At 69.1% G+C, this 55656-nt stretch carries 54 protein-coding genes; 26 read left to right on the top strand and 28 right to left on the bottom strand.

What is annotated here, in order from left to right; genetic code table 11:
- Nucleotides 1-19 precede the first annotated feature (19 nt).
- Nucleotides 20-340 carry a DUF3579 domain-containing protein gene (locus ACNQQL_RS27870; RefSeq protein ID WP_069248689.1) on the bottom strand — a complete coding sequence of 107 codons (321 nt, stop codon included), beginning with the start codon at nt 338-340 and terminating at the stop codon, nt 20-22.
- Between the two features lie 412 nt (nt 341-752).
- Here ACNQQL_RS27870 and argF point away from each other — a divergent pair, with 412 nt between their 5' ends.
- Nucleotides 753-1682 carry an ornithine carbamoyltransferase gene (gene argF, locus ACNQQL_RS27865; RefSeq protein ID WP_034178853.1) on the top strand — a complete coding sequence of 310 codons (930 nt, stop codon included), beginning with the start codon at nt 753-755 and terminating at the stop codon, nt 1680-1682.
- Nucleotides 1683-1774: 92 nt separating this feature from the next.
- Here the strand turns inward: argF and murB are convergent, their stop codons facing one another.
- On the bottom strand, nt 1775-2824 hold the full coding sequence (gene murB, locus ACNQQL_RS27860; protein ID WP_347067181.1) for a UDP-N-acetylmuramate dehydrogenase: 1050 nt from the start codon (nt 2822-2824) through the stop codon (nt 1775-1777).
- Between the two features lie 137 nt (nt 2825-2961).
- Here murB and ACNQQL_RS27855 point away from each other — a divergent pair, with 137 nt between their 5' ends.
- Nucleotides 2962-3447 carry a YajQ family cyclic di-GMP-binding protein gene (locus tag ACNQQL_RS27855; protein WP_011885818.1) on the top strand — a complete coding sequence of 162 codons (486 nt, stop codon included), beginning with the start codon at nt 2962-2964 and terminating at the stop codon, nt 3445-3447.
- Between the two features lie 77 nt (nt 3448-3524).
- Here ACNQQL_RS27855 and plsY read toward each other — a convergent pair whose 3' ends face one another.
- Nucleotides 3525-4163, bottom strand: a complete 639-nt coding sequence (plsY, locus tag ACNQQL_RS27850) for a glycerol-3-phosphate 1-O-acyltransferase PlsY (RefSeq protein ID WP_034178855.1) — start codon at nt 4161-4163, stop codon at nt 3525-3527.
- 110 nt (nt 4164-4273) lie between these two features.
- Complete coding sequence (ybaK, locus tag ACNQQL_RS27845; protein ID WP_347067178.1) at nt 4274-4765, bottom strand: Cys-tRNA(Pro) deacylase; 492 nt, start codon at nt 4763-4765, stop codon at nt 4274-4276.
- 238 nt (nt 4766-5003) lie between these two features.
- Here ybaK and ACNQQL_RS27840 point away from each other — a divergent pair, with 238 nt between their 5' ends.
- The gene (locus ACNQQL_RS27840) at nt 5004-6566 is read left to right on the top strand and encodes a class I adenylate-forming enzyme family protein (RefSeq protein ID WP_347067176.1); all 1563 of its coding nucleotides are present in this window, start codon (nt 5004-5006) and stop codon (nt 6564-6566) included.
- Nucleotides 6567-6625: 59 nt separating this feature from the next.
- Here ACNQQL_RS27840 and xerD read toward each other — a convergent pair whose 3' ends face one another.
- From xerD to queG, 3 genes are all read right to left on the bottom strand, one after another.
- The gene (xerD, locus tag ACNQQL_RS27835; RefSeq protein ID WP_347067174.1) at nt 6626-7576 is read right to left on the bottom strand and encodes a site-specific tyrosine recombinase XerD; all 951 of its coding nucleotides are present in this window, start codon (nt 7574-7576) and stop codon (nt 6626-6628) included.
- Nucleotides 7573-8043 carry a methylated-DNA--[protein]-cysteine S-methyltransferase gene (locus ACNQQL_RS27830; protein ID WP_347067172.1) on the bottom strand — a complete coding sequence of 157 codons (471 nt, stop codon included), beginning with the start codon at nt 8041-8043 and terminating at the stop codon, nt 7573-7575. The genes xerD and ACNQQL_RS27830 overlap by 4 nt, the downstream gene beginning before the upstream one ends.
- A gap of 63 nt (nt 8044-8106) precedes the next feature.
- Nucleotides 8107-9342, bottom strand: a complete 1236-nt coding sequence (queG, locus tag ACNQQL_RS27825; RefSeq protein ID WP_347067170.1) for a tRNA epoxyqueuosine(34) reductase QueG — start codon at nt 9340-9342, stop codon at nt 8107-8109.
- A gap of 17 nt (nt 9343-9359) precedes the next feature.
- On the opposite strand from queG, the gene tsaE reads away from it, so the two are divergent.
- Both tsaE and ACNQQL_RS27815 read left to right on the top strand, forming a co-directional pair.
- Complete coding sequence (gene tsaE / locus ACNQQL_RS27820; RefSeq protein ID WP_347067168.1) at nt 9360-9911, top strand: tRNA (adenosine(37)-N6)-threonylcarbamoyltransferase complex ATPase subunit type 1 TsaE; 552 nt, start codon at nt 9360-9362, stop codon at nt 9909-9911.
- Nucleotides 9893-11419, top strand: a complete 1527-nt coding sequence (locus tag ACNQQL_RS27815) for an N-acetylmuramoyl-L-alanine amidase (protein WP_347067166.1) — start codon at nt 9893-9895, stop codon at nt 11417-11419. The genes tsaE and ACNQQL_RS27815 overlap by 19 nt, the downstream gene beginning before the upstream one ends.
- A gap of 54 nt (nt 11420-11473) precedes the next feature.
- On the opposite strand, the gene ACNQQL_RS27810 is transcribed toward ACNQQL_RS27815, so the two are convergent.
- The gene (locus ACNQQL_RS27810; RefSeq protein ID WP_347067215.1) at nt 11474-12352 is read right to left on the bottom strand and encodes an EamA family transporter; all 879 of its coding nucleotides are present in this window, start codon (nt 12350-12352) and stop codon (nt 11474-11476) included.
- 153 nt (nt 12353-12505) lie between these two features.
- Here ACNQQL_RS27810 and ACNQQL_RS27805 point away from each other — a divergent pair, with 153 nt between their 5' ends.
- Both ACNQQL_RS27805 and trxA read left to right on the top strand, forming a co-directional pair.
- On the top strand, nt 12506-13387 hold the full coding sequence (locus ACNQQL_RS27805; protein WP_204424302.1) for a pirin family protein: 882 nt from the start codon (nt 12506-12508) through the stop codon (nt 13385-13387).
- Nucleotides 13388-13439: 52 nt separating this feature from the next.
- A complete protein-coding gene (trxA, locus tag ACNQQL_RS27800) occupies nt 13440-14288 on the top strand; it encodes a thioredoxin (RefSeq protein ID WP_347067163.1) in 849 nt (282 codons plus the stop codon).
- Nucleotides 14289-14386: 98 nt separating this feature from the next.
- On the opposite strand, the gene tcdA is transcribed toward trxA, so the two are convergent.
- Nucleotides 14387-15244 (bottom strand): tRNA cyclic N6-threonylcarbamoyladenosine(37) synthase TcdA, encoded by an 858-nt coding sequence (gene tcdA, locus ACNQQL_RS27795; RefSeq protein WP_347067161.1) that lies wholly within the window; start codon nt 15242-15244, stop codon nt 14387-14389.
- A gap of 128 nt (nt 15245-15372) precedes the next feature.
- Between tcdA and pdxH the strand changes: the two genes are divergently transcribed.
- From pdxH to ACNQQL_RS27780, 3 genes are all read left to right on the top strand, one after another.
- A complete protein-coding gene (gene pdxH / locus ACNQQL_RS27790) occupies nt 15373-16017 on the top strand; it encodes a pyridoxamine 5'-phosphate oxidase (RefSeq protein ID WP_072442845.1) in 645 nt (214 codons plus the stop codon).
- Between the two features lie 120 nt (nt 16018-16137).
- The gene (locus tag ACNQQL_RS27785; protein WP_347067158.1) at nt 16138-17358 is read left to right on the top strand and encodes a cyclopropane-fatty-acyl-phospholipid synthase family protein; all 1221 of its coding nucleotides are present in this window, start codon (nt 16138-16140) and stop codon (nt 17356-17358) included.
- A gap of 23 nt (nt 17359-17381) precedes the next feature.
- Nucleotides 17382-18683: a DUF72 domain-containing protein gene (locus ACNQQL_RS27780; RefSeq protein WP_347067156.1), complete on the top strand. Its 1302-nt coding sequence runs from the start codon at nt 17382-17384 to the stop codon at nt 18681-18683.
- Nucleotides 18684-18717: 34 nt separating this feature from the next.
- Here the strand turns inward: ACNQQL_RS27780 and msrA are convergent, their stop codons facing one another.
- Complete coding sequence (gene msrA / locus ACNQQL_RS27775; protein WP_059578436.1) at nt 18718-19278, bottom strand: peptide-methionine (S)-S-oxide reductase MsrA; 561 nt, start codon at nt 19276-19278, stop codon at nt 18718-18720.
- Nucleotides 19279-19293: 15 nt separating this feature from the next.
- On the opposite strand from msrA, the gene ACNQQL_RS27770 reads away from it, so the two are divergent.
- The 4 genes from ACNQQL_RS27770 (at nt 19294) to ACNQQL_RS27755 (ending at nt 22770) form a co-directional block, all read left to right on the top strand.
- Entirely contained in the window at nt 19294-19464 is a 171-nt protein-coding gene (locus tag ACNQQL_RS27770; protein ID WP_175961923.1) for a hypothetical protein, read from the top strand.
- Between the two features lie 408 nt (nt 19465-19872).
- Nucleotides 19873-21279 carry a selenium-binding protein SBP56-related protein gene (locus ACNQQL_RS27765; RefSeq protein ID WP_347067153.1) on the top strand — a complete coding sequence of 469 codons (1407 nt, stop codon included), beginning with the start codon at nt 19873-19875 and terminating at the stop codon, nt 21277-21279.
- Nucleotides 21276-21941: a hypothetical protein gene (locus tag ACNQQL_RS27760; RefSeq protein WP_072442840.1), complete on the top strand. Its 666-nt coding sequence runs from the start codon at nt 21276-21278 to the stop codon at nt 21939-21941. The genes ACNQQL_RS27765 and ACNQQL_RS27760 overlap by 4 nt, the downstream gene beginning before the upstream one ends.
- A 319-nt stretch (nt 21942-22260) precedes the next feature.
- Entirely contained in the window at nt 22261-22770 is a 510-nt protein-coding gene (locus tag ACNQQL_RS27755; RefSeq protein ID WP_034178871.1) for a flavin reductase family protein, read from the top strand.
- Here the strand turns inward: ACNQQL_RS27755 and ACNQQL_RS27750 are convergent.
- On the bottom strand, nt 22757-23257 hold the full coding sequence (locus ACNQQL_RS27750) for an Lrp/AsnC family transcriptional regulator (RefSeq protein ID WP_006477992.1): 501 nt from the start codon (nt 23255-23257) through the stop codon (nt 22757-22759). The genes ACNQQL_RS27755 and ACNQQL_RS27750 overlap by 14 nt on opposite strands.
- 130 nt (nt 23258-23387) lie before the next feature.
- Here ACNQQL_RS27750 and kynB point away from each other — a divergent pair, with 130 nt between their 5' ends.
- The 3 genes from kynB to kynA all read left to right on the top strand — a co-directional run bounded on the left by kynB (nt 23388) and on the right by kynA (nt 26343).
- On the top strand, nt 23388-24029 hold the full coding sequence (gene kynB / locus ACNQQL_RS27745) for an arylformamidase (protein ID WP_204424308.1): 642 nt from the start codon (nt 23388-23390) through the stop codon (nt 24027-24029).
- Between the two features lie 25 nt (nt 24030-24054).
- On the top strand, nt 24055-25308 hold the full coding sequence (gene kynU / locus ACNQQL_RS27740; protein WP_416392737.1) for a kynureninase: 1254 nt from the start codon (nt 24055-24057) through the stop codon (nt 25306-25308).
- Nucleotides 25309-25398: 90 nt separating this feature from the next.
- Nucleotides 25399-26343: a tryptophan 2,3-dioxygenase gene (kynA, locus tag ACNQQL_RS27735; protein ID WP_072442835.1), complete on the top strand. Its 945-nt coding sequence runs from the start codon at nt 25399-25401 to the stop codon at nt 26341-26343.
- Nucleotides 26344-26373: 30 nt separating this feature from the next.
- Here kynA and ACNQQL_RS27730 read toward each other — a convergent pair whose 3' ends face one another.
- The 4 genes from ACNQQL_RS27730 to mdlC all read right to left on the bottom strand — a co-directional run bounded on the left by ACNQQL_RS27730 (nt 26374) and on the right by mdlC (nt 32077).
- Nucleotides 26374-27771, bottom strand: a complete 1398-nt coding sequence (locus ACNQQL_RS27730) for an MFS transporter (protein WP_347067150.1) — start codon at nt 27769-27771, stop codon at nt 26374-26376.
- Nucleotides 27772-28029: 258 nt separating this feature from the next.
- Nucleotides 28030-28974: a 2-dehydropantoate 2-reductase gene (locus tag ACNQQL_RS27725; RefSeq protein WP_347067148.1), complete on the bottom strand. Its 945-nt coding sequence runs from the start codon at nt 28972-28974 to the stop codon at nt 28030-28032.
- A gap of 14 nt (nt 28975-28988) precedes the next feature.
- The gene (locus ACNQQL_RS27720; RefSeq protein WP_347067146.1) at nt 28989-30440 is read right to left on the bottom strand and encodes an aldehyde dehydrogenase; all 1452 of its coding nucleotides are present in this window, start codon (nt 30438-30440) and stop codon (nt 28989-28991) included.
- Nucleotides 30441-30469: 29 nt separating this feature from the next.
- Entirely contained in the window at nt 30470-32077 is a 1608-nt protein-coding gene (mdlC, locus tag ACNQQL_RS27715) for a benzoylformate decarboxylase (protein ID WP_347067144.1), read from the bottom strand.
- Between the two features lie 97 nt (nt 32078-32174).
- Here mdlC and ACNQQL_RS27710 point away from each other — a divergent pair, with 97 nt between their 5' ends.
- From ACNQQL_RS27710 to ACNQQL_RS27695, 4 genes are all read left to right on the top strand, one after another.
- On the top strand, nt 32175-33086 hold the full coding sequence (locus ACNQQL_RS27710; RefSeq protein ID WP_347067142.1) for a LysR family transcriptional regulator: 912 nt from the start codon (nt 32175-32177) through the stop codon (nt 33084-33086).
- Nucleotides 33087-33279: 193 nt separating this feature from the next.
- Nucleotides 33280-34677: a D-arabinitol 4-dehydrogenase gene (dalD, locus tag ACNQQL_RS27705; RefSeq protein ID WP_347067139.1), complete on the top strand. Its 1398-nt coding sequence runs from the start codon at nt 33280-33282 to the stop codon at nt 34675-34677.
- Nucleotides 34678-34781: 104 nt separating this feature from the next.
- Entirely contained in the window at nt 34782-36263 is a 1482-nt protein-coding gene (gene xylB, locus ACNQQL_RS27700) for a xylulokinase (RefSeq protein ID WP_347067137.1), read from the top strand.
- A 124-nt stretch (nt 36264-36387) separates the two neighbouring features.
- Nucleotides 36388-37344: a sugar-binding transcriptional regulator gene (locus tag ACNQQL_RS27695; RefSeq protein WP_204424317.1), complete on the top strand. Its 957-nt coding sequence runs from the start codon at nt 36388-36390 to the stop codon at nt 37342-37344.
- A gap of 16 nt (nt 37345-37360) precedes the next feature.
- Here the strand turns inward: ACNQQL_RS27695 and ACNQQL_RS27690 are convergent, their stop codons facing one another.
- Nucleotides 37361-38575, bottom strand: a complete 1215-nt coding sequence (locus ACNQQL_RS27690; protein WP_347067135.1) for an MFS transporter — start codon at nt 38573-38575, stop codon at nt 37361-37363.
- A complete protein-coding gene (locus tag ACNQQL_RS27685; RefSeq protein WP_347067133.1) occupies nt 38572-39768 on the bottom strand; it encodes a serine hydrolase domain-containing protein in 1197 nt (398 codons plus the stop codon). The genes ACNQQL_RS27690 and ACNQQL_RS27685 overlap by 4 nt, the downstream gene beginning before the upstream one ends.
- Before the next feature lie 114 nt (nt 39769-39882).
- Between ACNQQL_RS27685 and ACNQQL_RS27680 the strand changes: the two genes are divergently transcribed.
- The gene (locus tag ACNQQL_RS27680; RefSeq protein WP_347067132.1) at nt 39883-40767 is read left to right on the top strand and encodes a LysR family transcriptional regulator; all 885 of its coding nucleotides are present in this window, start codon (nt 39883-39885) and stop codon (nt 40765-40767) included.
- Nucleotides 40768-40780: 13 nt separating this feature from the next.
- Here the strand turns inward: ACNQQL_RS27680 and ACNQQL_RS27675 are convergent, their stop codons facing one another.
- The 8 genes from ACNQQL_RS27675 to ACNQQL_RS27640 all read right to left on the bottom strand — a co-directional run bounded on the left by ACNQQL_RS27675 (nt 40781) and on the right by ACNQQL_RS27640 (nt 49112).
- Nucleotides 40781-41890, bottom strand: coding sequence for a sn-glycerol-3-phosphate ABC transporter ATP-binding protein UgpC (locus tag ACNQQL_RS27675; RefSeq protein ID WP_347067130.1), 1110 nt, complete (start codon nt 41888-41890; stop codon nt 40781-40783).
- 55 nt (nt 41891-41945) lie between these two features.
- Nucleotides 41946-42644: an HAD family phosphatase gene (locus ACNQQL_RS27670; protein WP_347067128.1), complete on the bottom strand. Its 699-nt coding sequence runs from the start codon at nt 42642-42644 to the stop codon at nt 41946-41948.
- Complete coding sequence (locus ACNQQL_RS27665) at nt 42641-43492, bottom strand: carbohydrate ABC transporter permease (protein WP_204424330.1); 852 nt, start codon at nt 43490-43492, stop codon at nt 42641-42643. Before ACNQQL_RS27665 ends, ACNQQL_RS27670 begins: the two co-directional genes overlap by 4 nt.
- Complete coding sequence (locus ACNQQL_RS27660) at nt 43489-44436, bottom strand: sugar ABC transporter permease (RefSeq protein ID WP_347067127.1); 948 nt, start codon at nt 44434-44436, stop codon at nt 43489-43491. The genes ACNQQL_RS27665 and ACNQQL_RS27660 overlap by 4 nt, the downstream gene beginning before the upstream one ends.
- 113 nt (nt 44437-44549) lie before the next feature.
- The gene (locus ACNQQL_RS27655; protein WP_034178888.1) at nt 44550-45875 is read right to left on the bottom strand and encodes an ABC transporter substrate-binding protein; all 1326 of its coding nucleotides are present in this window, start codon (nt 45873-45875) and stop codon (nt 44550-44552) included.
- A 58-nt stretch (nt 45876-45933) separates the two neighbouring features.
- Entirely contained in the window at nt 45934-47295 is a 1362-nt protein-coding gene (locus tag ACNQQL_RS27650) for a D-tagatose-bisphosphate aldolase, class II, non-catalytic subunit (RefSeq protein WP_347067125.1), read from the bottom strand.
- Nucleotides 47283-48239 carry a sugar kinase gene (locus ACNQQL_RS27645; protein WP_347067124.1) on the bottom strand — a complete coding sequence of 319 codons (957 nt, stop codon included), beginning with the start codon at nt 48237-48239 and terminating at the stop codon, nt 47283-47285. The genes ACNQQL_RS27650 and ACNQQL_RS27645 overlap by 13 nt, the downstream gene beginning before the upstream one ends.
- Nucleotides 48240-48335: 96 nt before the next feature.
- Entirely contained in the window at nt 48336-49112 is a 777-nt protein-coding gene (locus ACNQQL_RS27640) for an L-iditol 2-dehydrogenase (protein ID WP_347067122.1), read from the bottom strand.
- A 328-nt stretch (nt 49113-49440) separates the two neighbouring features.
- Here ACNQQL_RS27640 and ACNQQL_RS27635 point away from each other — a divergent pair, with 328 nt between their 5' ends.
- From ACNQQL_RS27635 to ACNQQL_RS27620, 4 genes are read left to right on the top strand one after another with little or no spacing between them, the layout of a single operon-like run.
- Nucleotides 49441-49902 carry a Fur family transcriptional regulator gene (locus ACNQQL_RS27635; RefSeq protein WP_011546084.1) on the top strand — a complete coding sequence of 154 codons (462 nt, stop codon included), beginning with the start codon at nt 49441-49443 and terminating at the stop codon, nt 49900-49902.
- Nucleotides 49903-49948: 46 nt separating this feature from the next.
- Nucleotides 49949-50863, top strand: coding sequence for a metal ABC transporter solute-binding protein, Zn/Mn family (locus tag ACNQQL_RS27630; RefSeq protein WP_347067120.1), 915 nt, complete (start codon nt 49949-49951; stop codon nt 50861-50863).
- 14 nt (nt 50864-50877) lie between these two features.
- Complete coding sequence (locus tag ACNQQL_RS27625; protein WP_175961944.1) at nt 50878-51765, top strand: ABC transporter ATP-binding protein; 888 nt, start codon at nt 50878-50880, stop codon at nt 51763-51765.
- On the top strand, nt 51758-52540 hold the full coding sequence (locus tag ACNQQL_RS27620) for a metal ABC transporter permease (protein ID WP_174419802.1): 783 nt from the start codon (nt 51758-51760) through the stop codon (nt 52538-52540). The genes ACNQQL_RS27625 and ACNQQL_RS27620 overlap by 8 nt, the downstream gene beginning before the upstream one ends.
- A 127-nt stretch (nt 52541-52667) precedes the next feature.
- On the opposite strand, the gene fghA is transcribed toward ACNQQL_RS27620, so the two are convergent.
- The 3 genes from fghA to ACNQQL_RS27605 form a co-directional block, all read right to left on the bottom strand.
- The gene (gene fghA, locus ACNQQL_RS27615; protein ID WP_347067117.1) at nt 52668-53516 is read right to left on the bottom strand and encodes an S-formylglutathione hydrolase; all 849 of its coding nucleotides are present in this window, start codon (nt 53514-53516) and stop codon (nt 52668-52670) included.
- A gap of 16 nt (nt 53517-53532) precedes the next feature.
- Nucleotides 53533-54639, bottom strand: a complete 1107-nt coding sequence (locus tag ACNQQL_RS27610) for an S-(hydroxymethyl)glutathione dehydrogenase/class III alcohol dehydrogenase (protein ID WP_034178897.1) — start codon at nt 54637-54639, stop codon at nt 53533-53535.
- Between the two features lie 242 nt (nt 54640-54881).
- Nucleotides 54882-55656, bottom strand: a 775-nt coding sequence (locus tag ACNQQL_RS27605) for an FGGY-family carbohydrate kinase (RefSeq protein ID WP_347067114.1), incomplete at its 5' end; no start/stop codon positions are given.

Here is a 55656-nt window from a genome sequence, read left to right as displayed (position 1 = left end):
GCCCGCCGGCGTCACCGCATCACTTCTTCGCGCCGTAGTCCGGCAGCTCGCACGCCTCGGTGACGACGAGGTTGTTGTCCTTCGCGAAATTCAGCACGAAATCGAAAGCCATCGGTTCGACATCGCGCAGCCGCGAATCGAGGATCACGCATTTCAGGTCACCGAGCATCGTCGGACGCACGTACAGCGAATACTTGAGACGCGCATTCGGCCCGCTCGCCCCCGGCCCGAAGCAGGCCATCACGCCGGCCAGACGTTCCGACCAGTCGCTCGGGCGAAACTTTTTCCCGTCTTTCGTAATGCCCTGGATAAAGAATTCGGTCGGAGGGGTTTCAGCCATGTGGTTACCCAAGTGACGGCCCGGCGATGCCCAGGCGACAGCGCCTGGATACGCGAACACAAAGCTGGAATCGACGGCGGCACAAGCATTCCGATATCCCGAAAACAGGACGCCGATGCGCGCTGCCGGTGTGCCGCACCGGATTTGTGCAGCGCACAGCTTGTGTCCGGCAGAGCGCGAAGAGGCTTGCCTGCCGGGCTGGAGAAAACTTTTGGATTATACCGCAGCGCGCCATCGCGCGTCGTCCCGACGCCCCCTCCCCGTACCGCCGGCCGCGCGCCGCGATCGTGCCCCGTTTCTCTTCGCGGCTCGTCAAAGCACAGAAAATCCTTTATGCTGCTTTGAGTTATCCACACCCGACGGCGGCGCCGTCCGGCGCCGCTGCCGGGTGAAACCCGCCGTATTTCGCTTCATGACCGCCAAAACCATTCGTCACTACCTGCAGTTCAAGGATTTCTCGCTAGAAGACTACGAGTACGTGCTCGAACGCACGGGTATCCTGAAGCGCAAGTTCAAGAACTACGAGACCTATCACCCGCTGCACGACCGCACGCTCGCGATGATCTTCGAGAAGAGTTCGACGCGCACGCGCCTGTCGTTCGAGGCCGGAATCTTCCAGCTCGGCGGCCACGCCGTCTTCATGAGCACGCGCGACACGCAGCTCGGCCGCGGCGAGCCCGTCGAGGATTCCGCGCAGGTCATCTCGCGGATGGTCGACATCATCATGATCCGCACGTTCGAGCAGGAGGTCATCCAGCGCTTCGCGGAGAACTCCCGCGTGCCGGTGATCAACGGCCTGACGAACGAATACCACCCGTGCCAGGTGCTCGCCGACATCTTCACGTACTACGAGCACCGCGGCCCGATCGCCGGCAAGACCGTCGCGTGGGTCGGCGATGCGAACAACATGCTTTACACGTGGATCGAAGCCGCGCAGATCCTCGGCTTCAAGCTGCGCCTGTCGACGCCGCCCGGCTATGCGCTCGACATGAAGCTCGTGTCGCCCGACAGCGCGCCGTTCTACGAGGTGTTCGACGATCCGAACGAAGCATGCAAGGGCGCCGATCTCGTGACGACCGACGTATGGACGAGCATGGGTTTCGAAGCCGAGAACGAAGCGCGGATGAAGGCGTTCGCCGACTGGTGCGTCGACGAGGAAATGATGGGCCACGCGAACCCGGACGCGCTGTTCATGCACTGCCTGCCCGCGCACCGCGGCGAGGAAGTGACGGCCGGCGTGATCGACGGCCCGCAGAGCGTCGTGTGGGACGAGGCGGAAAACCGCCTGCACGTGCAGAAGGCGCTGATGGAGTTCCTGCTGCTCGGCCGCCTCAAGCACTGACGCGCCGCCGGAATCCGGCAGCAGACGCAAAAAGCGCCGATCGACGATCGGCGCTTTTTGTTTGGGTACGTGAAAACCGGTGCGGCCCCGCGCTACAGGCAGACCGGCTCGGCCTCGAGCTCGACGCCGAATTGCTCGCGCACGTCGGCCTGGATCGCCCGTGCCAGCGCGAGCACGTCGGCGCCCGTCGCGCCGCCGCGATTGACGAGCACGAGCGCCTGGCGGTCGTGCACGGCCGCCGCGCCCAGCGCCCGCCCCTTCCAGCCGCAGCGATCGATCAGCCAGCCGGCCGCGAGCTTCACCTGCCCGTCCGGCTGCGGATACGACACGACATCGGGTACGCGGGCGTGCAGCGCATCGAACTGCGCGGCATCGATCACCGGATTCTTGAAGAAGCTGCCCGCGTTGCCGAGAACGAGCGGATCGGGCAGCTTCGCGCGGCGGATCGCGACGACCGCGTCGAACACGTCGCGCGGCGTCGCCGCATCGGGCGCGATGCCGCGCGCGTCGAGCTCGCGCGTGACGTCCGCGTAGCCGAGCCGCGGCGTCCATTGCCTGGGCAGCCGAAACGTCACCGACACGATCGCGAACCGGCCGCGCCCCTCCCGCTTGAAGAAGCTGTCGCGATAGCCGAACGCGCAGCGCGCGGCGTCGAAGCGCTCGCTGCGCCCCGTAGATAGCTCGACGGCGACCAGCGAATCGAAATACACCTTCATCTCGAGGCCGTACGCGCCGATGTTCTGGATCGGCGCGGCGCCGACGGTGCCCGGGATCAGCGCGAGGTTCTCGAGGCCCGGCATCCCGTGCTCGAGCGTCCACGCGACGAAGTCGTGCCAGTTCTCGCCGCCGCCGGCCTCGACGTACCACGCGTCGCCGTCCTCGCGCACGACGCGGCGGCCCGCGATCTCGTCGAGCAGCACGACGCCGTCGAAATCGCGCGTGAACACGACATTGCTGCCGCCGCCGAGCACGAGCTGCGGCAGGTTCGCGACGCGCGGGTCGCGATGCAGCGCCTCGAACTGCGACGCGTGCGTGATGCGCGCGGCGAAGCGCGCGGTCGCGGCGATGCCGAACGTGTTGTGCGCGGCGAGCGGATGGTCGGGAAGCAGCGACAGGGCGGAATCGTCAGGAGGCATCGGCATTCGCGGTCACGTCGGCCCGGGGCGGCGAATGGCCGGCCTTGGGCAAACGGAGGGGCATCGGTAAAATGGCAAACAGTCCGCAATTATAGCGAGTGCCCGCGCGCGAGCCGGGTGCCCGCATTTCAAGGGAGAATGCCATGCCATCGTTCGACGTCGTTTCCGAAGCGAACATGATCGAAGTGAAGAACGCCATCGAGCAGTCGAACAAGGAAATTTCGACGCGCTTCGACTTCAAGGGCTCCGACGCGCGCGTCGAGCAGAAGGAACGCGAGCTGACGCTGTTCGCCGACGACGATTTCAAGCTCGGCCAGGTCAAGGACGTGCTGATCGGCAAGCTGGCCAAGCGCAACGTCGACGTGCGCTTCCTCGACTACGGCAAGGTCGAGAAGATCGGCGGCGACAAGGTCAAGCAGATCGTCACCGTGAAGAAAGGCGTGACGGGCGATCTCGCGAAGAAGATCGTGCGGCTCGTGAAGGACAGCAAGATCAAGGTGCAGGCGAGCATCCAGGGCGACGCGGTGCGCGTGGCGGGCACGAAGCGCGACGACCTGCAGAGCGTGATCGCGATGCTGCGCAAGGACGTGACCGATACGCCGCTCGACTTCAACAACTTCCGCGACTGATCGCCGGACGATCCGTCCCGTCATCCGGCCGGGCCCCGCACACGCGGCACGCCCGGCGCGCGGCAAGCTCCGCTTCGTCAGGCTTTCCCGCCGTCCTGCGCGCCGCCGTCCGCGGCCGCTTTCTTCTTGTCGCCGATCCGGCTCTCCTGCCCTGCGAGCAGCTTCGAAATGTTGCCGCGATGACGCCACACGAGCAGCACGCTCATCGCGAGCACGGCCCATGCGACCGGGTTGTGGCTCGTGCCGAACAGGAATACGTCGAACACCGGCGCGAACACCGCCGCCACCAGCGCCGCGAGCGACGAATAGCGGAAGAAGAATGCGACGATCAGCCAGGTCAGCGCGGTCGCGAGCCCGAGCACCGGGTGCACGGCGAGCAGCACGCCGGCCGCGGTCGCGACGCCCTTGCCGCCCTGGAAGCGGAAGAACACCGGATACAGGTGGCCGATGAACACGGCGATCGCGACCCATGCGACCGCGACGTCGGGCAGGCCGAAGCGCCGCGCGAGCCAGACGGCAATCCAGCCCTTGAATGCGTCGCCGACGAGCGTCAGGATCGCGGCTTTCTTGTTGCCGCTGCGCAGCACGTTGGTCGCGCCGGGATTCTTCGACCCGTACGAACGCGGGTCGGCCAGGCCCATCGCGGCGCTGACGACGACGGCGAACGACACCGAACCGATCAGGTAGGCAACGAGGGCGGCGAGCAGGATCTGCATGCGGAGGACTCTTCTTTCAACGTATCGGTAAAGGGACGGCTCTGTGCGCGGCAAGCCGAAACGGCGCCCATTCTACCGAACGAGCGCGGCCTGCCACGAAGGTGAAACCCTCAGTCGACGCTCGCGCACTGCACGGGCTGCGCGCCGAGCAGCGACGTGAGCACCGCCGGCGCGAGGCTGACGAGGTAGCCGCGACGGCCGCCGTTCAGGTAGATCGTCGGCAATTCGAGGATCGTCGCCTCGACGTAGACGGGCATCGTCTTGCGCGTGCCGAACGGCGACGTGCCGCCGACGAGATAACCCGAATGGCGGTTCGCGACCTCGGGCTTGCACGGCTCGACGCGCTTCGCGCCGATCTGCCGCGCGAGGTTCTTCGTCGACACGGTGCGGTCGCCGTGCATCAGCACGATCAGCGGCTTCGCGTGTTCGTCTTCCATCACGAGCGTCTTCACGACGCTGTGCTCGTCGACGCCGAGCTGGCGCGCCGATTCGCCGGTGCCGCCGTGTTCGACGTATTCGTACGGATGCTCGCCGAACGTGACGCCGTGGCGGCGCAACAGCTGGGTCGCAGGGGTTTCGGACACGTGTCTGGATTTGCTCATGGCGGCATTCTAATGGCGAACGACCGGCGCGCGCGATGGCGTGCCCGTGCCGGCGGTATACTCGCCGCCCGTTTTCCGCGGGGCGGCCCGCGGCGTCGCCGTGGCGATTCCGCCCATCATCATTGCAGACATCGCGAAACGCTATTGCCCGATTGGCCGATTGTGGCGCGTACATCGTCATGGCACGATCGTTCGCAAACATCGTCACGCTACCGCCCGGCCCTTTTCTGGAGACGCCATGCCCTCGCCCATCCGTTCATCCGAGTCGCTCGACGTCGATGCGCTGCTCGCCGCGCTGCCTGACTGCATCGCCGACGTGCCCGCGCGCTGGGCAGCGCGGGCGCCCGCGCACCCGGCGCTGATCGAGGACGCGCGCCGCCTGTCGTACGGCGACTTGTCGCAGACCGTCGATGCGGCGGCCGCGCGGCTCGCGAGCCTCGGCGTGCAGGGCGGCGACCGCGTGATGATCGTCGCGGAAAACTGCGTCGCGCAGATCGTGCTGCTGTTCGCGGTCGCCCGCGTCGATGCGTGGGCGCTCGTGTCGAACGCGCGGCTGTCTGCCGGCGAACTCGATGCGATCGCCGCGCACGCGCGTCCGAAGCTGATCGCGTTCGCGACGGACGCATCGCCCGACGCACGTGCCCACGCGGCGCGGCGCGGCGCAACACCCGCCGGCGCACTGCCGGTCGACATCGGCGCATGGTCGTATCGCGTCGATGCGAGCGCGCTTGCCGAACCTGTAGCCGCCGACGGTGCCGAGCAATGCGCGGCGCTGATCTACACGACCGGCACGACCGGCGCGCCGAAAGGCGTGATGCTATCGCACCGCAACCTGCTGTTCATCGCGGCGACGTCGAGCACGTTGCGCCGCGTGTCGCCGGACGACGTCGTCTACACGGTGCTGCCCGTGTCGCACGTGTACGGGCTCGCGTCGGTCTGCCTCGGCAGCCTGTACGCGGGCGCAACGCTGCGGCTCGCCCCGCGCTTTGCCCCGGAGGCCGTGCGCGTCGCGCTCGCCGACGAAGGCGTCACGATCTTCCAGGGCGTGCCCGCGATGCACGCGAAACTGCTCGAACACCTTCACACGCACGGCCACGCGTGGCACGCGCCGCGCCTGCGCTTCGCGTATTCGGGCGGCTCGCCGCTCGACGCGAACCTGAAGGCGCGCGTCGAGCGCGTGTACGGCGTGCCGCTGCACAACGGCTACGGGATGACCGAAAGCAGCCCGACGATCACGCAGACGCCGCTCGACGCGCCGCGTGCCGACAGCTCGGTCGGCGTGCCGATTCCGGGCGTCGACATGCGGATCGTCGCGCCGGACGGCACCGACGTGCCGCAAGGCGAGGTCGGCGAGATTCGCGTGCGCGGGCCGAACGTGATGCTCGGCTACTACCGCAACGCGGACGCCACGCGCGCGGCCGTGTCGCCGGACGGCTGGCTGAGCACCGGCGATCTCGCGCGGCAGGACGCGGACGGCGCGGTGACGATCGCGGGCCGCAGCAAGGAACTGATCATCCGGTCCGGCTTCAACGTGTATCCGGTCGAAGTCGAACAGGTGCTGAATGCGCATCCGGAAGTCGTGCAGGCGGCCGTCATCGGCCGCGCGGTCGAAGGCAACGAGGAAGTGCTCGCGTTCGTCGAGCTGGTGCCCGGCGCGGCGGCGGACGAAGCGGCATTGCACGCATGGTGCGCGGAGCGATTGGCGCCTTACAAACGCCCTGCTCACATCCGCGTGCTCGACGCATTGCCGGCCGCATCGACCGGCAAGGTGCTGAAGCACAAGCTGCGCGACCTGGCCTGACGCCGACCGGCGCGCGCAGCGAAGAACGCGCCGTGCCGGAATCGCGCGCCCCCCGAACGCTAGCCGCGCGGATGGTGTTGCGCGTGCAGCGTCCTCAGCCGCTCGCGCGCGACGTGCGTATAGATCTGCGTGGTCGAGATGTCGCTGTGGCCGAGCAGCAACTGCACGACGCGCAGGTCGGCGCCGTGGTTCAGCAGGTGTGTCGCGAACGCATGCCGCAGCGTGTGCGGCGACAGGTGCGCGCGCACGTCGGCCTGCTGCGCGTGGCGCTTGATGATGTTCCAGAACTGCTGGCGCGTCATTCCGTCGCCGCGCGCGGTCACGAACAGCGCATCGGCCGCGCGTGCGCCGAGCAGCGCCGGCCGCGCACTGCGCAGGTAGCGCTCGATCCAGCCGTGCGCGACTTCGCCGAACGGCACGAGCCGCTCCTTCGAGCCCTTGCCCATCACGCGCACGACACCCTCGTTGAGGCCGACCTCGACGGTCTTCAGCGTCACGAGCTCGCTCACGCGCAACCCGCTCGCGTACATCAGCTCGAGCATCGTGCGATCGCGCAAGCCGAGCGGCGTGTCGATGTCGGGCGCACCGAGCAGCGCCTCGACCTGCGCCTCGGACAGCGTCGACGGAAACCGGGCCGCCTGTTTCGCGGACGTAATCCGCAGCGTCGGGTCCGCGCTTGCACGATGCTCGCGCACGGCCCAGCCGTAATAGCGACGGAACACCGACAGTCGCCGGTTGGACGACGTCGCCTTGCCGTCGCTGCGCGCGGCGATATAGCCCGTCACCATCGCCTCGTCGGCCGCATCGAGTGGCGCGTCGTGCGTCGCGGCCAGCCATCGGGAAAACAGCACCAGATCGCGCCGGTACGCGTCGAGCGTGTTGCGCGAGAGCCCGTGCTCGAGCCACAGCGCATCGCAGAACACGTCGATCGACGCGCGGCTCGCAAGCAGCGCGGGCGATGCCGCGGCGGCATCGTCGTCGGCTTCGGGGGAAATCAGCGGTTCGCTCATCGGTACGGCACGCCCTCGTGCGCCAGCAGCCAGCGCTTCACCTTCTGGTAATAACCGTTGTCGTCGTGGTTCGCGAAGCCGCCGAGGCCGCCTGCCGCGACGACGCGGTGGCATGGGATCACGAGCGGAAAGTAGTTCGCGCCGCACGCCTGGCCGACCGCGCGCGGCGCGCTGCCGATCCGCTTCGCGACCTGGCCGTAGGTCAGCACCGTGCCGGGCGGGATATCGCTGATCACGTCCCACACGCGGTGCTGGAACGCGCTGCCGACTTCGGCGAGCGGCAGGTCGAAGCGCGCCGACGCACGCTCGAAATAACGTTCGATCTGCTGGACCGCGCGCTTCGCGAGCGGCGAATCCGGATCGACCGACATCACCGATTCGGGCAGATAGACGATCTCGCGCACCACCGCGGCGTCCGTGCGGATGCCGACCTTGCCGAACGGCGCGTCGATGACTGCATTGAACATTGCCCTCTCCTGAGCGATGGATGGCGCGGCACCGCCGCGCGCCGACGACACTTTACGCCGCCTTCACGCGGCGCGCAGCGCCCATTCGACATGCTCGCGCACGACCGGCGACGGATCGTCGGCCCGCGCGCGCAACGCGGCGACGATCGCGTCGCGCGCCTGCGGCGAAAGCCGGTCCGCGCTCGCGCGCAGCGCATTGCCGAGCCCGACCGCGAGATTGCGCAGCCAGCTTTCGTAGCCGATGCGCCGGATCGCGCTGCCCTGCATCCGCGTATCGAACGCTTCCGCGTCCCACCCGAACAGCTCGACGAGCGTCGCGCGGTCGAGGCCGTGCCGCACGTCGAAATCGGCGACGGGCGCGGCCTGCGCGAACTTGTTCCACGGGCACACGAGCTGGCAGTCGTCGCAGCCGTACACGCGATTGCCGATCATCGGCCGCAGCGGCTCGGGGATGCTGCCTTTCAGCTCGATCGTCAGGTACGAGATGCAGCGGCGCGCATCGACGCGGTACGGCTCGACGATCGCGCCGGTCGGGCATGCGTCGATGCAGCGCGTGCAATTGCCGCAGTGCGCGCCGGGAGCCTCGGGTGCGGTATCGGGCGACGTGTGCGCGTCGGTCGGCAGCGGAATATCGACGTAGATCTCGCCGAGGAAGAACAGCGAACCCGCGTCGCGCTGCAGCAGCAGCGTGTGCTTGCCGCGCCAGCCGACGCCGGCCTTCTGCGCGAGCTCGACCTCGAGCACGGGCGCCGAGTCGGTGAACACGCGGTAGCCGAACGCGCCGATCTCGCGCTCGATGCGCTCGGCGAGCGTCTGCAGCCGGTTGCGCAGCACCTTGTGATAGTCGCGGCCGCGCGCATAGATCGACACGACGGCCGCCTGCGGATCGTCGAGCCGCGCCCGTTCGCGTGCGCGCCAGTCGTGCGGCGCGAGCGCGCCGGGCTCGCCGTCGGGTGCGCCGGCGGCGAGCGTTTCGGCCGGCAGGTAGGCGAGCCGCACGGAAATCACGCGTCGCGTACCGGCCACAAGTTCGGCCGGCCGCGCGCGTTTCATCCCATGTTTCGCCATATAATCCATTTCGCCGTGGTATCCGGCTTCCAGCCAGGCGGCGAGGCCTGCTTCGGCATCCGAGAGATCGGTATCGCTGATGCCGATCGCCCCGAAACCCAATTCGCGCCCCCACGCCCTGATGCGCGCGGCGAGCGCAGTCAAGGCCGCATCGTCGAGCGCGCACGGCGCCGCGCCTTCGGCATGAGTCGAAGGCCTGTCGGATGCGGCGAGTTCCGGTAATCGGTTCATCGCACTATTTTACGAGAATGCCAGCCACGTCCCATACGCCTCATGCCGCCACGCTGCCGGCCCCGCTCGCGGAGCGCGTGATCGCGCTCGCCGACGAAGCGGCGACCGAGGCCTTCGGCACGCGCTTCGCGCATGCGCTCGACGCGGCGCGCATCGATCTCGCCAGCGCGCACGCGTTCGACGGGCTGCAGATCCAGCTGGTCGGCGATCTCGGCGCGGGCAAGACGAGCCTCGTGCGCGCGATCCTGCGCGGCCTCGGCCACCAGGGACGCGTGCGCAGCCCGACCTATACGCTCGTCGAGCCGTACGCGCTCGAACGCAGCGATGGGGAACTCGAGGTCTATCACTTCGATCTGTATCGATTCAACGATCCGGCCGAATGGTCCGACGCAGGCTTTCGCGAATATTTCAATTCCAGCGCGATCTGCCTCGTCGAATGGCCGCAACAGGCGGGCGTGCTGCTCGGCGTGCCCGATCTGGTCTTCTCGCTCGACGTGGATGGCGACGGCCGCGCTCTCACCGTCCGGGCGTACAGCGCTTCAGGAAAGGCATGTCTCGAAAGATGTTGATCAAACCGTTCCGCTCGATCGAATCGGCGGCCACCGCGACGCATAACTGGCGGCGCCGCCAGATCCTGCGCGCGGGCGCGTCGACGCTGGTGCTCGGCCTCGTCGCCCCGCGGCTCGCGCACGCGTCGTCGGTGCTCGGCGTGCGCGTGTGGCCCGCGCGCGATTACACGCGCGTCACGATCGAATCCGACCAGCCGCTGCAGAATAGCCAACAACTGCTGCAGGGTCCCGACCGTCTCGTCGTCGACCTGAGCGGCCTCGATCTCGACCAGGCGCTGCGCGACCTCGTGTCGAAGATCGCACCGAACGATCCGCAGATCCAGTCGGTGCGCGTCGGCCAGTACCAGCCGCACGTCGTGCGGATGGTGTTCGACCTGAAAGGCTCGGTGAAGCCGCAGGTGTTCACGCTGCCGCCGGTCGGCACCTACAAGTACCGGCTCGTGTTCGACCTGTATCCGGCCGTCGCGCCCGATCCGCTGACCGACCTGATCGCGCAGACGGAACGCAAGGAACAGGCGCTCAACGACACGGCGCGCGCGCAGCAGATGCAGCCGCCGAGCGCGCTGAACGGGCCGGCCACGCCGCCCGTCGCGGGCAACGACAACAGCGACGCGTTCTTCCAGCGCTTCGCGCAGAACACGCCGGCCACGCCGCACACGCCGCCCGCTACCGGCACGCCTGCGACGCCCGCGAAGCCGGCCGTCAAGCCGCCGCCCGTCATCGCGCGCCGCGACGACAGCGACGACGACGGCGACACCTACAAGTTCACCGCGCCGAAATCCGGCAAGGGCGGCACCGTGCGCCTGCTGACGGTCGCGATCGATCCGGGCCACGGCGGCGAGGATCCGGGCGCGATCGGCGGCGGCGGCACGTACGAGAAGCACATCGCGCTCGACATCGCGAAGAAGCTGCGTGCGAAGATCGACGGCGCGCCGAACATGCGCGCGATGATGACGCGCGACGCCGACTTCTTCGTGCCGCTGAACGTGCGCGTGCAGAAGGCGCGCCGCGTGGGCGCCGATCTCTTCGTGTCGATCCACGCGGACGCGTTCACGACGCCGTCCGCGCGCGGCTCGTCGGTGTTCGCGCTATCCGATCACGGCGCGTCGAGCGCCGCGGCGCGCTGGCTCGCGAACAAGGAGAATTCGTCGGACCTGATCGGCGGCATCAACATCAAGACGCAGGACGCGGCCGTGAGCCGCGCGCTGTTCGACATGTCGACGACCGCGCAGATCCGCGATTCGATGCGCTACGGCAACTACGTGCTGAAGGAAGTCGGCGGCATCAACAAGCTGCACAAGGGCTCGGTCGAACAGGCCGGGTTCGCGGTGCTGAAGGCGCCCGACATTCCGTCGATCCTCGTCGAGACCGCGTTCATCAGCAACCCGGACGAAGAGCGCAGGCTCAACGACGACAGCTATCGCGACGAGATGGCCGACGCGATCTTCCGCGGCATCAAGCGTTATTTCGCCGCGAATCCGCCGCTCGCGAAGAACCGGATGGCCTGACGGCCGTACCCGGCCACCCCGCCCCGCCGCCGGCACGCAGCGCGCGCCGGCGCGTCACGACGCCGCGAAGCGGCGCATCAGTTTCCCGCCGAACACGTTCACCGCGAGCCCGCCCATCACGAGCGCCGCACCGAGCAGTTGCGCGCGCGTCAGGTGCTCGTCGAGCAGCAGCGCCGACGACGCGAGCCCGACGATCGGCACCAGCAGCGAAAATTGCGCGACCTGCGCGGCCGGGTAGCGCGACATCAGGCGGCTCCACAGCCCGTAGCCGAGCAGCGTCGCGACGAACGCGAGATAGACGACCGCGAAGATCGACGCACCGTCGAGCCCGGCGAGCGCGGTCGCGATCCGCTGCGGCCCTTCGAACCACAGCGACAGCAGGAAGAACGGTACGGGCGGCACGAGGCTCGCCCATACGACGAGCGACACGAGGTTCGCTTTCCCGACCTTCTTCGTGACGATGTTGCCGACCGCCCACATCGCAGCCGAGCAGATCGTCAGCAGGAAACCCGCGAGCGTCATCGCACGGCCGCCCTGCGCCGCGATCACGACGAGCCCGCCCGCGGCGATCGCGAGCCCGACCAGGTTCTGCACGCGCAGCCGCTCGCCGAGGAACAGCATCGCGAACACCAGCGTGAAAAACGCCTGCGACTGCAGCACGAGCGACGCGAGGCCGGCCGGCATGCCGACGTACATGCCGGTGAACAGGAACACGAACTGGCCGAGCTGGATCGTCGCGCCGTACAGCACCAGCAGGCGCCACGGAATCTGCGGCCGGCGCACGAAGAACACCGCGGGCACGGCCGCGAGCGTGAAGCGCAGCGCGCCGAGCAGCATCGGCGGCATCCCGTGCAGGCCGACCTTGATCACGACGAAGTTAACGCCCCACGCCAGGATCACGACCAGCGCGAGCAGCAAGTCCTTCGGGGCCATCATCGGCGTCTCCTCGATTGTCGAATCGTTGTTCCGAAGCGCGTCAGTCTACCGGGTTTCGCCGCCCGGCCCGATACCCGCGCGGCGCGCATGGAATCGTCGGCGGGCGGCTATTACAATGACCTGCATCCCCATTGCATCACCGGACCCGCCATGACCGACTCGATCAAAGCCCTGCTGAAGCCGCACGTGCGCGACATCGGCAACCTGCAGGTGCGCCGCACGCTGCCCGCGCTCGCCGCGCGCCTCGTCGGCCCGTTCATCTTCTTCGATCACATGGGGCCTGCCACGCTGCCGGCCGGCACCGGGCTCGACGTGCGCCCGCATCCGCATATCGGGCTCGCGACCGTCACCTACCTGTTCGACGGCGCGATCCTGCACCGCGACAGCCTCGGCTCGCGGCAGGAAATCGTGCCGGGCGACGTGAACTGGATGACGGCCGGCCGCGGGATCGTCCACTCCGAACGCACGCCCGACGCGCAGCGCGCAAACGGCCACACCGTGCACGGCATCCAGACCTGGGTGGCGCTGCCGCGCGCGCACGAAACCACCGAGCCGTCGTTCGAGCACCATGCGGCCGACACGCTGCCGAAGCGCGACGAAGACGGCGTGTCGCTGACGGTGATCGCCGGCGATGCGTTCGGGCTGCGCTCGCCGGTCACGACGTTCTCGCGCACGCTGTATGTCGCAGCCGAATTCGCGGCCGGCGGCCGCATCGAACTCGACGCGTCGCACGAGGAGCGCGCGGTCTACGTGGTCGACGGCGATCTCGCGATCGACGGCACGCCGGTTCCGGCCGAGCAGATGGCCGTGCTCGCGCCGGGCGCGGCGGTCACGCTGACGAGCGCCCGCGGCGCGCGCGCGATGCTGCTCGGCGGTGACAAGATCGACGGCGAGCGTTTCATCGAATGGAATTTCGTCGCCAGCAGCCGCGACGCGATCGCGCGCGCGAAGGAAGCCTGGACGCGCCAGGAAATGGGCAAGGTGCCGGGCGAGACCGAGTGGATTCCACTGCCCGAGTCGAAGCCGCGTTGAAAAACGGGCGCGCCGCCCCCATCCTGACGATATTCGAACGGAAGAGAACGACATGGACACCACGCTTGCCACATTCGAGAAAGACGTCATCGAGGCGTCGCTGGACACGCCCGTGCTGGTCGACTTCTGGGCGCCGTGGTGCGGCCCCTGCAAGACGCTCGGCCCGCTGCTCGAAAAACTCGAAGCCGATTACAACGGCCGCTGGAAGCTCGTGAAGGTCAACGTCGACGAGAACCAGGAACTCGCCGCGCACTTCCAGACGCGCAGCATCCCGCACGTGATCGCGTTCGCGGACGGGCGCCCGGTCGACCAGTTCGTCGGCGTGCTGCCCGAAGGGCAATTGCGCGCGTTCCTCGACCGGCTGCTGCCGGCGCCCGAGGAAGCCGAACGCCGCGCCGCGCAGTACGCAATGGCCGAATCGCGCTACGACGACGCGCTCACGCACCTCGAAGCGGCGCTCGCGCTGAACCCCGGTTTCGACGACGCACGCCTCGACCTGATCGAACTGCTGCTCGCGAACAACCAGGTCGAAGTCGCACGCGCCGAGGCCGAGCGCCTGTCGCCGCAGATCGTGGAAGGAGGCGATCCACGCTACCAGGCGATCAAGACCCGTTTCGACGCGCTCGACGCAACGGCCGACCTGCCGCCGACCGACGCGCTCGAAGCCCGTATCGCAGCGAACCCGGGCGATCTCGACGCGCGCTTCGACCTCGCGCAGAGCCTGATCGCGCGGCGCGAGTATGAAGGCGCGCTGGAGCAGTTGCTGGAAATCGTGCTGCGCGATCGCGCGTATGGCGACGATCTCGGCCGCAAGACGATGATTTCGGTGTTCGAGCTGGCGGGCGACCGCCCCGATATCGTCGCCGGATGGCGGCGCAAGCTGAGCATGGCGCTCAACTGACGAACGACCGGCAGGGCCGCAACGGCCCGGCCGGTCGCCGTATCGCTGGCAGCGCATGTCCCGCGCCGCAGCATGAAGCAACGCCCGCGCGTCGCCGATCAGCCCGCGGCCTGCGCCGCAATCGCGCGCAGCGCATGCGCGGCGGCCGCGAAGCCGAAGCTCGCGGTCACGCACACGCTCGAACCGAATCCCGCACAGTTGAGCCCCGCGACGTGCGCGACCGTGGACGGCTCGGCGCCGTCCTCGATGTCGCATGCGGCCGCTTCCGGGTAGATCAGCGGCTCGTCCGAATACACGGCGCTGATCTTGAAACGCGCCTTCGGCCCGCGCGGAAATCCGTGCTGCTTGCGCAACTGCGCACGCACCTTCGACAGCAATGGATCCTGGATCGTCAGCGCGAGATCGTCGATCCGGATGCGCGTCGGGTCGAGTTGCCCGCCCGCGCCGCCGACCGTGACGAGCGGCTGCCGCTTCGCGATGCACCATGCGATCAGCGCGACCTTCGTGCGCACGCTGTCGATCGCGTCGATCACGTAGTCGAAACCGCCGCCGAGCAGCGCGTCGAAGTTGTCGGGCTCCGCGAAATCCTCGATCCGGTTCACGCGGCACGCGGGATCGATCAGCGCGATCCGCTCGGCCATCGCGTCGACCTTCGGCTTGCCGTAATTGCCGTCGAGCGCATGGATCTGCCGGTTCGTATTGCTTTCCGCGACGTTGTCGAGATCGATCAGCGTCAATGTACCGATCGCGCTGCGCGCGAGCGCCTCGGCCGTCCACGACCCGACGCCGCCGATCCCGATCACCGCGACATGCGCACGCTCGAAAGCGGCGGCCGCCGGCGCGCCATACAGCCGCGCGACGCCGCCGAAACGCCGTTCGCGATCCACGTCAAGCTGGATTGCCGGGGTCGGGGTAAGATCAGAAGAACTGGGCGGGGCAGTGTCGGCAGCGGACATGGCAGCAAGGAAAACGTAAGTCGAGCAGCCCTCTATTTTGCCTGAACTCCCCGCTCCCACGCGCCACTGTGCACGCACGATTCTTGCGCGTTCGCTATACTGGCCCCAGATTGAAGCGTTTGCATAACATGACGACTCTCGCCGATCTCCGCATCAACTATTCGCGTGCTTCGCTCGACGAAGCCGATGCCGCCCCCGACCCCTTCGTCCAGTTCGACCGCTGGTTCAAGGAGGCGCTCGCCGCCAAACTGCCCGAGCCGAACACGATGACGCTCGCGACCGTCGGCGCCGACGGCCGGCCGTCTGCCCGGATCGTGCTCATCAAGGGCGTCGACGAACGCGGGTTCGTCTTCTTTACCAATTACGAAAGCCGCAAGGGGCACGATCTCGCCGCGCATCCGCAAGCGGCGCTGCTGTTCTACTGGATCGAGCTCGAGCGCCAGGTACGCATCGAAGGCCGGATCGAGAAAACCAGCGCCGAAGAAAGCGACCGCTATTTCGCGTCGCGCCCGCTCGGCTCGCGCATCGGCGCATGGGCGTCCGACCAGAGCGCGGTGATCGACAGCCGCGCGACGCTCGAAGCGCGCGAAAAGGCCGTCAGCGAACGCTACGGCGACACCCCGCCGCGCCCGCCGCACTGGGGCGGCTACCGCCTCGTGCCCGACGCGATCGAGTTCTGGCAGGGGCGCCCGTCGCGGCTGCACGACCGTCTGCTCTATACGCGCGACGCCGACACGTCGCCGGGCTGGACGATTTCGCGCCTGTCGCCGTAAGCGCGGCGCCGGCACACGCCGGTCGTGTCTCGTGTTGCATCCGGGCGCCCGCGCCGCAAGCGGCGGGCGCCGTCAAGATACTTGGCTGTATTCGATTCAACGAACAAACGGAGAATCCAAATGTTCTGGGAAAAGAAGCTGGCACAGTGGGCGGATGAAGTACGGGCGAAAGCGAACATACCGGCGCGCCTCGTGCTGTGGAACGGCGTACAACTCGATTTCGGCACCTTCAGCGCGCCGCAGGTCACGCTGAAGGTGAACAGCGCGTCGGCGTTGCCGCTCTTGCTCGAACCGAGCCTCGACAATCTCGGCGAGGCGTACGTGAAGGGCAAGATCGACATCGAGGGCAAGCTGTCGGACATCATCAACATCGGCTACTCGCTCGCGCGCAGCACGGTGACGAGCGCGAGCAAGCTCGCGCGCGTGAAGCGCTACTTCAACCACACGAAGAACACCGACAAGAAGGCGATCCAGTACCACTACGACGTCTCGAACGAGTTCTACAAGCTGTGGCTCGACGAGAACATGGTGTACTCGTGCGCGTACTTCGAGAACGGCGACGAGGATCTCGCCACCGCGCAGATCAAGAAGATCGACCACATCCTCACGAAAATCCAGTTGCAGCCGGGCCAGCGCCTGCTCGACATCGGCTGCGGCTGGGGCGCGCTCGTGCTGCGCGCCGCGCAGAAGTTCGGCGCGACGTGTCTCGGCGTGACGCTGTCGCAGAACCAGTTCGACCTCGCGACCGCGCGCGTGAAGGCCGCCGGGCTCGAGGACAAGATCGAGATCCGCCTGCAGGACTACCGCGAGATCGACGGCCAGTTCGACCGCATCACGAGCGTCGGGATGTTCGAGCACGTCGGCCGCAAGAACCTCCCGCTGTACTTCTCGCGGGTGCGCGAACTACTCGCCGACGACGGCATCGCGATGAACCACGGCATCACGTCGACCGACGCGGAAAGCGGCGAAACGGCACTCGGCGGCGGCGAGTTCATCGACCGCTACGTGTTCCCGGACGGCGAGCTGCCGCACATCAGCCTCGCGCTCGAAGCGGCGCAGCGTGGCGGGCTGGAAGCGGTTGACGTCGAAAGCCTGCGGCGGCACTATGCGCGCACGCTCGACATCTGGACGGAAAACTTCGAGGCGAAGGCGGAGGAAGCGCGAAAACTCGTCGACGACGAAAAATTCCGCATCTGGCGCGTGTATCTCGCCGGCTGCGCGTATGCGTTCGAACACGACGACGTGTCGATCTTCCAGATCGTGTGCCGCAAGGCCGGACGCAGCGCGAAAACGCTGCCGTGGTCGCGGCGCTATATGTACGAACACGCGCTGCCGCGCTAGGCGGCGCTTCACGCTGGGCATGCATGGGTGACGGCAGGACGCGGCGCAAGGCGCCGCCGGAACGACAGCAGCGCGACGACACGGACGAGTCGCACGCCGACGGACAATTCGACCTGTTCGGCGTGCCGGTGGACGCTGCACGCGCGTCGTCGCCCGCGGACGACACGCCCCCTGCAAACGCCGATGAACGCGTGACTTCGAACCCGCATGACGATGCGCGGCAGGCGCCGCCCGCCCGCGCAGCCTCCCGCCGCCCTTCCGACGAACCAACGCCGCCCGCCTCCGGCCTGCTGTGGGACGACCCGTCGCCGCCGGCCGCGCCGCCGAAGAAAAGCCAGCGCCGGCGCGGCGTGCCGCCCGCGCCGATCGCGGCGGACGTCGCCGACGTAGCGGCCGGCCTGCCGCCGAATGTCCGGCTCGGCACGTCGTCGTGGTATTTCCCCGGCTGGAACGGCATCGTCTACGACGGCGATTTCGCGCAGACGAAGCTGTCGCGCGAAGGGCTCGAAGCGTACGGCGCGCATCCGCTATTGAAGAGCGTGAGCCTCGACCGGTCGTTCTACGGCCCGCTGTCGGTGGCCGACTACCTGCGCTACGCGCAGCAGGTGCCCGACGATTTCCGCTTCGTTGTGAAGGCGCCGGCCGCCGTGACCGACGCGGTCGTGCGCGGCCGGCGCGGCGAGCCGTCGGGACCGAACCCGACCTTCCTCGACGCGCAGCTCGCCACCCGGGAATTCGTGCAGCCGTGCCTCGAAGGGCTCGGCCGGAAAGCCGGCGTACTCGTGTTCCAGTTCTCGCCGTTGCCCGATCATCTGCTCGCCGAACCGGCCGCGCTGATCGATCGGCTCGCCGCGTTCTTCACGGCGCTGCCGCCGCTGCCGCCGGAAGCCGACGGCCCGCGCTACGCGATCGAGATTCGCGACGCGAGTCTGCTCACGCCGCGCTTCATCCGCGCGCTCGCCGCGCTCGGCGTGCGCTACTGCGTCGGCCTGCACGCGCGGATGCCCGACCCGCTGCGCCAGGCCGCCGCGCTCGCGCTGCTCGACGGCGACGCACCGGGCCCGCTGATCGTGCGCTGGAGCCTGCACGGCGGCTTCAAGTACGAACAGGCGAAAGCGAAGTACGAGCCGTTCGACAAGCTCGTCGACGAGGATCCGGCCACGCGCTCGGCGCTCGCCGAACTGGCCGCGCGCTACGCGCTGGCCGGTCAGCCGGTGATCATCACGATCAACAACAAGGCGGAAGGCTCCGCGCCGCTGTCGTGCATCGCGCTCGCGCGCGAGATCGCCGCCGCGTGCGCGCAGTGGCGCGGCGAGGCGGCTTGACGCCGGTTTCCGCCGGTTTCCGCCGTTCGCTCGCTTACGCGCCGCGCAGCGACTTCAGCCGGTGCGAGAACTTCTGCCGGAATTTCGCGAGCTTCGGCCCGATCACGACCGAACAGTAGCCCTGCCCCGGGTTACGCGCGTAATAGTTCTGGTGATAGTCCTCGGCCGGCCAGTAGTTGCCGTCGAGCGGCACGACCTGCGTGACGATCGGCTGCCCGAACACCTGCTCGCGCTCCAGCTCGCGGATCACGTCGAGCGCGGTGTCGCGCTGCGCATCGGAATGCGTGAACACGACCGACCGGTACTGCGTGCCGACGTCGTTGCCCTGCCGGTTCAACTGGGTCGGATCGTGCGTCGCGAAGAAGATCTCGAGGATCTCGCGATAGCCGATGCGCGCCGGATCGAACGTCACGTTGACGACTTCCGCGTGGCCCGTGTCGCCTTCGCAGATGTCGCGATAACCGGGATTGCGCGTGTGGCCGCCCGCGTAGCCCGACTGGACGGCCGTCACGCCGTCGACGTCGAGAAACACGGCCTCCGTGCACCAGAAACACCCGCCTCCCAACGTCGCGGTTTCAAGCATTTCGTTCCCCATGAAATCAGACCCTCGTTGATGACAGCAGCCGGCACGCAGGTGCCGGCGCCACCGTTGCATCTCGCCGCTGCGCGTCCGTGGTACGCGACGCAGCGGCACTTCGGCAAGTATCTCACTCGCGCGCGAACCTGGCAGATCGCACAGGTGCCGCGCGCGACCGACCGCACGTTTCTCGACTACACTTAGGCACGCGTGACCGCGGCGCAAACCGTCCGGCCACGCAAAGCGTCCGATGCACGCCCGACCCTGATGCACCCATCATCTGCCGGAACATCGATATGCACGTCTTGACAGACATCGTCCGCGTCGCGGGCCCGGTCGCCGCCACGTCGCGAGCCGACGCTTCAACTTCACCTTCGCGATATCGTGCGCCCGTGTCACTCAGGGCGTCGCGATCCGGTTCATCGTCTTCACCCGCTTTCACGATCTGATGCACGGCGATCTGATGCACGGCGCCGCGCGTGTCGCCGACGCGTGCATCCGCCTGCCGATCGCGCCCGCCGGCGAGATGCGCGCCGCGCGGCCACCTCGACCCGCACGTCCGCAGCGCACGGCCGTGCATCAGTAGTCCGATACCACCGAGAGGGCATCACCATGAGCATGCGGCCTGACCCGACGTTTCACGCTTCGCCCGAGCTTGCGATGCAGGCGCCGGCGGAAGAGTTTGCCTATACGTTGTTGCTGAGCCCCGATTTTTCCAGACCCGACGCGCTCGCCGTGATCGACGTGAGGCCCGGCTCGCCGACCTACGGAAAGATCGTGCACACCGTGACGATGCCGAACACCGGCGACGAGTTTCACCACTTCGGCTGGAATGCGTGCTCATCGGCGCTGTCGCCGCTGACCGGCCATGCGTTCCTCGAACGCCGCTTCCTGATCATCCCCGGCCTGCGCTCGTCGCGCATCTACGTGATCGACACGAAGCCGCACCCGACGCAGGCGCGCATCCACAAGATCATCGAGCCCGACGAGATCTTCGCGAAGACCGGTTATTCGCGGCCGCACACCGTTCACTGCGGCCCCGAGGGCATCTACGTGAGCACGCTCGGCGGCGCGGGCAAGGACGGCACCGACGGCGCGCCCGGCATCTTCATCATGGATTGCGAAACCTTCGACGTGCTCGGCCGCTGGGAGATCGATCGCGGCCCGCAGGACAAGCACTACGATTTCTGGTGGAACCTGCCGCGCGACTACATGGTGTCGAGCGAATGGGCGCTGCCGCCGCAATTCGAGAACGGCATCGTGCCCGAGGATCTGCTCGCGAACAAATACGGGCACCGGCTGCATTTCTGGGACCTGCGCGCGCGGCGCAACGTGCAGACGATCGATCTCGGCGCGCAGCACCAGATGGCGCTCGAAGTGCGGCCCGCGCACGACCCGGTGCGCGAATACGGATTCGTCGGCGTGGTGGTCGATACGACGAATCTCGAAGGCTCGATCTGGACCTGGTGGCGCGAGGACGGCAAGTTCCATGTGAAGAAGACCGCGACGATCCCGGCCGAGCCGGCCGCGGCCGACGAACTGCCGCCGCTGCTGAAAGCGTTCGGCGCGGTGCCGCCGCTCGTGACCGACATCGACCTGTCGCTCGACGACCGCTTCCTCTACGTATCGTGCTGGGGCACCGGCGAGATGCGCCAGTACGACGTGTCGGATCCGCATAACCCGGTGCTCGCGGGGTCGGTGCGGATCGGCGGCATCGTGCGCCGCGCGCCGCACACGAACGGCCGCGCGTTCGCGGGCGGCCCGCAGATGGTGGAGATCAGCCGCGACGGCCGGCGCGTGTACTGGACCAACTCGCTTTATTCGACATGGGACGACCAGTTCTATCCGGACGGCGTGCCGGCCGCGCAGGTGCTCGCGCACGCTGGGCCGGACGGCGGGCTGACGCTCGCCGACGATTACTGGGTCGAGTTCCCCGACGGCTATCGCGCGCACCAGATCCGGCTCGAAGGCGGCGACTGCTCGACCGACTCGTTCTGCTACCCGTCGGTCAAGCGTTGAACACCGGACTTCACGCGCAGTTCGCGCTGTGGGCGGCCGTGCTCGCGAGCGGCGTGTATCACGGGCTCAACCCCGCGATGGGTTGGCCGCTCGCGGTGTCGAACGCGCTGATGACGCGCCGCGGCGGCGCGCTCGTCGCGGCGCTCGGCTATCTCGCGCTCGGCCATGCGCTCGCGGTATTCGCGGTGATGCTGCCATTCGGGCTGCTCGCCGCGCTGCTCGCGTGGCAGTCGGCGATCCGGATCGGCGCGAGCGCGCTCGTGATCGGCTTCGGCGCCGTGCTGCTGATCCGGCGCCGGCATCCGCGTGCGCTCGCGCGGATCCCGCCGGCGCGGCTCGGCCTGTGGTCGTTCGCGGTCGCGATCGCGCACGGCGCGGGGCTAATGCTGGTGCCGATCTACCTCGGGCTTTGCGGGCTCGACATGGACGCCGGCCACCGCGCGGCGGCCACGCTCGTCGATGCGCATCTCGGGATGGCGCTCGTCGTCGCGGCCGTGCATGCGGCCGCGATGATCGCCGCCGGCGGCGGGCTCGCGTGGCTCGTGTACCGCTATCTCGGGCTGAAATTCGTGTCGCGGAGCTGGTTCAATCTCGATGCGGTGTGGGCGTCGAGCCTGATCGTGACGGGCGCGCTGTCGCTCGGGCTGGCGGCAACGCGATAGCACGGGCATCGATAGCGCGCGTGGTGGATGGGGTGGATCGGCGGATCGGCAAGTGGACAGGCCGGCGGCACCGCACAAAAACGCGACAGAACGGCCATGCCGACCGCGCGCCATCGTGATCCCGGCAGCGCGCCGCAGTGTTCGCTACGTCACCCTATCCCCGCGATGCGCCGTCCGGCCGGGCCCGGCGGCCCCGATTCCGCTAAAATCGGGCCATGCGCACCACTTCCCAATCGACCGCCTTGTCGCCTTTCGTCCGCCGCGCCCGTCACACCTGCGTCGCGCCGCGCCCGCCCGTTTCGTTCCGGATGGCCGCCCGATGAGCCGCGCCAATCCGCCGGATTTCGACGCGGCCGCCTTCCGCCAGGCGCTCGGCCAGTTCGCGACGGGCGTGACGGTGATCACGACGCGCGCACCATCCGGGCAACTGATCGGCATCACCGCCAGCTCGTTCAACTCGGTATCGCTCGATCCGCCGCTCGTGCTGTGGAGCCTCGCGCACAAATCGGCGTCGACGCCGGTGTTTCGCGGCAACAGTCATTACGTGGTGAACGTGCTTGCGGCGTCGCAACTCGACCTGTGCAAGCGCTTCTCGACCTACAAGGGCGACCGCTTCGAAGGAATCGCGCATGTGGCCGGCAATTCGGGGATGCCCGTGCTCGACGGCGCGCTCGCGTGGTTCGAATGCCACAACCGCAGCCGCTACGACGAAGGCGACCACGTGATCTTCGTCGGCGAAGTGGAACGCTGCGGCGTGCGCGCCGCTTCGGACGAGACACCGCCGCTCGTGTTCCACGGCGGCGGCTTCCACGGCCTTACACCGCTTTGATCGCGCCCGTGCGCGCCAGCCCGACCGGCGCGCCGGCTTCGTCCTTCAGCGTCTGCAGAACGATGTTCGAACGGATGTCCATCACGCCGGGCGCCTTGTAGAGCCGGTTCAGCACGAAATCCGAATAGTGCTTGAGGTTGTGCGCGAGCACGCGCAGCAGATAGTGGCTCTCGCCCGTCACGACGAACGCGCCGACCACCTCCGGCCATTCGCGCAGCGCTTCCGCGAAGCGCTCGTGCCATTGATTCTCTTCGTTGCGCATCGATACCTGCACGAACGCCTCGAGCTCGAAGCCGAGCTTCTCGCGGCTCAGGCACGCGCGATAGTGCTCGATCACGCCCTGCTCCTCGAGCAGGCGCATGCGGCGCAGGCAGGCGGATGGCGAAAGCGAAATCCGTTCCGCCAGATCGAGATTGCTGATTCTGCCCTCCTCCTGCAGTACCGCCAGAATCCGGCAGTCGGTGGCATCGAGCGTGATCGCATGCATTTTTGGTCCCCGTTTTCCCTCTCAGTCGAATTATCTGCCAATCCGGCGGATTGTCCATGTTTATTTCGCAAGCACTTTCTGCGAGCGTCCACCTATCATTCGAAGCATCGACTCACCGATTCGTCATGCCATGGACACACTCTGGGACATCTCGCCGCCTGTCAGCCCCGCCACCCCCGTGTGGCCGGGCGATACGCCGGTTTCCGTCGAACGCGTGTGGCGAATGGAGGCCGGCTCGCCGGTCAACGTCGCGCGTCTGACGCTGTCGCCGCATACGGGCGCGCACTGCGACGCGCCGCTGCACTACGACGCCGACGGCGCGCCGATCGGCGCCGTGCCGCTCGACACCTATCTCGGCCCGTGCCGCGTGATCCATTGCATCGGCGCATCGCCCGTCGTGCAGCCGGCCGATATCGCGGCCGCGCTCGACGGCGTGCCGCCGCGCGTGCTGCTGCGCACCTGTGCGCAAGCGCCGGTCACGCAATGGGACCCCGGCTTCTGCGCAGTCGCGCCTGAAACGATCGACCTGCTCGCCGCACATGGCGTGAAGCTGATCGGCATCGATACACCGTCGCTCGACCCGCAGGAATCGAAGACGATGGATGCGCATCACCGCGTGCGTGCGCACCGGATGGCGATCCTCGAAGGCATCGTGCTCGACGACGTGCCGCCCGGCGACTACGAACTGATCGCACTGCCGCTGAAGTTCGCGACACTCGACGCGAGCCCCGTGCGCGCGGTGCTGCGCGCGCTGCCCGCGCATGCTTCCTGATTACCCCGACCTACGACCCCACATCATGATCAAGACCCGTGAAGACGCGCTCGCGCTCGACCGCGACGACCCGCTCGCCCCGTTGCGCGACCAGTTCGCGCTGCCCGACGGCGTGATCTACCTCGACGGCAACTCGCTCGGCGCGCAGCCGCGCGCGTCGGCCGCCCGCGCGCAGCAGGTGATCGGCGCCGAATGGGGCGAAGGGCTGATCCGCAGCTGGAACACGGCCGGCTGGTTCGCGCTGCCGCGCCGTCTCGGCGACAAGCTCGCGACGCTGATCGGTGGCGCGCCCGGCGAAACGGTCGTGACCGACACCATCTCGATCAACCTGTTCAAGGTGCTGTCGGCGATGCTGCGTCATCAGGCCGAGCGCGCGCCCGAGCGCCGCGTGATCGTGTCGGAACGCTCGAACTTCCCGACCGACCTGTATATCGCGCAGGGGCTGATCGAGCAACTCGGCGGCGGCTACGAGCTGCGCCTGATCGACGATCCGGCCGACCTGCCCGACGCGCTCGGCGCGGACACGGCCGTCGCGATGGTCACGCACGTGAACTACCGCACCGGCTACATGCACGACATGCCGGCCGTCACGCAGCTCGTGCACGACGCTGGCGCGCTGATGCTGTGGGATCTCGCGCACTCGGCCGGCGCGGTGCCGGTCGACCTGAACGGCGCGCGCGCGGACGGCGCGGTCGGCTGCACGTACAAGTACCTGAACGGTGGCCCCGGTTCGCCCGCGTTCGTGTGGGTGCCGCAGCGCCATCACGCGCACTTCTCGCAGCCGCTGTCCGGCTGGTGGGGCCACCGCGCGCCGTTCGCGATGCAGCCGGGCTTCGCGCCCGATCCGGGCATCGCGCGCTTCCTGTGCGGCACGCAGCCGATCGTGTCGATGTCGATGGTCGAATGCGGGCTCGACGTGTTCCTGCAGACCGACATGCAGGCGATCCGCCGCAAGTCGCTCGCGCTGACCGACGCGTTCATCGCGCTCGTCGAAGCGCGCTGCGCGGGCCTGTCGCTGAAGCTCGTCACGCCGCGCTCGCATCATCAGCGCGGCTCGCAGGCGAGCTTCGAGCATCCGCACGGCTATGAAGTGATGCAGGCGCTGATCGCGCGCGGCGTGATCGGCGACTACCGCGAGCCGTACGTGCTGCGTTTCGGCTTCACGCCGCTCTATGTGCGCTTCGTCGACGTGTGGGATGCCGTCGAGACACTGCGCGACATCCTGGCCACCGACGCGTGGAAGGCGCCCGAGTTCGCCGAACGCGGCGCGGTGACCTGACCGGTTTTGCCCGGCGCGCGCCAGTGACGTGCAGATAACGCGCCGCGCCCCCGTCATTCAATCCTGGAGAAAGTCGTGAATTCTGGTCATATGCAGCCACCCGGCGACGAAGCGCCGGCGGGCTGCCCGTTCTCGGGCGCACGCGCCGCGCAACCGGTACATTCGGCGCAAGCGGCACACGAAGCGCCGCACGTGCCGGGCGATGCCTCGGGCCAAGCCGGCTGGCACAACGCGCAGCTCGATTTCTCGAAGTCGATGAGCTACGGCGACTACCTGTCGCTGAACTCGATCCTCGACGCGCAGCATCCGCTGTCGCCCGATCACAACGAGATGCTGTTCATCATCCAGCATCAGACGAGCGAGCTGTGGATGAAGCTCGCGCTGTTCGAGCTGCGCGGCGCACTCGACGCGGTGCGCTCCGATGCGTTGCCGCCCGCATTCAAGATGCTCGCGCGCGTGTCGCGCATCCTCGAGCAGCTCGTGCAGGCGTGGAACGTGCTGTCGACGATGACGCCGTCAGAGTATTCGGCGATGCGGCCGTATCTCGGGCAGTCGTCGGGCTTCCAGTCCTACCAGTATCGCCAGCTCGAATTCCTGCTCGGCAACAAGAACGTGCAGATGCTGCAGCCGCATGCGCACCGGCCCGACATCCTCGAACAGGTGCGCGCGACGCTCGAAGCGCCGTCGTTCTACGACGAGGTCGTGCGCCTGCTCGCGCGGCGCGGGTTCCCGATCGCACCGGAGCGACTCGAGCGCGACTGGACGCAGCCGACGCGTCACGACGAGACGGTCGAAACCGCGTGGCTCGAGGTGTACCGACACCCGCAGCAGCACTGGGAGCTGTACGAGATGGCCGAGGAACTGGTCGATCTCGAGGACGCGTTCCGCCAGTGGCGCTTCCGTCACGTGACGACCGTCGAGCGCATCATCGGCTTCAAGCAGGGCACGGGCGGCACCAGCGGCGCGCCGTATCTGCGCAAGATGCTCGACGTCGTGCTGTTCCCCGAGCTCTGGCACGTGCGCACCACGCTCTAACGCACACGACGCACGCGATGCGCCCGCACGTCACGACGACGTGTGGGCCAACTCCTCCCCGTCGCGCGGCACCGACTGCGCGCGCGACAGCCGCGGAATGTGCCGCCGCACCGCGAGCAGCGCGATGCACACGACGCCCATCGCCGCGGCCAGCATCGTCAGGTACGCACCCGCACCGCCCGCCGTGATCACGATCGCGCCCGCGAACGCGCTGAGAATCGCGCCGAGCCGGCCGAACGCGAGCGCGCTCGCGGTGCCCGTCGCGCGCACCGCCGTCGGGTAGATGTACGCACAAAGCGCATACATCGTCGACTGCACCGCGTTGACGAACAGCCCGTGCAGGCCGAGCCCGACGATCAGCCAGTTCGTGTGGCGGCTCGCATCGACTCCCATCAGCCACACTGCGCTCGCCGCGCCGCCGATGCTGCACAGCGCGAGCGGCCAGCGCGACCCGGCATGCGCGATCGCCCATGCGCACAGCAGCGCGCCGATCACGCCGCCGAGGTTGTACGCGGTGAGCCCCGCGCCCGCGACCGACACGCTCAGCCCGCTCGCGGCCAGCATCGTCGGCAGCCAGCTGAACGCCGCGTAGACAGCAAGCAGACACATGAAGAACGCGCACCACAGCGCGATCGTGTCGCGCGCCTGGCCGCTCGCGAACAGCGCGCCGAAGCCGCCGCGGCCGCCGGGTGCGCGTGCGTCTTTCGTATCGGTGAACACGGTGCCCGGCGCGATCGGCCGCTGCATCCGCGCGAGCAGCGCGCCGAGTTCCGGCCAGCGCGCGGGACGCCGCGCGAGATAGCGCGGCGATTCGGGCAGCGCACGCACGAGCACGAAGCCGAGCACGAGCGGCAGCGCGCCGCCCGCGAAAAACAGCCCACGCCAGCCGTAGCGCGGCAGCACCTCGTGCGCGAATAGGCCGGCCAGCATCCCGCCGAGCGGCACGCAGACGATCGTCGCGGTCACCATCATCGTGCGGCGCCGCGCGGGCGTGTATTCGGCCGTCATCGTCGTGGCAGTCGGCAGCGCGCCGCCGATTCCGAGCCCCGCGCAGAAGCGCAGCATCGCGATCGCCGCGACGTCGGGCGCGAAGCCGATCGCGCAGGTCGCGACGCCGAACAGGAACACACTGCCGATCACGGCCTGGCGGCGGCCGAAGCGGTCCGCGACGATCCCCGCGCACGCGCTGCCGATGCCCATCCCGATCAGCCCGGCCGCGACGGCCGGCGCGAACGCGCCGCGCGTGATACCCCATTCGCGGATCAGCACCGGAATCGCGAAACCGATCAACTGGCCGTCGAAGCCGTCGAGCACGATCGCGAGCGCGGCGAGCAGCACCACGCAGCGCTGCATCGTCGTGAACGGCCCGTCGTCGAGCGTCGTGCCGATGTCGACCGACGGCGGCGGCAATCCGTCGCGCGTGCTCATGCGACCTCCCGTGCGCCGCGCGTCGGCGGCAACGTGCGCGAACGGCGCGCGGCAAGACAACGGCATTCGATGGCTTTCATGGCGTCTCCTGTTGTCCGGGCTGGCGCGTCGGCGCGTGCCCGGATCTCGTACTGCGCGGTCGGCCGGCGTCAATGCGTCGGCGCCGGTGTCTTTTCAACCCGTCTCGATCCGGCGCCATCGCCTGCGCGCGACGGCTCGTATCGTCGTGCGGCGCAAGCCGCGCCGCCGGCCCGATGTTCAGTTCACCCGTGCGTCGATCAGCCGGACGAGCGCGAGCAGCGTCTCGGTATGCGGCACCGCGACGCCCGCTTCGCGCGCGGCCGCGACGACCTTGCCGCTGATCGCGTCGATTTCCGTGCGGCGGCCCGCGAGCACGTCCTGCAGCATCGACGGGCGATGGCCGCGATGCTCGCCGATTGCGTGTTCGACGTTGCGCGCGATGCGTTCACCGTCGACGGCGATTCCGTTCGCGAGGGCGACGGCGGCCGTCTCGGCTGCGATCGCGAGCGCGAGCCGCGGCCCGTCGTGATGGTTGCCGAGCTGGTCGACCGTACAGCCGGTCACCGCGCACAGCGTGTTGAGCGCAGCGTTGAACGCGACCTTCTCCCAGATCGCGGCCCACACGTCGGCGTCGAGCGTGCATGCGAGCCCCGCGCGCGACAGCGCATCGGCCACGGCCGTCGCGAACGGGTGTGCGTGGCCGTCGGCCGTCATCATGCGGATCGTGCCCGCGCCGTGCGAGCGAACGTGCGCGGGCCCCGCGGCGTCGGCCGGCCACGTCGTCACGCCGACCAGGATACGTTCGAGCGGCACGAACGCATTCAGCGTCTCGACGTTGCCGAGCCCGTTCTGCAATGTCAGCACGTGCGTATGCGACGTCAGCAGCGCGCGCACGCCGTCGAGCGCCGCGCGCGTATGCAGCGATTTCGTGAAAACGATCAGCAAGTCGAACGATGCATCGGGCGATGCGGCCGCGTCCGCATTCGCGGCTTCCGGCCGCACGGCCCGCAATCCGCGGATGCGGCGTTCGCCGCGATCGTCGTCGATGCGCAGCCCGTCGCGACGGATCGCATCGAGATGCGCGTCGTTCACGTCGATCAGCGTGACGGCCTCGCCGCTTTCGGCCAGCAGCCCGCCGAACAGCGAGCCCATCGCGCCCGCGCCCAGAATTGCGATTCTCATCGTCGGTGGCCTCGTCAGAACGGATAGTGGCGCGGCGCGGTCTGCACGGTGATCCAGCGCAAATCCGTGAACGCCGCGATGCCGGCCTTGCCGCCAAAATGGCCGAAGCCGCTGTCCTTCACGCCGCCGAACGGCATCTGCGCCTCGTCGTGCACGGTCGGGCCGTTCACGTGGCAGATGCCCGATTCGATGCGTGCCGCGACGCGCATCGCGCGCGCGACGTCGCGGCTGAACACGGCCGACGACAGCCCGAACGCGTTGTCGTTCGCGCAGCGGATCGCCGCAGCCTCGCCGTCGACGCGCACGATGCCCTTCACGGGGCCGAACGATTCTTCCGCATAGATGCGCATCGCCGGCGTCACGCGATCGAGCAGCGTCGCCGGGAACAGCGTGCTGTCGGCCTTGCCGCCGCACAGCAGTGTCGCGCCGTGCGCGAGCGCATCGTCGATCAGCGCGTTGCAGCGCTCGACGGCCTTCATGTCGATCAGCGAGCCGAGCACGACGGGGCCGTTGCGCGGGTCGCCGAGCGGCAGCGACGCGGCCTTGTCGGCAAGCTTCGCAACGAACGCATCGGCAATCGACGCGTCGACGACGATCCGCTCGGTCGACATGCAGATCTGCCCGGAATTCGCGAACGCGCCGAACGCGGCGGCCGCGACCGCCGCGTCGAGATCGGCATCGTCGAGCACGACGAACGGCGCCTTGCCGCCAAGCTCCAGCACCGACGGCTTCAGGTGGCGCGCGCATGCTTCGGCGACGATCCTGCCGACGCGCGTCGAGCCGGTAAAATTCACGCGGCGCACGGCCGGATGCGCGATCAATGCGTCGACGACGGCACCCGCATCGTCGGGCGCATTCGTCACGAAGTTGACGACGCCCGGCGGCAATCCAGCCTCCTGCAGCGCCTCGACGATCAGCCCGTGCGTGACGGGACACAGCTCCGAGCCCTTCAGCACGACCGTGTTGCCGCACGCGAGCGGTAGCGCGAGCGCGCGCGTCGCGAGGATCACCGGCGCGTTCCACGGCGCGATGCCGAGCACCACGCCGGCCGGTTGCCGCACGCCCATCGCGAGCGACCCGGGCACGTCGGACGGAATCAGTTCGCCGCCGACCTGTGTGGTCAGCGATGCGGCCTCGACTAGCCCGCTCACGGCAAGGTGCACGTTGAAGCCGGCCCACAGCGCGGATGCGCCCGTCTCGGCCGCCATCGCGGCGACGAACTGTTCATGCTTCGCTTCGAGCGCGGCGGCCGCCTTCAGCAGCAGCGCGCGGCGCGAGCCGGGGCCGAGCGCGGCCCATTCGGGAAAGGCGCGCGCGGCCGCGTCGGCCGCCGCACGCGCATCGTCGACGGTGCACGCGGGCGCCTCGGACGCGATTTCGCCGTCGAGCGGGTTGCGGCGCACGAAGGTCGCGCCGCTGGATGAGTGGCGGCGTTCGCCGCCGATCAGCATCGATACGGTTTGCATGGAGTCTCCGGAAAGACGCGCGTCGCGCGTCAGGCAATCTCGACTTCGACGACGACCGGCGTCGCGGCATGCAGCGCGTCGGTCAGCGTGTCGCGCAGGCGCGCCGCATCGGCGACCCGCACGCCGCGGCAGCCCATCCCTTCGGCGAGCGCGACGAAATCCAGGTCGGGCAGATCGGTGCCCTGCACGGGATCGCCGGGGCCAAAGCCGAATACCGGCGCGAAATCCTGCAGCGCCGCGTAGCGCCGGTTGTTCAGGATCACGAACGTGATCGGCAATTTCAGCTGCGCGGCGCTCCACAGTGCCTGGATCGAATACAGGCTCGACCCGTCGCCGATCAGCCCGATCACGCGCCGGCCCGGCTGCGCGAGCGCGACGCCGACGGCCGCCGGCATCCCGTAGCCAAGCCCGCCGCTGTCCATCGTGTAGAACGTGCCGCTGCGCGTGAACGGCAGGTGTTCCTGCATCACGGGCCGCGCGCTCGGCGCTTCCTCGACGACGATGTCCTGTGCGTCGCGCACGTCGGCGAGCGTCTGCAGCGCGAACGCGGCCGACATGCGCTCGCTGGCGGCCGGTGCGTCGACGCGCGCGCGCGGCGGGCGCGGCGCGGGCATCGGCCGCTCGGGAGGCGCCGGCCGTGCCAGCAGGTCGCGCGCCGCGAGCCGCAGGTTGCCGACGACCGCGTCGCCCGACGGCGTCCACGCGGCAACGCCCGGATCGTCGACGAGCTGGACGAGTGCCGCACCCGGCGGCACGTGCGGGCCGGAGCCTTCGATGTGGTAGGTAAATGCAGGCGCGCCGAACGCGAACACGAGATCGTGCCCGTCGAGCCGCGCGACGATCTTCTCGCGGATCGCGGGCAAGAAGCCGGCGAATAGCGGATGATCCTCGGGGAAGCTGCAGCGCCCCGACATCGGCGCGACGTATACGCGCGCACGGTGCCGCTCCGCGAGCCGCACGACGTCGTCCCACGCACCGGCGCGATCGACGGCCGCGCCGACCACGAACGCGGGACGCCGCGCGGCGTCGAGCGCGTCGCCGAGCCGCGCGAGCGCGTCGGGATCGGGCCGCACGACGCTGCTGACGTCGCGCCGCGGCAGCAGCTCGGCCGGCTGGTCCCAATCGTCGACCGGGATCGACACGAACACGGGCCCGCGCGGCTCCTGCATCGCGATGCGGTAAGCCCGCGCGATCGCGGCCGGCACGTCCTGCGCACGCGCGGGCTCGATGCTCCATTTCACGTATGGCTTCGGCAGTTCGGCGGCCTGCGTCGCGCCGAGGAACGGGTCGAACGGCAAGATCGCGCGCGCCTGCTGGCCTGCGGTGACGATCAGCGGCGTGCGGTTCCTGAACGCGGTAAAGAGATTGCCCATCGCGTTGCCGACGCCCGCCGCCGAATGCAGGTTGACGACCGCCGCATTGCCGGTGGCCTGCGCATGGCCGTCGGCCATCCCGACCACGACGGCCTCGTGCAAGCCGAGCACGTAGCGGAAATCGGCCGGGAAGTCGCGAAACATCGGCAGCTCGGTCGAACCGGGATTGCCGAACACGCGGTCGATGCCGAACTGGCGAAGCAGGTCGATGACCGCATCGCGAACGGTGATCGATGCGGCGGATGGGGGCAAATGGCCGGACATGCTCGGCGCTCCTCGATGGCTTGGCGGTTTCCACAGTATCGAAGCGCAAGCCATTCTCGGATACTGTATTTTTTGCGATAAGCCATTACATTCCGGCATGACTTTCGATCTCCGACAATTGCGCGCCTTCACGACGATCGTCGCGTGCGGCAGCCTCGGCCGCGCGGCCGATGCGCTGCACGTCACGCAACCGGCGCTGAGCCGGATCCTGAAGCGGCTCGAGGACCAGGTCGGCGCGCCGTTGTTCGAGCGCCATTCGAAGGGCGTGCAGCTCACCGCGTTCGGCGACGCGCTGCTGCCGCACGCGACGCTGCTGCAGCACGAGGCCGAGCACGCGCGCGAGGAACTCGACGCAATGCGCGGGTTCGCGAAGGGCACGATCAAGGTCGGCACGGTGGGCAGCATCGCGAGCCTCGTGCTGCCGGTCGCGGTCGGCCGCGTGCTCGACCGCTGGCCGAACCTGCGCGTCGAGATCCTCGAAGGCGTGTGGGACCGCCTCGCCGACGGATTGAACAAGCACGAGATCGATCTCGCGCTGTCCGCGCACGGGCCCGACACCGACGAGATCGTCGCGATTCCCGAGTGCCGCTGGGAAGATCGCAGCCATATCGTTGCGGCGCCGCACCATCCGCTGCGCACGCTCGGCCGCGCGCCGACGCTCGTCGACACGCTGCACGCGCGCTGGGCGATTCCGCCGCGCGGCACCGCACCGTTCGACCACATGCGCGCGACCTTCGACGCACACGGGCTCGCGCTGCCCGACATCGCGGTCGAAACGCGCTCGGTCACGACGCTGAAGAGCCTCGTCGCGCATGCCGGTTTCCTGAGCTGGATGGCCGAGCCGATGTACGGCGCCGAGCAGGCCGCCGGCACGATCGACACGCTGCCGGTGCAGGAGGTCGTCGCAGTGCGCACGCTCACCGCGTTCCGGCGTCGCCACGGGATCCTGCCGGGGCCGGCCGGCAAGCTGCTCGACGAACTCGTCGCGCTCACGCGCGAAGGGCGCTGACACCCGTTCCCTACCGGCCGCCTGTTCGCGCCCCTTCGCCTCCGTTCCCGCGCCACCCGCGCGCCGCCGCAGCGCACCATCGAAATGCCGTCTCCCCGCCTTGACTTTCGCTCGCCCGAATACGATCATTCGCTCGCATGAAGAGCAAATGATCTAGTCGACAGGAAAGACTGGCACGAACAGGAGACACCGGATGAGCGAATCGCCCACCGCCCGCGCGCCCGTGCTGCTGCACATCGGCGCGGGCTCGTTTCACCGCGCGCACCAGGCGTGGTATCTGCATCGCGTGAACGCGGCCGTGCCGGCCGACGAACGCTGGTCGCTGACCGTCGGCAACATCCGCGACGACATGCGCGCGACGATGGTCGCGCTCGCCGCGCAGCACGGCGAATACACGCTCGAAACCGTCACGCCGCAAGGCGAGCGCGCGTACGAGACGATCCGCGCGATCACGCGCGTGCTGCCCTGGTCGATCGACCTCGCCGCGCTGATCGACGCCGGCGCCGATCCGGCCTGCCGGATCGTGTCGTTCACCGTCACCGAAGGCGGCTACTACCTCGACGAACACAACCGGCTCGACGTCGCGAACGCCGATCTCGCGGCCGACCTGCAGGGCGCGCGCACGACGCTGTACGGCGCGCTCGCGGCGCTGCTCGCCGAACGCATGCAGCGCGGCGCGGGCCCGCTCACGCTGCAGAGCTGCGACAACCTGCGCAACAACGGCGCGCGCTTTCGCGCGGGCATGCGCGAATTCCTCGAACGGCGCGGGGCAGCCGACCTGCTCGCGTGGTTCGACGCGAACGTCGCGACGCCGAGCGCGATGGTCGACCGCATCACGCCGCGCCCGACCGCCGACGTGCGCGAACGCGTGCTGGCGGCCACCGGCATCGACGACGCATGCCCGGTGATGGGCGAATCGTTCATCCAGTGGGTGATCGAGGACCGCTTCGCGGCCGGCCGGCCGCGCTGGGAGCTGGCCGGCGCGGAACTCGTCGACGACGTGCACCCGTACGAGGAAGCGAAGATCCGCATCCTCAACGCGACGCACAGCTGCATCGCGTGGGCCGGCACGCTCGCGGGCTACACGTATATCCACGAAGGCACGCACGACGCGGCGATCCGCCGCTTCGCGCACGACTACGTGACGCAGGACGTGATCCCTTGCCTCACCCCGAGCCCGCTCGATCTCGCGCGCTACCGCGACGTCGTGCTCGAGCGCTTCGGCAACCCGTACGTGCTCGACACGAACCAGCGCGTCGCGGCCGACGGCTTCTCGAAGATCCCCGGCTTCATCGCGCCGACGCTCGTCGAATCGTTCGCGCGCGGCGGCGCGGCGCCGGTCGCCACCGCCGTGCTGCCCGCGCTGTTCCTGCGCTTTCTTGAACGCTGGGCGCGCGGCACGCTGCCGTACGCGTACCAGGACGGCGTGATGGACGAAAGCGCCGCACGCGCGATCGTCGACGCCGACGACCCGGCCGTCGCGCTGTGCGCGAGCCGCCCGCTGTGGGGCTCGCTCGCGGGCAACGCCGCGCTGTTCGAGGCGCTGCGCGCCGCGCTCGCCCGCGTCGACGCATGGCTCGCGCAGCGCTGACGCGCGCCAGCCGGCGCCCGGCCGCGCGGCCGGGCAAACCCGCTTGGCACATGCCGTGCGGCACGGCTAAAGTAGCGGCTCCTCTCTGACGGAACGGATCGCTCATGTATCTCGGCATCGACCTCGGCACCTCGGAAGTGAAGGTGCTGCTGCTCGCCCCGGACGGTGCGGTCGTCGGCACCGCCGGCTCGCCGTTCACCGTGTCGCGGCCGCATCCGCGCTGGGCCGAACAGCATCCGGACGACTGGTGGCAAGGCACGCTCGCCGCGCTCGCGGCGCTGCGCGAACGGCATCCGCAAGCGTTCGCGCAGGTGCGCGGCATCGGCCTGTCTGGCCAGATGCACGGCGCCGTGCTGCTCGGCCGCGACGACCGCCTACTGCGCCCCGCGATCCTGTGGAACGACATGCGCAGCGCCGACGAATGCGCGCTGCTCACCGAACGCGCGCCCGATCTCCACGCCCTCGCCGGCAATCTCGCGATGCCGGGTTTCACCGCGCCGAAACTGCTGTGGGTCGCGAAGCACGAACCCGACGTGTTCGCGGCAACCGCATGCGTGCTGATGCCGAAGGACTACCTGCGATTCCGGCTGACCGGCGCGAAGGTGTCCGACCCGTCGGACGCGGCCGGCACGCTGTGGCTAGACGTCGCGCGCCGCGACTGGTCCGACGCGCTGCTCGCCGCGTGCGGGATGACACGCGACCAGATGCCGCGCATCGTCGAGGGCAATGCGCCGTCCGGCACGCTGCGCGCCGATGTCGCGCGCGAGCTCGGGCTGTCGGAGGCCGTCGTGGTGGCGGGCGGCGGCGGCGACAATGCGACGAGCGCACTCGGCATCGGCGCGATCCACGCGGGCGACGGCTTCGTGTCGCTCGGCACGTCGGGCGTGCTGAGCGTGGTCGGCGACCGCTTCATGCCGAATCCCGCGTCGGCCGTGCATGCGTTCTGCCATGCGATTCCCGATCGCTGGCAATTGATGAGCGTCGTGCTGTCGGCCGCGAGCTGCCTGCGCTGGGTCTGCAAGCTGACGGGCACCGACGAGCCCGCGCTGCTCGCCGAAGTCGAGGCGCTCGACGCCGACGCGCTCGCGACGGCGCCGCTGTTCCTGCCCTACCTGTCCGGCGAACGCACGCCGCACAACGATCCGTATGCGCAGGGCGTGTTTTTCGGGATGACGCACGCGACCGAACGCGCGCATCTCGGCTACGCAGTGCTCGAAGGCGTGACGCTCGGCCTCGCCGACGGCCTCGACGCGCTGCATGCGGCCGGCGTCGAAACCGACCAGTTGTCGCTGATCGGCGGCGGCGCGCGCAGCGCATTCTGGGCGCAACTGATCGCCGATGCGCTGAACGTGCGCACGCGCCAGATCGGCGGCGGCGAAACGGGCGCCGCGCTCGGCGCGGCGCGGCTCGGCTGGCTGGCCGTCGGCGGCGATCCGCAGACGGTGCTGACCAAGCCGCCGGTGCGCGCCGAATACGCGCCGGACGCGGCCCGCCATGCGTTGCTGCGCGAACGCCTCGACGCGTTCCGCACGCTGTACCGCCACGTGCGCCCGCTGTACGAACCGTCGCGCACGCGGCTCGCGTAAGCCCCGTCGCGGCGGCGCGCACCGACCGTCGGCCGCGCGCAACACATGCGGTACAGTGGATGCCGTCGCGCGGCCCGCCGGCCGGCCCGCGGGGCGGCCCCCAGATCCGAACCGAATCGCTATCGTGTCCAAGTCCTCAGAAAAACTCGATCTCGCCACGCGTGCCGCGTGGCTCTATTACGTCGCGGGCGACACGCAGAACGAAATCGCCGAAAAGCTGCAGGTGTCGCGCCCGGTCGCGCAGCGCCTCGTCGCGTTCGCGGTCGAGAAGAACCTGATCCGCGTGCGCGTCGACCACCAGCTCGCCGACTGTCTCGATCTCGGCGCGCAATTGTCGAAACGCTACGGCCTCGCGATGTGCGAAGTCGTGCCCGTCGATGCCGATGCGCCCGACGCGATCGACCGCAAGCTCGCGGTCGCCGGCGCGCAGGTGATGGAGCGCTATCTGGGCGAGACGCGGCCGATGGTGATCGCCGTCAGCAGCGGCCGGACGCTGAAGGCCGCCGTCGCGCAGATCGCGCAGATCGACCGACCGCAGCACCGGCTCGTATCGATGGTCGGCGCGATCGCGGCCGACGGTTCGTCGAACCGCTACGACGTCGCGCAGTACATCTCGGAGAAAACCGGCAGCAAGCACTTCCTGCTGCCCGCGCCGCTGTTCGCCGACAGCGCCGCGGAACGCGCGCAGTGGTGCAACCACCGGCTGTACCGGATCGTCGAGGCGCTGTCGGGCAAGGCCGACGTCGCGTTCATCGGGATCGGCAACACCGGCCCGCACTGCCCGCTCTACGACGACGGCTTCATCACCGAACAGGAGCTCGACGAGATGACCGCGCTCGGCGCGGTGGCCGAACTGCTCGGCATGCCGATCGACGCGCACGGCAAGCTGATCGACGTGTCGACCAGCGCGCGCGTGACGAGCGTGTCGCTCGCCACGCCGCCGAAGCGCCCGACGATCGCGTTCGCGGGCGGCCCGAAGAAACGCGACGCGGTGATCGCCGCGCTGCGCGGCGGCTGGCTGTCGGGGCTCGTCACCGACGAAACCTGCGCGCGCGCTGCGCTCGACGCGAAGGCGGACTGACGCCGCAGCGGGACGCTCAGGCCGCGCGCGGCGCCGGAAACGCATGCCGGCGCGCACGCCACGCGCCGATCCACGCGGCCGCCAGCAGCGCGACGAGCACCCACGGAATCGCGCCGGCGCCGGTTGCGCCGAGCAGCATCCCGCCCGCGATGCCGCCGCCGGCGATCGCGAGATTCCACACCGTCACGAGCATCGACTGCGCGACGTCGGCAGACTCCCCCGCCGCGTTCGCGGCAGCCGTCTGGAACAGCGTCGGCGCGCCGCCGAACGCGAGCCCCCACAGCGCCACGCCGGCATAGACGATCGCCATCCCCGATCCGGCGCCGAGCATCGCCGCCGCGAGCGCGAACAGCGCGATACTGGCAAGCGTAAGACGCCGTTGCGCGGCACCGATCCACGCGCCCGTCAGCGCGATGCCGACCAGCGACGCGATGCCGAACACCAACAGCACCACATCGACCTGCGCACCCATCCGCACGCCCGCGAGAAACGGCGCGACGTACGTGTACAGCATGTTGTGCGCGAGCACGTACGCGAACATCACGGTCAGCACCGGCCGCACGCCGGGCAGCGTCATCACGCCGAGCACCGGTTCGCGCGCGCCGGCCTGCTGCCCCGGGTAATCGGGCACGCGCCAGCGGATCCAGCCGATCAGCGCGAGCGCCGCGAGCGTGATCAACGCGAACGCGACACGCCAGCCGAGCGCCGCGCCCAGCGCGGTGCCGACCGGAATGCCGATCGACATCGCGACCGGCGCGCCGAGCATCGCGACCGCGATCGCGCGGCCGCGCAGCGACGCGTCGACCATCCGGCTCGCATAGCCGGCCAGCAGCGCCCACAGCAGCCCGGCCGACATGCCCGCGACGAAGCGCGCGGCAAGCGTGAGCGCGTAGTACGGCGATGCGGCGGTCAGCGCATTCGACACGACGAAGCCGGCCAGCGCCGCAAGCAGCAGGCGGCGCCGGCGCATCGCGCGCGTCGCGGCGACGAGCGGAATCGCCGCGACGATCGAGCCGAGCGCATACACGGTCACGAGCTGGCCGATCAGCGCGTCGGGCACGCGCAGGTCGGCGCTCATCAGCGGCAACAGGCCGGCCGGCAATGCCTCGGTGAGGATCGTGATGAAGGCGGCCGTCGCGAGCGCCAGCAGGTTCGCGATCGGCAGGCGCTCGCGCGCCTGCGCGGGCCGGCCGGCAACCCGTTCGGCCATCGACGTCGTGCAGTCGCTCATGCCCGGCTCCCGGTATCGATGCCGTAGACCGCATCGCGCACGTCGGTCACGATGCGCCCGTGCATGCCCTCGTACAGCGTGTTGGTCAGCGCGACGACCGTCAGCCCGGCCGCGCGGTCGACGAACCACGCATGCCCGTACGCGCCGCCCCAGCGCCACGTGCCGACCGACTCCGGCGACTGCGCGGCCGCCGGATCTCGCAGCACCGAAAAGCCGAGCCCGAAACCGAAACCCGGCGCATCCGGCAACTCGTGCGCGCCCGGCTGGATGCGCGCCATCTCGTCGATCCATGCGCGCTCGAGCCAGCCGTCGCGGCCGGTGCGCAGCGCCTCGAGCAGCGTCACGCAATCGCGCGCGGTGCCGACCATCCCTGCGCCGCCCGACGGCCACGCGTCGCGATCGAACACGCGTGCCGGCTCGAAGCGGATGCCGATCGTACCGTCGAATACCGGCACGAGATCGGTGTCCGGCATCCGCCGCGGCGCGCCCGGCGTGCTCACGTAAGGCGTCGCGACGCGCGCGGCGTCGTACGCGACGAACGCGGTGTCGGTCATCCCGAGCGGCGTCGTGACGAGCGCGGCCACCGCCTCGGCGAGCGGCCGGCCGTCGACCGCCTCGATCAGCGCGCCAACCACGTCGGTCGCCAGCGAATAGCCCCACGACGTGCCGGGCGCGAACTGCAGCGGCACGCCGGCGATGCGCCGCACGTTCTCCGCGAGCGAAATGCCCGAACGATCCATCCCGTCGGACACGCCGGCGCGCGCATACGGGCCGTCGCCGTCGGCTTCGAGGAAGCGGTAGCCGAGGCCGGCCGTATGCGACAGCAGATGACGCAACGTAATCGCGGCGGGTGCGCCGTCGGGCAGCGCAGGGCAGAATTCGGGCAACCAGCGCGCGACGGGTTCGTCGAGCGCGATGCGCCCCGCCGCGACCAGCCGCATCGCGGCAGCCGTCACGACCGGCTTCGTGACCGACGCGAGCCGGAACAGCACGTCTTCCCGCATCGGCGTACCGGCTTCGCGATCGGCGAGCCCGACGGCGCGCGCATGGCGGAGCTCGCCGTCGCGCGCGACCAGCACGACCGCGCCGACGATGCGCTCGTCGGCGAGCGCGCGATCGAGCGCGTCGTCGAGCCGGCGGCGCAGCGCGGCGTCCGGTTCGGCACGGGAAACGGTGACAGGCAGGGATGACATGGCGTGACCTCTCGACAGTGAACGAACGTTCATCGTAGGGAGCCGACGCAAGAAGAAAAACCGGGTTAGAGTTCCGGACAATCCGGACGCTGGCGTCCGCAATCGGGAACTTGCATGGAAAATCTCGGCGGTTTCGTCGTGTTCGTTCAGGTCGCGGAAACGCGCAGTTTCGTCGCGGCCGGCCGCGCGCTCGGGCTGTCGGCGTCGGCGATCGGCAAGCGCATCGCGCGGCTCGAGGCGCGCCTGAACGTGCGGCTGTTTCACCGCAGCACGCGCAGCATCACGCTGACGGCCGAAGGCACGCGGTTTCTCGAACGGTGCCGGCGCGTGATCGCCGAGATAGAAGCTGCCGAACAGGAACTGACGCACAGCGCCGAAGCGCCGCGCGGACGCCTGCGCGTGAGCCTGCCGACGATCGGCACGCTGCTGCTGCCGGTGCTCGCCGATTTCATGGCCGAGTACCCGGAAATCGAACTCGATATCGATTTCAGCGACCGGCTCGTCGACGTCGTCGAGGAAGGGTTCGACGCGGTGCTGCGCACTGGCCGGCCGTCGGATTCACGGCTGTCGTCGCGGCTGCTCCGCCATTTCCGCCAGCACCTCGTCGCGTCGCCCGACTACCTCGCCCGGCACGGCACGCCGCGCACACCGGTCGATCTCGCGCTGCACCGCTGCCTGCACTACCGCTTTCCGAGCAGCGGCAAGCTCGAAACCTGGCCGCTGCGCGTGCCGCGCTCGGGCACGCCGCCCGAAGTGCCCGTCTCGATGGTCAGCAACAGTGCGGAAGCGCGCCTGTGCTTCACGCTGCGCGGGCTCGGCATCGCGTGTCTGCCCGAGTTCTTCGTGCGCGACGCGCTCGACGACGGCACGCTGTGCGCGGTGCTCGACGAACACGTCGCGAGTTGCACGCCGATCTACGTGCTGTGGCCGTCGGGCCGCCATCCGACGCCGAAGCTGCGCGCGTTCGTCGACTTCATGGCCGCAAACCTGCGCTTCTGACCGATCACGGCCGTCACGCGGCCTTCGCGTGCACGCCGAGCCGGCGAAACGCCTGCCCGTGCTCGTCGAACAGATGGCAGTGCTCGGCCTGCGCATGCACGTGCAGCGCCTCGCCGGTGCGATACGTGTCGAGCGGCGGAATCCGCGCGATCAGCCCGTCCGGAGCGACCGCCGACTCCGCGTACAGATACGCGGCATCGCCGAGCGACTCGACGGCCATCGTGCGCGCGGCGACGCCCGCAGCCGCCGTGCCTACCAGCAGATGCTCGGGCCGCACGCCGACCGTCACCGCGGCGCCACGCTGCAGCCCGGCCGCTTCGACCGCGACGTACTGCGTCTCGCCACTGTCGAAGCGCACGAGCACACCGCCCGCGTCGACCGATTCGACCGCACCCTTCAGGAAGTTCATCTTCGGCGAACCGATGAAGCCTGCGACGAACAGGTTCGCCGGCGCGTGATACAGCGCGTTCGGCATGCCGACCTGCTGCACCGCGCCGCCCGACAGCACGACGATCTTGTCCGCGAGCGTCATCGCCTCGACCTGGTCGTGCGTCACGTAGATCATCGTCGTCTTCAGTTCGTCGTGCAGCCGCGCGAACTCCAGCCGCATCTTCACGCGCAGCGCGGCGTCGAGGTTCGACAGCGGCTCGTCGAACAGGAACACCTTCGGCTTGCGCGTGATCGCGCGGCCGATCGCGACGCGCTGCCGCTGGCCGCCCGACAGCTGCTTCGGCTTGCGATCGAGCAGATGATCGATGTGCAGGATCTTCGCGGCCTGCTTCACGGCCTGGTCGATCTCCGGCTTCTTCGCGCCCGCGAGCTTGAGGCCGAACGCCATGTTGTCGTACAGCGTCATGTGCGGGTACAGCGCATACGACTGGAACACCATCGCGATGCCGCGCTTCGCGCTCGGCACGTCGTTGACCTTCGCGCCATCGATCAGCAGGTCGCCGCTCGAAATATCCTCGAGGCCCGCGATCATCCGCATCAGCGTGGATTTGCCGCAGCCGCTCGGGCCGACGAACACGACGAATTCGCCGTCGGCGATGTCGAGGTTCACGTTGCGCAGCACTTCGGTTTCGTCGTAGCGCTTCGCGATATTGCGCAGGAGCACGCTTGCCATGATCTGTCTCCGTTCGTTCGTGATGCGCCGCGTGGTACGCGGCGCGCAATCGTTGCTAGTTCGGCAGCACCGCGCCCGTCGCCTGCCAGCGCGCGACGTAGCCGGGCAGCTCGTGCATGTCGTCGAATACGTGGCGCGCGCCGATGCCGCGCAGCGCGTCGATCTGCGCGGCCGACGCATGCCCGCCGCCGACGAAGCCGAGCACGGTCATGCCGGCCGCGGCCGCCGCGGTGATACCGGTCACGCTGTCCTCGACGACGAGGCACTGCGCGGGCGCGACGCCGAGCGTGCGCGCGGCCGCGAGATACACGTCCGGCGCCGGCTTCGGCCGCGCGACCGAATCCGCGCAGAACAGCCGTTCGCCGAAGAAGCGCGCGAGGCCCGTGCGCGCAAGCGCCGCCTCGACGTATGCGCGGTAGCTGTTGCTCGCGCAGGCCGTCGTCAACTGAATCGCGCCGAGCGCCGCGTCGATGCCGTCGACCATCGGCGCATTGACGGCGGCCGCCTCGACCGCGCGGCGGATCGCGTCGACGTCGTCGGCCGACAGCGTGCGTCCGACGGCGTCGCCCGCACCCGCCAGCACGCGCTCGATGCGCAGCCCGAGCAGCGGCATCACGGCCGGACGCGCATCGACGCCCGGCCAGCGCATGTCGAGTTCGCTCACGATCACGTCGGCGGCGACGGCCTCGCTGTCGATCAGCACGCCGTCGCAATCGCAGATCAGCACGTTCGCACGTTCGCCGGCCGCGCTCACTTGACCGCTCCGAACGTGAGCCCGCGCACGAGCTGCTTCTGCGACAGCCAGCCGACGATCAGGATCGGCGCGACCGCGAGCAGCGACGCCGCGGACAGCTTCGCCCAGAACAGCCCCTCGGGGCTCGAGTACGACGCGATGAACACGGTCAGCGGCGCCGCGTTCGAGCTCGACAGGTTGATGCTCCAGAACGCCTCGTTCCACGACAGGATCACGAGCAGCAGCGCGGTCGACGCAAGCCCCGGCAGCGCCATCGGCATCAGCAGGTAGACGATCTCCTGCCACGTCGACGCGCCGTCGATGCGGCCTGCCTCCAGGATGTCCTTCGGGATCTCGTTGAAGTACGTGAAGGTCATCCACACCGCGATCGGCAGGTTGATCAGCGTGTAGACGATCACGAGGCCCGACACCGTGTCGAGCAGCCCCGCGTTCTTCCACAGCAGGTAGATCGGCACGAGCACGCCGACCGACGGCATCATCTTCGTCGACAGCATCCACAGCAGCACCTTCTGCGTGCGGCGGTTCGGGAAGAACGCCATCGCATAGGCGGCCGGCACCGCGAACAGCAGCGAGATCACCGTGACGCCCGCCGAGATCAGCACCGAATTCCACGCGAACGAGAAGTAGTTGCTGCGCGCGAACACCTCGCGGAAGCTGTCGAGCGTCGGCATGAAGAACAGCGACGATGCGTATGCCTGCTGCTCGGTCTTGAACGCGGTGATCGCCATCCAGAAGATCGGGAAGAACAGCAGCAGCGCGATCAGCCACGCGAGCGCGCCGGGCAGCGCGCGCCGCACGAGGTCGAACACGGCCGGTGCGCGCCGGCCTTCGAAGGTCAGGTCGCTCATTTCTCGTACTCCCCCTTCAGGTTGCGCGCGAGCATCCGCACGAGGAAGAACGACACGACGTTCGCGACCACGACGGCGATGATGCCGCCCGCGGACGCGAGGCCGACGTCGAACTGCTGCAGGCCGAGCGCGTAGATCAGGTAAGACAGGTTGGTGGTCGCGTCGCCGGGGCCGCCGCCGGTCGTCGTGTAGATCTCCGCGAAGATCGACAGCAGGAAAATCGTCTCCATCATCACGACCACGGCGATCGCGCGCTTCAGGTGCGGCAGCGTGATGTAGAAGAACATCGCGATCGGGCCCGCGCCGTCGATGCGCGCGGCTTCCTTCTGTTCCTGGTCGAGCGACTGGATCGCGGTGAACAGGATCAGGAACGCGAACGGCAGCCATTGCCATGCGACGATGATGATCACGGCGGTGAGCGGGTAATCGGCGAACCAGTCGACCGGCGTCATCCCGAACGCGCGCATCGCGTTCGCGACGAGCCCGTACACCGGGTGCAGGATCATGTTCTTCCAGATCAGCGCGGATACCGTCGGCATCACGAAGAACGGCGCGATCGCGAGCAGCCGCGCGATGCCCTGCCCGTAGAACTTGCGGTCGAACAGCACGGCCATCAGCACGCCGCCGACCACCGTGATCGCGAGCACCGCGCCGATCAGCACGAGCGTGTGCCAGATCGCCGGCAGGAACGACGGATCGGTCGCGAGGAAGCGGTAGTTGTCGAGCCCCGCGAAACCCTTCACGTCCGGGTTCAGCAGGTTGTAGCGCGAGAACGAATACCAGATCGTCATCGCGAGCGGAATCGACATCCACAGCAGCAGCACCGCGACGGACGGCGAGACGAGCCAGCTCGCGCCGCCGCGCGCGCGGCGCGGCGCGCCTGGCGGCAACGACGCGTCGCCGACCGACGGCGCGTGGCTCAGGGGAAGACGCAGGTGACGCATGATCGGAGTCCCTCCGGTTGATGCGCGGGCGCGAACGGCCTGCCCGCCTTCGGCTTCGCCGGCCCGCACCGCGCGCGACGGCGCACGGCGCGGGCCGCGCGACTGCTTGCGCGTTACTTCTTGTAGCCGGCCTGCCGTACCGCGCGGTCGGCGGCGGCCTGCCCGGCGGCGAGCGCCTGGTCGACCGTCATCTGCCCTGCAACCGCGCCAGCGATCGATTGGCCGACCACCGTGCCGAACGACTGGAATTCAGGAATCCCGACGTACTGCACGCCCGTGTACGGCACCTTCTTCAGCGACGGATCGTTCGGGTCGGCCGTCTCGATCGCCTTCAGCACGAAGTCCGAGAACGGCGCGGCGGCCTTGTACTCGGGGCGCTGATAGGTCGACGCGCGCGTGCCCGGCGGCACCGACGCCCAGCCCTCGTCCTTGCCGACCATCTCGATGTACTGCTTCGACGTCGCCCACGCGATGAACTTGCGCGCGGCGTCCTGCTGCTTCGACGTCTTCGGCACGGCCAGCGCCCACGCCCACAGCCAGTGCGAGCCCTTCGGCGTGGCAGCGACCGGCGCGGCCGCGAAGCCGATCTTGTCGGCCACCTGCGACTGCTGCTTGTTGTAGAGCATCCCGGCCGCGACCGTCGCGTCGATCCACATCGCGCACTTGCCCGACGCGGTCAGCGTCAGGTTCTCGTTGAAGCCGTTCGAGCTCGCTCCCGGCGGGCCGTCCTTCTTCAGCAGGTTCACGTAGAACGTGATCGCCTTCTTCCATTCGGGCGACGTGAGCTGCGCGTTCCAGTTCTCGTCGAACCAGCGCCCGCCGAACGTGTTCACGACCGTCGACACGAACGCCATGTTCTCGCCCCAGCCCGCCTTGCCGCGCAGGCAGATCCCGTAGGTGCCCTTCGACTTGTCGGTGAGCTTGTCCGCGAACTCGGCGATCTGGTCGTAGGTCGGCTGGTCGGGCATCTTCAGCCCCTTCGCCGCGAACAGGTCCTTGCGGTAGAACGTCATCGAGCTTTCGACGTAGAACGGCAGCGCATAGAGCTGGCCGTTGTACGACAGGCTGTCGCGCGCGGTCTTCACGATGTCGTTCAGATCGTAGTCGGCGGGCAGGCCCGTGATCGGCGCGAGCCAGCCGCGCTTGCCCCATTGCGGCGTCTCGTAGGTGCCGATCGCCATCACGTCGAACTGGCCGCTGCCGGTCGTGATGTCGGTCGTCGCGCGCTGGCGCAGCACGTTTTCCTCGAGGATCACCCAGTTCAGCTTGATGTCGGGGTTCGCCTTCTCGAATGCCGGCGACAGCTTCTTCAGCTCGATCATGTCGGGGTTGTTCAGCGTCGCGATCGTCAGCGTGCCGGCGGACGCGGCGCAGGCGGCCGTCGCGAGCGCGGCTCCGGCGAAGCAGCGTGCGGCGGCGTCGAGCATCTTTCGTTGCATGGCATGTCTCCTGTGATTGTTCGATGTGTCGTCGGTCTTGCGTTTCCTTCGCGGCCCGTCACGCCGGCCGCTGCATTCCGCACGCGCGCGCATAGTGCGCGATCACGTCGCGTATCCGGTGGCGCACCCACGCGCGCGGCTCCTTCGCGAGCCCGCCCGCGCGGCACGCCGCGTAGACATCCGGCAGCCACTGCGCGACGAGCGTCTCGGGCACCGGCTGCCGCGCGAGATTGCCGAACAGCTGCTCGACCGCGGCCGCGACGGCCGGCTGCAGCCAGTAGTAGCGAATCCGGTCGCTGTAGCTGAACTGGCGCGCGAGCCGCTGCTCGGTTTCGTCGCCGCGGTAGTACGGCGCCCAGTGCTCGGGCTGCGCGCGCATCGCGGCATCGACCACGTCGCGCAACCGCGAGCGCTGCGCGACGTCGTCGATCAACGCATCCTCGATGAACGTCAATGCGAACAGCGCCTCGCGCAGCGCGAACGTCAGCGCGGGGCCGACCTTCAGCACCGCGAAGTGGTCGCGCACGAGCGCGGCGAGCGCGCCCTCGGTCTGGTAATCGGTCGAATGCGCCTCGAACACGAGGCGCGGTGTATGCAGGATACTCGCGCCAAGTGACGCTGCCTTGGCACTGTCGTAGTCGAGCACGTGGCGATCGTCGAAGTCGACACCCGGCTGCGCGACGATCGCGACGACGCGCGTCCACGCGTCGTCGAGCCCGGCCGCCGCGAATGCGCTGCGGTGCGCGTCGAGCGTCGCCGCGATGCTGTCGCTGCGCGTGACCGAGATCCGCGCGATCGCCGCGCCGTTCGCATCGCCCGGATTGCCGCTGACTTCGCCGCCCGGCGTCGGCACCTCGGTGCCGATCACGTAGACGGGCGCGACACCGGCGCGCGCCGCCGCGTCTTCCGCCACGCGGCACAGCTCGGCCGCGCGCGCGGCGATCGTGCGGTCGTCGAGCCGCGCCGGATCGTCCGCGCACGCCATGCTCGCATCGAGGTGGATCTTTTCGAAACCGGCTTCGACATACGCGACGACCATCGCGCCGGCCTCGCGCATCGCATCGGCCGCGCGGCGATGCCGCCACGGGTTCGGGCCGAGATGGTCGCCGCCGAGCACGAGCGCCGACGGCGCGAGCCCGCAGCGCGCGGCGATCGCATCGACGTCGCGGCGGAAATCGGCGGGCGTCATGCCCGTATAGCCGCCGAGATGGTTCACCTGGTTGCAGGTCGCCTCGATCAAAAGCGGCGAGCCGTCCGCGCGCGCGGCTTCGCACGCGGCCTCCAGCACCAGCCGGTGCGCGCTGCAGATCGAATAGATGCCGCGCTGCGCGTCCGCGCGGTTCGCGTCGAAGATCATCCGCAGCACGGCGTCCGCGTGCGCGGTGCGCGGGCGTTCCGCGACGGTCGTCAGGCCGGGCATGCCACACCTCGTTCGGCCAGGAAGCGGTCGATCTCGGCCGCGCTGCTGTTGCCTTCCATCGGGCCGCGCCGCGTGACCGCGATCGCGCCTGCCGCGTTCGCGCGGCGCAGTGCGACCTCGATCGGCACGCCCGCGACAAGGCTCGCGACCAGCGTGCCGCCGAAGCAGTCGCCGGCGCCGGTCGGGTCGATTTCGTCGACCGGAAACGCCGGCGCTTCGGCACGGCTCGCGCGGTCGAACGCGACGCTGCCCGCGGCGCCGCGCTTCAGCACGACGCGCTCGAGCAGCGGATGCGTCGCGAGCAGGCCCGCGATCGCGCGCTCGGCCGGCTGCGGCCCGCAGAAGAACGGCAGGTCGGCTTCGCTCGGCAGGAACAGGTGGCAGGCGGCGAGCATCTCGTCGAGCGCCGCGCGCATCGGGCGGAAGCTCAGCATCTCGGGGCGCACGTTCGGATCGAACGATACCTTCGCGCCGGCGCGCGCGGCCTCGATCACGCCGCGCTGGACTGCCGCGATCGCCGATTCGCTCGTCAGCGACGAGCCCATCACGTGGAAATAACGACAGCCGTCGAACATCGCCGTATCGACGTCGGATGCATCGACACACGCCGCCGCACTGGTGGAAAGACTGAAGACGAAGCTGCGCGAACCGTCGTCGCGATACGCGACGAACGCGGTGCCGGTCGGGCGCGCGACGCGGCGGATGCGCGCGACATCGACACCGTCGCGTTCGAGCCGCGCGACGATCGCGTCGCCGAACGCGTCGCGGCCGACGCAGCCCGCATACGCGACGCGCGCGCCGAGCCGTGCGGCCTGATCGGCAAAGATCGCGGGCGCGCCGCTCGGAAACGGTCCGGCGAACAGGCCCGGTGTATCGAAACCCTGGCCGCGCTCGGCGGCGACGAATTCGGCGAGCAGTTCGCCGGCGACGACGATCGCGGCCATCAGGCGTGCCCTCCTCGTCCGAAGGCGGCCGCGGCGTGCGGCATTGCCGCGTCGTCGAAGGCCGGCAGGCAGGTTGCGCGTGCGAGCGTCGCCACGTCAGCTCATCCAGTTGCCGCCGTCGACGTTCAGCGTCTGGGCGGTAATGTAATCGGCGTCGGCCGACGCGAGGAACAGCGCGGCGCCCGTCAGGTCGCCCGGCACGCCCATGCGGCCGAGCGGCACAGCTTCGCCGACCAGCCGCTTCTTCTCGCCGAGCGGCCGGTTCTCATAGCGCGCGAACAGCGCGTCGACCTGCTCCCACATCGGCGTGTCGACGACGCCCGGCGCGATCCCGTTCACGTTGATCCGGTGCGGCGCGAGCGCGAGCGCGGCCGACTGCGTATAGCTGATCACCGCGGCCTTGGTCGCGCAGTAGTGCGAAACGAGTGCCTCGCCACGACGGCCGGCCTGCGACGACATGTTGACGATCTTGCCGCCGCGCCCCTGCTCGACCATCCGCTGCGCGACGGCCTGCATCAGGAAGAACAGCCCTTTCACGTTGACCGCGAACAGCCGGTCGAACACGTCCCACGATTCGTCGAGGATCGGGCGCATGTCGAACAGCGCCGCGTTGTTGAACAGGATGTCGACGCCGCCGAAATGCTCGACGGCGGTGGCGACGATCCGCTCGATATCGTCGCGGCGCGTGACGTCCGCGGTGACGGCCACCGCGCGGCCGGGGTTCGCTTCGATGAGCCGCGCAAGCGAGCCGCCTGCCGGCTTCACGTCGACGAGCACGCAACGCGCGCCCTCGTCCAGATAGCGTTGCGCGACCGCCTCGCCGATGCCGCTTGCGGCGCCCGTCAGGATCGCGACCTTGTCTTCCAGTCTCACTGGCTGTCTCCGGTTCGTTCTGCTGTACGACGGTCGCGAGGTGAGCGAACGCTCGCAGACCGATCAATTGCTCTGTTATTGATCGAATGATCGGATACGCGATTCGCGCTGTCAAGGCAACGTGACGGCTTTCTATGACGCGCTGCGGCACGACAGCGCATCGCGCCGGCCCGTGGCGCACGCCCGGCAAGGCGCGGAGCGCGCGGTGCGGTGCGGCCGGATCGGCAATGAAGGGGACGGAGCGTGGACGGAATGGGGAATTCGCGCTGCACGGCGCGGCGATACGTTATATCATCGCCGTACTCCGTTTCACTGCCTGCTTCACGCCATGGCCACCTCATCGTCCATTGACGCCCGGCTGTCCCGGGCCGACGCATTCGCCGCCGAGCACGGGCTCGCGTGGACGCCGCTGCGCCGCCAGGTCTACGAACGCGTGCTGGCCGCGCAACGTCCGATCGGCGCGTACGACCTGCTCGCCGAACTCGAACCGCAGCGCGGCCGCGTGCCGCCCACGACCGTCTATCGCGCGCTGGATTTCCTCGTCGAGCACGGTTTCATCCACCGGATCGAATCGAAGAACGCGTTCTTCGCGTGCTGCGAGATCGGCGTGCCGCACGAAGGCCAGTTCCTGATCTGCGATTCGTGCGGCGACACCGTCGAGATTCCCGGCGGCGACCTCGCGAAGCAGTTGTCCGCGAGCGAGCCGGCGCACGGTTTCGAAGTCCACCACCAGGTCGTCGAGCTGAGCGGCCTGTGCGGGCACTGCAAGCGCAAGCCCGCACAACGCTGACGCCGCATCGCGCGGCGCACGCGCCGCCTTTCCAACGAGGAGTTTCATGTCCATTGCCTTGAAGCGCGCGCCGCGGCGCGCCCTGTCGCCTGTCCGCTGGCTTGCCGCCGCTGCCGCCGCGCTGTCGCTCGCGACGCCCGCGTTCGCGCAGGCCGCGACCGTCAACGTCGTTGCCGCCGAGAATTTCTACGGCGATGTCGCGGCGCAGATCGGCGGCCGCCACGTCGCCGTCACGAGCATCCTCAGCAATCCCGACCAGGATCCGCACCTGTTCGAAGCGAGCCCGAAGACCGCCCGCGCGCTCCAGCACGCGCAGGTCGTGATCTACAACGGCGCCGACTACGATCCGTGGATGGGCAAGCTGCTCGGCGCATCGAAGCAGGCGAAGCGCGCGACGATCGTCGTCGCCGATCTCGTCGGCAAGAAGGCCGGCGACAACCCGCACCTGTGGTACGACCCGGCAACGATGCCGGCCGCCGCGCGGGCGATCGCGGCCGAGCTCGGCCGCGCCGACCCGGCGAACAAGGCCGACTACGACGCGAACCTGCAGAAGTTCGTCGCGTCGCTGAAGCCCGTCGACGACAAGGTCGCCGCGCTGCGCGCGCAGTACAAGGGCGTGCCGGTGACGGCCACCGAGCCCGTATTCGGCTACATGTCCGACGCGATCGGGCTCGACATGCGCAACCAGCGCTTCCAGCTCGCGACGATGAACGACACCGAGGCGAGCGCGCAGGACGTCGCCGCGTTCGAGAACGATCTGCGCAAGAAGCAGGTGCGCGTGCTGATCTACAACAGCCAGGCCGAAGCGCCGATGACCAAGCGCATGCTGAAGATCGCGCGCGACGGCGGCGTGCCGGCCGTCAGCGTCACCGAGACGCAGCCGGCCGGCAAGACCTTCCAGCAATGGATGGCCGGCCAGCTCGATGCGCTCTCCAGCGCGCTTTCGGCCGGCAAGAAATAAACGACTGCAACGACATGACCGCCACTCCCCACGCACTCGCAGTCGATCGCGTCACGCTCGAACTGGGCGGACGCACGATCCTGCGCGACGTCAGCTTCTCGATCGAACCCGGCGAATTCGTCGGCGTGCTCGGGCCGAACGGCGCGGGCAAGACGACGCTGATGCGCGCCGTGCTCGGCCTCGTGCCCGTCTCGGCCGGCACGCTGTCCGTCGGCGGCGTGCCGGTCGTGCGCGGCAACGCGTCGATCGGCTACATGCCGCAGATCAGGAGCGGCCTCGCGAACCGCCGGATGCGCGGCTACGACTTCGTCGCGATGGCCGCCGACGGCCACCGCTGGGGGCTGCCGCACACCAACGCGGCGACGCGCCGCGAGGTCGACCGCGTGCTCGACCTCGTCGGCGGCCCGACGCTCGCGCGCCGGCCGCTGTCGGAGCTGTCGGGCGGCGAGCGGCAGCGCCTGCTGCTCGCGCAGTGCCTGCTCGGCAACCCGAAGCTGCTGCTGCTCGACGAGCCGCTGATCAGCCTCGACCCGAACCACCAGCGCGGCGTGGTCGAGCTCGTGCGCAACGTGCAGCGCGAGCTCGGCATCACCGTGCTGTTCTCCGCGCACGAACTGAATCCGCTGCTGAACGCGCTCGACCGCGTGCTGTATCTCGGCAACGGCGTCGCGGCGCTCGGCACCGTCGACGAGGTGATCACGAAGCCCGTGCTGTCGCGGCTCTACGGATCGCCGATCGACGTGATGCGCGTGAACGGCAAGATCTTCGTGATGTCGGGCGACGTCGAGATCGAGAAGCACGACCACGAACACGAGGACGACGACGGCCACTCGCACGGCGGCGGCGGACACGGCCATCACCACCACGGACACGCTCATCCCGGGCATTCGCACGATGTTTGAATACGACTTCATGATCAACGCCTTCGCGGCGTCGGGCATCGTCGCGGTGCTCGCGGGCATCGTCGGCTACTTCCTGGTGCTGCGCGGGCAGACCTTCGCCGGCCATGCGCTGTCGCACGTCGGCTTCACCGGCGCGACGGGAGCGGTGCTGCTCGGCATCTCGCCGATCTGGGGGATGGTCGGCTTCACGCTCGCGGCCGGGATCGGGATGGGCGCGCTCGGCGAACGGCTCGCGGGCCGCGACGTCGCGATCGGCGTGATCCTGTCGGGCGCGCTCGGCTTCGGCCTGCTGTTCCTGCATTTCTATACGTCGTTCGCGACGCAGGTCACTGCGCTGCTGTTCGGCAACGTGCTCGCGGTCAGCCACGACACGCTCGCGGTGCTGGCCGGCATCGGCGCGGTGAGCCTGATCGCGCTCGCGCTGATCGCGCGGCCGCTGCTGTTCGCGTCGCTGCAGCCCGAACTGGCCGAAGCCAAGGGCGTGTCGCTGCGCACGGTGTCGATGCTGTTCCTCGCGGTGTGCGCGCTCGCGGTGGCCGCCGCGACGCAGATCGTCGGCGTGCTGCTCGTGTTCACGCTGCTGGTCGGGCCGGCCGCGGCCGCGCAGAACGTGTCGACGCGGCTGTCGACGGGCGTGCTGCTCGCCGCGCTGTTCGCGCTGTTCGAAGCGTGGGCCGGCATCACGCTCGCATATCACACCGACTGGCCGACGAGCTTCTGGATCACCGCGCTGTCGGCGCTCGTGTACGGCGCGAGCCTGTTGCGGCGCCACTGATCGCCGCCCGACGGATCGCCGCCCGATGCCAATCAAAACGCCGGCGTGCCCGAGGGCAGCGCCGGCGTTTTTTCATGCACCCGCGATCGTGCGGAGCGCCGTGTGAGTTACCTGCTTCCCTTCCCGCTCATCGTGCGAGCACGCGCGCGTGATGCGCGATGTGGTCGGCGATGAACGTCGAGATGAAGTAGTACCCGTGGTCGTATCCCGGATGGCGGCGCAGCGTCAGCGGCTGGCCGGCCTTCGCGCACGCGGCTTCGAACACGTCGGGGTTCAGCTGGTTCGCGAGGAATTGATCGGCGAGGCCCTGGTCGACCAGGATGCCGTCCGCGAACTTCGGCGCATCCGCACGCGCGACGAGTTCGCTCGCGTCGTGTGCCTTCCACGCGTCGCGATCGTCGCCGAGATAACCCGAGAATGCCTTCTCGCCCCACGGGCAGCGCGTCGGCGCGGCGATCGGCGCGAACGCCGACACCGACCGGTAGAGGCCGGGATGACGCAGCGCGAGCGTCAGCGCGCCGTGCCCGCCCATCGAGTGCCCGAAGATCCCGAGCCGCGCGCCTTCGATCGGCAGCTCGGCCGCGACGAGCTCGCGCAGCTCGCCCGTTACGTACGACTCCATCCGGTAATGCGTGGACCACGTCGCTTCGGTCGCATCGACGTAGAAACCCGCGCCGACGCCGAAGTCCCACGCATCGGTCTCCCCCGGCACGCCCGCGCCGCGCGGGCTCGTGTCGGGCATCACGAGCGCGACGCCGTGCTGCGCCGCGTATTGCTGCGCGCCGGCCTTGATCGCGAACGTCTCGTCGGTGCAGGTCAGCCCCGCGAGGTAGAACAGCGCCGGCACGCGGCCGTGCGCGGCCTGCGGCGGCAGGTACACCGAGAACTTCATCGGCAGGCCGATCGCCGTCGAATCGTGGCGATAGAAGCGCTGCTCGCCGCCGTGGCACGCATGCGAGGAAACGAGTTCGAGCATGACGGTGCGCTCCCGGTCAGTACAGCACGACCGAGCGGATCGACTCGCCCTGCTTCATCAGGTCGAAGCCTTCGTTGATCCGCTCGAGCGGCAGCGTGTGCGTGATCAGGTCGTCGATGTTGATCTTGCCTTCCATGTACCAGTCGACGATCTTCGGCACATCGGTGCGGCCGCGCGCGCCGCCGAACGCCGAGCCCTTCCACTCGCGGCCCGTCACCAGTTGGAACGGACGCGTGCTGATTTCCTCGCCGGCCGCCGCCACGCCGATGATGAACGACTGGCCCCAGCCCTTGTGCGTGCACTCGAGCGCCTGGCGCATCAGCTTCACGTTGCCGACGCATTCGAACGAGTAGTCGGCGCCGCCGTCGGTCAGCTGCACGATGTGGTCGACGACGTTCTCGACTTCGTTCGGGTTGATGAAGTGCGTCATCCCGAACTTCTTCGCGAGCTCGACGCGCTTCGGGTTGATGTCGACGCCGATGATCTTGTCCGCGCCGACCATCTTCGCGCCCTGGATCACGTTCAGGCCAATCCCGCCGAGGCCGAACACGACGACGTTCGCGCCCGCCTCGACCTTCGCCGAGTAGACGACCGCGCCGACGCCGGTCGTCACGCCGCAGCCGATGTAGCAGATCTTGTCGAACGGCGCGTCCTCGCGCACCTTCGCGACCGCGATCTCCGGCACGACGATGTAGTTCGAGAACGTCGACGTGCCCATGTAGTGGAACAGCGGCTTGCCGTCGAGCGAGAAACGCGACGTCGCGTCGGGCATCAGGCCCTTGCCCTGCGTCGCGCGGATCTTCTGGCACAGGTTGGTCTTGCGCGACAGGCAGAACTTGCACTCGCGGCATTCCGGCGTGTAGAGCGGAATCACGTGGTCGCCCTTGCGCACGGTGCCGACGCCGGGGCCGACGTCGACCACCACGCCCGCGCCTTCATGGCCGAGGATCGCCGGGAAGATCCCTTCCGGATCGGCACCCGACAGCGTGTAGTAGTCGGTGTGGCAGATGCCCGTCGCCTTCACTTCGATCAGCACTTCACCTGCGCGCGGCCCTTCGAGATCGACTTCCTCGATCGTCAGCGGCGCACCCGCCTTCCATGCAATCGCGGCTTTCGTTTTCATCGTGTCACTCCTGTCTGTCAATTAGGTTGCCCCGGGGCGGCGCTTCGGCGCTTACGCAGGTCCCATTCGCACCGGGCCCCGTTCAAAGCTGTCGAAACCATGCCGCGCGACATCGCGCGCGACACGGAAAAAGCATCTCGTGCTCGCCATGATGGCCGGTCCCGCCGCGCACCGCGAGCGGGAATCGGTCGCCGGCTTGCCACGATGCGTCATCGCTGACGCAAAAGAACAAGTGTCCGAGTTTAAACGCCCGTCGTGAACCATGCATCCGTGCGCGCGTACAGATCGACGAAGCGGGCGTGGCGCGCGGCCAGCAGGCGGTCGTCGCGCGGCGCGGCGACCGGCGACGCGGCCGGCGCCAGTGTGTGCAGCGCATCTTCGCGCCAGTGTCCGATCGCAACGCCCGCGAGCAGTGCGGCGCCGCGCGTCGCGGCATTCGGGCAATCGATCGCGTGCAGCGACGCGCCGAGCGCGTCGGCGAGCAACTGGCGCCAGCGCGGATCGACCGAGCCGCCGCCCGCGAGACGCAGCGTCTTCACCGGGTCGCGACGATCGGCATCGCGGATCGCATCGAGCCCCGCGCGCAACGCGAACGCGACGCCTTCGAACGCGGCACGCATCATCGCGCCGCGCGTGTCGCCGAGCCCGAGACCGAGCCAGCCGCCGCGCGCATCGGGATTCATCCACGGCGAACGCTCGCCGGTCAGGTAGGGCAGGAAGCACAGCCGTTCCGACGCCGGCTGCGCGAACGCATCGTCATACGCGTCCACCCATCCCGAATAACCGAGCCAGCCGCGCACGGCTTCGAGCGCGAGCCCGACGTTCTGCATCGCGGCCATCGTGTAATAACCGCCGCCGGCTGCCGCGCGATAGCGATGCAGCCCGCGCCGCGCGGGCGGCAGCGCATCCGCGAGCACGACGATCTGGCCGCCGCTGCCCGTCGTCAGCAGCGCGTCGCCGGCCGCGGCGAGCCCGCTGCCGAGCGCCGCGCATGCGGTGTCGGCCGCGCCCGTCGCC

Source organism: Burkholderia sp. LFS061 (assembly GCF_047978125.1).
Lineage (GTDB): Bacteria > Pseudomonadota > Gammaproteobacteria > Burkholderiales > Burkholderiaceae > Burkholderia > Burkholderia pyrrocinia_C.
This window is presented reverse-complemented; position numbering and strand designations above follow the sequence as displayed.

Coding starts and splice junctions, on each gene's coding strand:
- ACNQQL_RS27870 (WP_069248689.1), bottom strand. CDS start 340: ATGGCTGAAACCCCTCCGACCGAATTCTTTATCCAGGGCATTACGAAA.
- argF (WP_034178853.1), top strand. CDS start 753: ATGACCGCCAAAACCATTCGTCACTACCTGCAGTTCAAGGATTTCTCG.
- murB (WP_347067181.1), bottom strand. CDS start 2,824: ATGCCGATGCCTCCTGACGATTCCGCCCTGTCGCTGCTTCCCGACCAT.
- ACNQQL_RS27855 (WP_011885818.1), top strand. CDS start 2,962: ATGCCATCGTTCGACGTCGTTTCCGAAGCGAACATGATCGAAGTGAAG.
- plsY (WP_034178855.1), bottom strand. CDS start 4,163: ATGCAGATCCTGCTCGCCGCCCTCGTTGCCTACCTGATCGGTTCGGTG.
- ybaK (WP_347067178.1), bottom strand. CDS start 4,765: ATGAGCAAATCCAGACACGTGTCCGAAACCCCTGCGACCCAGCTGTTG.
- ACNQQL_RS27840 (WP_347067176.1), top strand. CDS start 5,004: ATGCCCTCGCCCATCCGTTCATCCGAGTCGCTCGACGTCGATGCGCTG.
- xerD (WP_347067174.1), bottom strand. CDS start 7,576: ATGAGCGAACCGCTGATTTCCCCCGAAGCCGACGACGATGCCGCCGCG.
- ACNQQL_RS27830 (WP_347067172.1), bottom strand. CDS start 8,043: ATGTTCAATGCAGTCATCGACGCGCCGTTCGGCAAGGTCGGCATCCGC.
- queG (WP_347067170.1), bottom strand. CDS start 9,342: ATGAACCGATTACCGGAACTCGCCGCATCCGACAGGCCTTCGACTCAT.
- tsaE (WP_347067168.1), top strand. CDS start 9,360: ATGCCAGCCACGTCCCATACGCCTCATGCCGCCACGCTGCCGGCCCCG.
- ACNQQL_RS27815 (WP_347067166.1), top strand. CDS start 9,893: ATGTCTCGAAAGATGTTGATCAAACCGTTCCGCTCGATCGAATCGGCG.
- ACNQQL_RS27810 (WP_347067215.1), bottom strand. CDS start 12,352: ATGGCCCCGAAGGACTTGCTGCTCGCGCTGGTCGTGATCCTGGCGTGG.
- ACNQQL_RS27805 (WP_204424302.1), top strand. CDS start 12,506: ATGACCGACTCGATCAAAGCCCTGCTGAAGCCGCACGTGCGCGACATC.
- trxA (WP_347067163.1), top strand. CDS start 13,440: ATGGACACCACGCTTGCCACATTCGAGAAAGACGTCATCGAGGCGTCG.
- tcdA (WP_347067161.1), bottom strand. CDS start 15,244: ATGTCCGCTGCCGACACTGCCCCGCCCAGTTCTTCTGATCTTACCCCG.
- pdxH (WP_072442845.1), top strand. CDS start 15,373: ATGACGACTCTCGCCGATCTCCGCATCAACTATTCGCGTGCTTCGCTC.
- ACNQQL_RS27785 (WP_347067158.1), top strand. CDS start 16,138: ATGTTCTGGGAAAAGAAGCTGGCACAGTGGGCGGATGAAGTACGGGCG.
- ACNQQL_RS27780 (WP_347067156.1), top strand. CDS start 17,382: ATGGGTGACGGCAGGACGCGGCGCAAGGCGCCGCCGGAACGACAGCAG.
- msrA (WP_059578436.1), bottom strand. CDS start 19,278: ATGGGGAACGAAATGCTTGAAACCGCGACGTTGGGAGGCGGGTGTTTC.
- ACNQQL_RS27765 (WP_347067153.1), top strand. CDS start 19,873: ATGAGCATGCGGCCTGACCCGACGTTTCACGCTTCGCCCGAGCTTGCG.
- ACNQQL_RS27755 (WP_034178871.1), top strand. CDS start 22,261: ATGAGCCGCGCCAATCCGCCGGATTTCGACGCGGCCGCCTTCCGCCAG.
- ACNQQL_RS27750 (WP_006477992.1), bottom strand. CDS start 23,257: ATGCATGCGATCACGCTCGATGCCACCGACTGCCGGATTCTGGCGGTA.
- kynB (WP_204424308.1), top strand. CDS start 23,388: ATGGACACACTCTGGGACATCTCGCCGCCTGTCAGCCCCGCCACCCCC.
- kynU (WP_416392737.1), top strand. CDS start 24,055: ATGATCAAGACCCGTGAAGACGCGCTCGCGCTCGACCGCGACGACCCG.
- kynA (WP_072442835.1), top strand. CDS start 25,399: ATGCAGCCACCCGGCGACGAAGCGCCGGCGGGCTGCCCGTTCTCGGGC.
- ACNQQL_RS27730 (WP_347067150.1), bottom strand. CDS start 27,771: ATGAGCACGCGCGACGGATTGCCGCCGCCGTCGGTCGACATCGGCACG.
- ACNQQL_RS27725 (WP_347067148.1), bottom strand. CDS start 28,974: ATGAGAATCGCAATTCTGGGCGCGGGCGCGATGGGCTCGCTGTTCGGC.
- ACNQQL_RS27720 (WP_347067146.1), bottom strand. CDS start 30,440: ATGCAAACCGTATCGATGCTGATCGGCGGCGAACGCCGCCACTCATCC.
- mdlC (WP_347067144.1), bottom strand. CDS start 32,077: ATGTCCGGCCATTTGCCCCCATCCGCCGCATCGATCACCGTTCGCGAT.
- ACNQQL_RS27710 (WP_347067142.1), top strand. CDS start 32,175: ATGACTTTCGATCTCCGACAATTGCGCGCCTTCACGACGATCGTCGCG.
- dalD (WP_347067139.1), top strand. CDS start 33,280: ATGAGCGAATCGCCCACCGCCCGCGCGCCCGTGCTGCTGCACATCGGC.
- xylB (WP_347067137.1), top strand. CDS start 34,782: ATGTATCTCGGCATCGACCTCGGCACCTCGGAAGTGAAGGTGCTGCTG.
- ACNQQL_RS27690 (WP_347067135.1), bottom strand. CDS start 38,575: ATGAGCGACTGCACGACGTCGATGGCCGAACGGGTTGCCGGCCGGCCC.
- ACNQQL_RS27685 (WP_347067133.1), bottom strand. CDS start 39,768: ATGTCATCCCTGCCTGTCACCGTTTCCCGTGCCGAACCGGACGCCGCG.
- ACNQQL_RS27680 (WP_347067132.1), top strand. CDS start 39,883: ATGGAAAATCTCGGCGGTTTCGTCGTGTTCGTTCAGGTCGCGGAAACG.
- ACNQQL_RS27675 (WP_347067130.1), bottom strand. CDS start 41,890: ATGGCAAGCGTGCTCCTGCGCAATATCGCGAAGCGCTACGACGAAACC.
- ACNQQL_RS27665 (WP_204424330.1), bottom strand. CDS start 43,492: ATGAGCGACCTGACCTTCGAAGGCCGGCGCGCACCGGCCGTGTTCGAC.
- ACNQQL_RS27660 (WP_347067127.1), bottom strand. CDS start 44,436: ATGCGTCACCTGCGTCTTCCCCTGAGCCACGCGCCGTCGGTCGGCGAC.
- ACNQQL_RS27655 (WP_034178888.1), bottom strand. CDS start 45,875: ATGCAACGAAAGATGCTCGACGCCGCCGCACGCTGCTTCGCCGGAGCC.
- ACNQQL_RS27650 (WP_347067125.1), bottom strand. CDS start 47,295: ATGCCCGGCCTGACGACCGTCGCGGAACGCCCGCGCACCGCGCACGCG.
- ACNQQL_RS27645 (WP_347067124.1), bottom strand. CDS start 48,239: ATGGCCGCGATCGTCGTCGCCGGCGAACTGCTCGCCGAATTCGTCGCC.
- ACNQQL_RS27635 (WP_011546084.1), top strand. CDS start 49,441: ATGGCCACCTCATCGTCCATTGACGCCCGGCTGTCCCGGGCCGACGCA.
- ACNQQL_RS27630 (WP_347067120.1), top strand. CDS start 49,949: ATGTCCATTGCCTTGAAGCGCGCGCCGCGGCGCGCCCTGTCGCCTGTC.
- ACNQQL_RS27625 (WP_175961944.1), top strand. CDS start 50,878: ATGACCGCCACTCCCCACGCACTCGCAGTCGATCGCGTCACGCTCGAA.
- ACNQQL_RS27620 (WP_174419802.1), top strand. CDS start 51,758: ATGTTTGAATACGACTTCATGATCAACGCCTTCGCGGCGTCGGGCATC.
- fghA (WP_347067117.1), bottom strand. CDS start 53,516: ATGCTCGAACTCGTTTCCTCGCATGCGTGCCACGGCGGCGAGCAGCGC.
- ACNQQL_RS27610 (WP_034178897.1), bottom strand. CDS start 54,639: ATGAAAACGAAAGCCGCGATTGCATGGAAGGCGGGTGCGCCGCTGACG.